Genomic DNA, 57671 nt, shown 5'->3' on the forward strand with positions numbered 1-57671 from the left:
AATAGGACACCCTTGGTCTTGGCTGTATCCTTCCCACTACTAGGGCGGATTAGGAACTTTCATCCATTAGCGACGTGCGCCGCAAGGCGCACACAGAAAAAAGTTACCGCAATCCTAAAGGATGTGGTAACTTTTTTGAAATTTTCTTCACTTACAAGTCGTTTCCGTACACTTCAATCTGTGTCAGCGCCGGAAATGGCGATGGATCGTCTGCTTTGATCAGATCGCACAGTTCTATCCAGCTCACTTTCCTTTTTTCAATCATAAATTCATGTGGAAGTATGCTCTTCTTCATCGAAATTTTCTCTGTGCTTCCATCCGAATAACGGATTGTAGCCTGCTCCCACCAACTATCATGCGGAAAATCTGCTCTCGTATAAAGAATGATCCGATCGATCTCCACTTCTCTTCCAAAGTCAATCTTGATCGCTGCATCCTCACGACGATTAATTCCCCACGATTGAAACGGCCACTTCCAATGTCCTTCATTTGCAGTCACTCCGTCAACTACATTGACTGCTGCAAAGATAGCTTCTCCTCTCGTTTCTACATTTGCAGATACATGTGGATAACAAGTTGTACTACATGACTGATCGTTGACATTCAGCGCCAGATTTCGGTAAGTTTTTCTCTCAAACTCTTTGGCACGTTTTAGCCAAATAAAATGTTCTGATCCGCAAAATGCCTTTGGTGATTTATTTAATCGCTTCTCACCAAATGGAATGATATATTCCATTGCATCTTTCAGATAAATCATTGAACGCCCAAGCACCTCATCTACTTGCAGCCAGAGAAAACAGTTTTTCTCACTGCTTTCCACTACAATACGATCTCCCTCTTCATAAGTTCGTTCACAGAGAAATGCAATTTCCTGCTCTCCCTCTTTACTTAATATTTCCTGTCCCTCGGCATTTTTTATTGTTACTTTTAACATCTTAATCTTCCTTCAAAATTTCTCTCACACATTCTGCCAGCGTTTCACATTTGCAATTCGCAAAGAAAAGTTCCTCAAATCTTTCCCCCTGCAATGCACCTCTCACAAGATCACGATCAAGTTCTTTTAAGATTGTAGGCAGATCTTTGTAAGTCACTTTTTTTACTTCATCCAAAATCCTCTTATTTCTCTGTTCCGGAACTGCACGCTCTCTTGGATATCCTTGTCCACTCTCTTCTGCGAATAGTTTTTCAAAGATATACTCCAGATTCAGTTCTCCACCCCATCCAAATCCTTTTGCAAATGGGATTGCAATTGCATTTCCGTCATTGATCTGTGCAAATGTATAAGCATCTAATGCATCTTCTACATGTCCACAAATCACACCTGGAAAAGAATTGCATGCAAGCATAGCTCCTTCACCAGTTCCGCATCCGGTGATCACATAGTCCGCCGCCCCTGCATTTAATAAAACTGCTGCAAGAATCCCAACCTGCACATACGTCAACTGACACTCGTCTTCTGCAGAATACATCCCGTAATTGTCTACCGAAAACCCTTTTTCGGATGCTACTTTTTCCAACGCATGCAGAATCATCTCATTCTTTGCTGCCTGGCTATTTTCATTAATTAATGCTATTTTCATATTCTTCCTCCTTATTGCCTTATGGCTGTTTTCCGATGTAGGCGAGAATTCCTCCGTCCACATACAAAATATGTCCATTTACAAAATCTGATGCTTCCGATGCCAGAAAGACTGCCGGACCTGCAAGATCTTCCGGATTGCCCCATCTGGCTGCCGGTGTTTTCGAAATGATAAACTGGTCAAACGGATGCCTTGTTCCATCTGGCTGCACTTCACGAAGCGGTGCCGTCTGTGGTGTCGCAATATATCCCGGCCCGATTCCATTACACTGGATATTGTACTCGCCGTATTCTGAAGCAATGTTCTTTGTGAGCATTTTCAATCCACCTTTGGCTGCCGCATACGCAGATACAGTCTCTCTTCCCAGTTCACTCATCATCGAACAGATATTGATGATCTTTCCATGTCCTTTCTTGATCATGGATGGAATCACTGCCTTAGACACAATAAACGGTGCATTCAAATCTACATCTACTACCTGCCGGAATTCCTCCGCAGACATCTCACACATGGGAATCCTCTTGATGATTCCCGCATTATTTACAAGGATATCAATGACTCCTATTTCCGCTTCAATCTTTGCGACCATATCTGCTACCTGTGCTTCATCTGTGACATCACAAAGGTATCCTTTTGCACAAATTCCTCTTGCCTGATATTCTTCTATCGCTTTCTCCAAATGTTCCTGCTGCAAACAGTTAAACACGATTTTTGCTCCTGCCTCAGCAAACGCAGCAGCGATTGCAAATCCGATTCCATAGGCGCCCCCTGTAATGAGTGCAACTTTTCCCTCAAGAGAAAACATGTTCTTTTCTTTCATTTTCTTCTCCCTTACCAATACATATTCCAGACATTTCTTAAACGCATTAATGCTTCCACATAAAAATAGTCTCCCCAGATACAACATTCATCGACTCCAACATGGAATGGAATTGCATATACTCCATGTTTGATAATCCCGTTTGAAAGATCTTTCTCCGTTGTATAATTTTCAAACAGTGACTTCACAATTTGAACTGCCGTTTCCTCATATTCTTTCTTTCTTGGATCTAAGACCGGAAGGTGCTTACTTAATTCCAAAAGTCCACATGCAAGAATTCCTGCTGAAGAGCTATCTCTGTATTCATCTCCCTCCTGAAAATATAAATCCCAATATGGGACAAAATCTTCCGGCAATCTTTCAAGATAATAATCTGCGATCCGAGAAGCGGTTTCCAAAAATGTCTTGTCCCCCGTATGTGCATAGCTGAGCGCAAATCCATAAACGCCCCATGCCTGTCCTCTCGCCCATGCTGAATTATCGGAATACCCTTGGGCTGTCACTCCTTTGATCGGTTCTCCTGTATCTACATTCATATAATATGTATGGTAAGTAGAATAATCTTCTCTAACTAAATACTTTTGAGCCTGTTTTGCATGATGTTCTGCTGCTTCTTTATATTTCTTTTCTCCGGTAATCTCACTGATATTGTATAATAATGATAAATTCATCAAACAATCAATGATCATTCTTCCTTTTTCTTTTGGATCTTCCAAATTTCCCCATGCCTGAATAATCTGAGCCTTTGCACTGTATCGTTCCATAAGACGATCTGCAGCGCGCACCGAGAGTTCCAGTGCCTTTTCATTTCCTGTAATTTTGTAACCCGCAAGTGTGGATAAAGAGTATAAGAATCCAATATCATGTGTATTTAAACCAATGTTCTGATCTAATCTTTCTTGAAATGTGCGGAGCAATGTCTCCAATGCAGAAAGATACTTTTCCTCGTTTGTGTCTTCATACAAAAGCCACAAAATCCCTGTCCAAAATCCTTCTGTCCAATCTTTATTTCCCATTTCTCCATAAATCAGGTTTTCGGAACTTGATGTCGGAAAAACTGTTGAATACTTTGGCAGATTCTCATTCACTTTGCTCTTTACATAGTGCATCGCTTCTGCAAGCCACTCCATATTCTCTTTTTTAATTTCCATAGTTCTTTTCCTCCCTTTGCTGTTTCATCTAACTGTATCGTATCACCTTTCTTTCACATTTTCTTGTGCTTTTTTATACAAAATATTGCATTTTTTGAACTATTTGAAAAAGGCATTGCCAAATGATCTTCTGATCATCGACAATGCCTCATTTCCAGTCTTTATAAACTTTTAACAGTTCTTACTGCTGTATCGTTTCTGCTTTTTACACTAGTTTGTGTAATTATCAAAGTATCCCTGCACTAACACAACCGGTGTTCCTTTGTCTCCAGAACCACTTGTAAGGTCACAGAGGGAACCAATCAAATCTGTAAGCTGTCTCGGTGTCGTTCCCTGAGAAGCCATATCTCCGACAAGATTGTCACTCTTTTCTTTGATTCTCTTGGAAATTGCTTCTTTTAAAGCTTCTCCGCTTAAATCTTTGAAATCGTTATCTGCAAGGTATTTTAATTTTACTTCGTTCGGAGTTCCGCGAAGTCCGTCTGTGAATGCCGGAGATACAACCGGATCAGCTAATTCCCAGATTTTTCCCTGAGGATCTTTAAATGCTCCATCTCCGTATACCATTACTTCCACATGTTTTCCTGTCTTGTCTAAGATCTGTTTTTGAATCTCATCTACAAGGTCACGGCACTCTCTTGGGAATAACTTGATCATGCCTTCTGTAGACTTGTTAGAGCCTAACAGACCATATCTCTCATTGCATCCGCTTCCATCTACCGGCGCTGTCAGGATGTCGTCCATTCCGCATACACGCTCTGCACCTGCTGCTTTGAGAATACGTTTTGTTCTTGCTCTTGTGTGGATATCACAAGTCATTACATTCTTTGTATAATCTAAGATTGTTCTCGGATTGTTTGCAAAGATAATCTCTACTTCTGCACCTGCTTCTCTGATCAGCTGTCCGTAATATTCTACATAATCTACACCTGTAAATTCATGCTTATTCTCTCCGAACAGTTCTCTGTATTTCTCCAAAGTAAGTACATCGCTGTATGGATTGATTCCTGCTTCATCCAGCTTGTCTAAAGATACAAGCTGATTTCCAACTTCATCACTCGGATAGCTCAGCATAAGAACTACTTTCTTTGCGCCCATCGCAATTCCTTTTAAGCAGATCGCAAAACGGTTTCTGGATAAGATCGGGAAAATAACACCGATTGTCTCGCCGCCTAATTTTTCTCTTACATCACTTGCGATTGCCTCAACAGAAGCGTAGTTTCCCTGTGCTCTTGCAACGATTGACTCTGTCAGGGAGATGACGTCTCTGTCTCTTAACTCAAAGCCTTCGCTTGTTGCTGCATCTAATACACTTTCTACTACAATATTTGCGAGGTTGTCGCCTTCTCTGATGATCGGGCAGCGGATTCCTCTTGATATAGTACCTACTTTACGTTCCATCTTTTGCACTCTCCAAATCTATTTCTTTAATTTACTTGCTTCCTGCACAGGATGTCAGAATCATAAATCCGGCATCTCTGCATATTGCAACAGTATTATAATATAAAACAAAGAGAATGTAAAAGATTTTCTTCTACATTCCTATGTTTTTTTATTTTTTCCTGCTTTTTCCCCTATAATTTCCTTCAAATCGCAAAAACAAAGGCTTTTTCCATGTCTAATAATCAGATTTTTTCCCGAAGCACTTTATAAATATAAGACACCGGAAGTCCGACCACATTATAGTAATCCCCGTCAATCTTTGCAATATGTGCTGCAAACCTTCCTTGTATTCCGTATGCGCCCGCTTTATCCATTGGTTCCCCAGTCGCAATATAGGACTGAATCTCCTCCTCTGTCATTACATCTACATATACTTTTGTCTGTACCGCATGGGAAATGACTTCTTCTTGCCCCTCCTTGTCATAGCAGATCACAGCTACTCCGGTATAGACATCATGGGCATCCCCCTGAAGCGCTTCCAGCATGCGCGCTGCATCTTCCTTATCTTTTGGCTTTCCTAAAATCTTCCCTTCATGCGCCACAACAGTATCTGCACCGATGATTATCCGACCACAATCTTCTTCTCTATCCGATGCAGTCTTCTCCGCCACGTCCTTCGCTTTTAAAAGCGCCAGTTCCTTTACGATTTCCTGCGGTTCCGTGCTTTGATATACCTCTTCTTTTTCGCTTGTCACAACCTCAAATGTATATCCGATCTGCGCAAGCAGCTCTCTGCGTCTCGGCGAACCGGAAGCTAAAATAATCTTCTTCATCTGATCAACTCCTTATAGCTGTAAATAAAGCTGTCTGCGTGCCTTTGGATTTCTTCCCATTCATCTTTTGAATGTGCATCGTACACACCTACCGTATAAAATCCTCCTGCATTCGCCCCTTGTACCGCTTTTAGAATATCTTCAAATACTGCACATTCTTCCGGCAAAAGTCCCATCTTTTCAGCCTGTCTCTCATAAATATCCGGAAACTCTTTTCCCCTCGGTACTTCTCGCACAGTTGTGTAGGACTCAAACAGATCCAAAATTCCATTTCGCTCCAATGCCGGCAAAAACATCTGCGGTTCACAGGATGTTGCAATTCCAATCTTGATCCCCCGTTTTTTCAGATAACGAAGATATTCCTCTGCTGACGGCTTTAGCTGTACTTGATTTGCATAAGCATCTGTCGCCATCTGATACCATTCTTCAATGATCTGCTCAGGTGTTTCTAAAAATCCAAACCGTTCAATGGTATAGACTGCCGCCCGTTCAAACCCAAGAGGCGCAATACTTCTCAAATAATCTTCCGGAACTTCCAGTCCTCTTTTTCCAAGAAAATTCTTATCAATTTCTTCCCAGATATGCATCGAATCCAAAATCGTTCCGTCTAAATCAAAAATAATCCCTTTTTTTTCCATTCTCTGTACCCTTTCTTTCGAGATATTTTCTTCCTCCTCTGTAAATGTCTTTCTCTCGTCTGGCTCTTTCCACAATCGTTGTAAATTATTGTGTATTATAATATATTTTTCTCATTCATACAACTTTTTTGTTCACTGATCGGAAGGCATGCTATAATAAGAAAAGATATTATTTTGGGAATGGAGAGATCTGAATTATGAATACGAAAACAAAGTCTACTTTAATGACTGAGGGGCCCATTTGGAAACGGATGATCCTATTTGCCATTCCGCTGTTCCTTGGGAACCTCTTCCAGCAGCTTTATAACACCGCCGACTCCCTGATCGTTGGAAACTTCCTTGGAAGTGATGCCCTTGCCGCTGTCAGTTCTTCCGGAAGTCTCATTTTTCTAATGGTCGGCTTTTTCAATGGTATCTCACTTGGTGCCGGCGTCGTCATTGCCAGATACTTTGGCGCACGCGAAAAGGAAAAAGTACAGGATGCCATTCACACAACCGTTGCTTTTGGAATTGTGGCAGGAATTCTTTTGACTGCCATCGGACTGATCATGACACCTACTTTTCTTAGGTGGATGGGGACTCCCGCAGATGTATTAAAAAATTCAGTGCTGTATTTCCGCATCTACTTCCTCGGATCCATTGCGTTTGTACTCTATAATATTTTTGTTGGAATCCTTCAGTCTGTCGGTGACAGCAGACATCCTTTGATCTACCTGATCATTTCCTCTGTGACAAATGTAGTTCTAGATTTGCTTTTTATCGGTGTGTTCAGATTTGGTGTGGGATCCGCAGCCGTCGCCACAATTCTTTCACAGTTTTTAAGTGCAATCCTCTGCCTGATCCATCTGATGCGCTGCAAAGAAGATTATCAAATCGACCTAAAGAAAATCCGCTTTGACTTTCCAATGCTAAAGCTGATTATTTCTAACGGACTTCCTTCTGGCTTCCAGAACTCGATCATTTCTTTCGCAAATGTCATCGTGCAGTCCAACATCAACTCCTTTGGAAAAATGGCAGTTGCCGGCTGCGGTGCTTACTCAAAGATCGAGGGATTTGGCTTCCTGCCGATCACATGCTTTGCACTGTCTCTGACTACCTTTATCAGCCAGAACCTCGGCGCCAGACAGTACGAGCGTGCAAAAAAAGGCGCAAAATTAGGTGTGCTCTGTTCCATTACTATGGCAGAGATTGTCGGAATCATTATCTTCTTTACCGCTCCATACCTTATTGCCGCATTTAACAATGATCCACAAGTGGTAGCTTTTGGAACCGCACAGGCACGTACCATTACTTTGTTCTACTTCCTCCTCGCATTTTCGCACTGTATTGCCGGAATCCTCCGCGGGGCTGGAAAATCTACGATACCGATGTTCGTTATGCTGATCTGCTGGTGCATAATCCGTGTATCTTACATTACCGTCGCTGTCCGGATCATCCCAGATATCAAAGTCATCTTCTGGGCATACCCGATCACCTGGACATTAAGTTCGATTTTATTTATCATCTACTATTTTAAAGCAGACTGGATCCATGGATTTGACAGGCGGAATTAATCTGCTAGTCAGACAGATACCTTTGCAAATTTGATACAGAAGACAGAAACTGAGCAAAGCAAGACTTTTCGTATTTGCTTTACAATGTTTCTGTCTTCTTTTGTTTTCAAAATAATACTTTTACGGCGCCCTGTATGCAAACTATATTACACAAAATGCAATATATACTTGACATACTTTTATATATTTCATATACTGAAGACAAGAAGACAGAAATCAAGTCAGCAGCATGCATTGCATCTACTGGCTGGAAGGGAGATTCTTAACCGTATATGAAAAATATGAAACTAAAGATTGCCCGCATGGAACAAGGGCTTTCGCAAGTCCAGCTTGCAGAGATGACCGATGTGACCAGACAGACGATCGGTATGATTGAGGCCGGAGATTTCAATCCTTCGCTGAAACTATGTATCCGAATCTGCAAGGCTTTGGGCAAAACATTAGACGATTTATTTTGGGAGGTTGAGTAGCTATGAAGAAAATTATTGACGAACGTCAGGAACTGGAAATGATGAAAGTAGAACGCACTGGATTCTGGATTATGTGGGGCGTACTCCTTCTGTCACTTCTGGTGCAATCACTTTTTCTCGGGGCAGGTCCAAAGCAGATTGCCGGAGAAAATATTTCATTTCTGGTCGGATGTCTGATCGTTGTGATCGGCTGTGTGAAGAAAGGGCTTTGGGGATATGACTCTACACCATGTATAAAGACTTATCTTAGTGCTAGCCTAATTGGAACACTGATTTTTACCTTTTTACTCGGCGCAGGTCTCGCATGCAACGGCTCTGAACATGTACTGTCCATTTGCGCCCTGTTTGCCATCAGTATTTTCTTTTTGATGTTTGTAGTTTTGTTTCTAATGGGAACTTTCACAAAGTATCGCCAGAAAAAGCTTGCCAAACAGTTCGATGATGACACAGATTTTCTTGACTGATTGAAATTGTACAACACCGTTGGCAAAGTCCAGCCTGATATGCTTACAACCGTAACACTACATCACACCGAAACTATGCTTCAGAAATAAGGAGAGGTCTCTATGGAATTTGAGCAAGATTATATTATGCGGATGATCAAAAGTATCGTCAGCTTCTTCATCAAACTAATTACTGGGAAGTCAGATACTGTCTATGAACTGCCCTCTGATGGGCTTTACACCCCATGCGATGATATTTTCGCACGGATCCTTTCCCTCGCAGACGGCGGAAAAATCAACGAAGCCGAGAACCTTCTATACGCAAATGTCGAACCTGACAGCAAAGACTATCTGCTGATGGGACTGACGTTCTATTCGCATATTAACGAATATACCGATAATTTCTTATCGGATCACAATTACAGCCGCCAGGAGATTCAAGATGGAATCATCGCTTTTGCAAAAGAATTTACAATCGACGAAATGAACTCCCTATCGCTTTATCAGACACTGGAAGAAATGTTATAAAACATACTTTTTTTAGTTCCGTAAGGCCACATGGATGTCTCTGCATCTCTGATTTACAGACAATTACAGCCAAATCTTTTTCAAAAGAAAAATACGAAAGTGATAACCAATTATATCAATTTAATTTTCATTGGATTATCACTTTCGCGTTTTTATATTCCTATATCATCTTATTTTCATAATCTTGTAACTCTTAAAAAACATTATTACTAACCACCAATACCCTTACACCCATAAAAAAGGCTTCAGTATCTTCTGACCATCCGGTAAAACATTCCTTTCCCTGCTGGTGTTGACATCTCAAATTCCGTTCCTTCTATACAAAATCCTACATTTTGATAACATTTAATGGCTCTTTGATTCCAACTTCTGACATACAGGCAAAGCCACCTACCCGGATACTGCTTTTCAACCTCTTCGCAAACCAACTTTAATATAGTTGTTCCATAATGCTTTCCGCAAAGCTCCGGGCGCACACCAAGTCCTATCGTAATCTTCTGAATCCCGGGACATACATGGACAAATCCGACCAATTCTCCATCTTCCCATGTCCCGCAATATTCCTCTTCCTTCTCGGGATTGAAAAATCCACACTGTTCTCTTCTCATTTGTTCATGATCAGAAAGATTATACATCGCATATTTTCCATCATATTTCCATCCACAGATCTCTTTCTTATCTTTTTCACTCAGATATCGTAATTCTATCTGCATCTTCACTCTCCCCAGACATCCTTTAGCTCTTTTTTCCCAAGTCGTACCTCTTCCATTTGACCGGAAATCTCTTCATCGAGATAATCAAACAGATAGTTTTTCCCCTTCTGCGGACGATTCAGATATTCTTCTCTTATCTGGCGCTGCACTTCTTCCACCTCTGTCCGAAGCTCCCGGGCAGATAACAGCTTTCCACCTTGTCCCAGTGTCACAACCTGCTCTACATTATCCGAAGTAGCAACCGTTACATGGTATTTTCTTCCAATCTCATGAACAACTTTTTCAATATACTGGTCTGCAGTCTCCGCTTCTTTCGTATACACGACATAGATGTTATGGTATTTCTGAACCCCTAATTCCTGCCCTTGCACCTTGTATGCATCAAACACAAGAATCAGATTACATTTCTTGAATCCCTGATAGTTGCACAACACATCCATCAGTTTATTTCTCGCCCCTTCGATATTGACTTTTGCAAGCTCTTTTAGATCTTCCCACGCAAAAATCACATTGTATCCATCTACAAGCAGATATTCTTCCATCTGATCCTTTCGAATCCGCTTTTGTCTTTCCTCCGGGCTCTCTACTCGCCGCTCAGCAATCGGACGTTTTCTCTCTATTTTTCCATAGGTACGAAGGAAAATTTCCTCTAGTTCTTTATCCTCTTCAACACTTCTTGAAAAACTACTCGAAACTCTTCCACTCTGTACGCTTCCCTGACCTTTCTTAGCCTCAATTGCCGATTTCTCTTTTTCTGCCTCAGGTGTCCACACATATTCCAAATGCATATGATCCGGCACTTGATCCCAGCTGACATGAAAACCTGCTCCATGCGCACAGAAAACGGATCCGGTCGGATTGTCCAGATCTCCCTCGGAATCATATCCGATCTGCTCTATCACTTCCTCTGCATTGTGGCAAGGTGCATATCCCTTTAAAGTACAGAACAGTCGTCCTCTTCCTTTCGTGTAACTTGTCACTTCCAGCTGATAATCCCTCATCTCAGATACCGGAGCGCTCCCGGTGATCACCGCAAAGTCTCCCTCTGTATCCGGTGTCTGAAATTCTCCTGCCATTCTCTGAATATCTGTCAGTGCTCTTCCGACAAATTCAGCCGGGATCTCCATCCGAAATTCATAGTACGGTTCCAAAAGCACACTTTCTGTCGATTTTAACCCTTGGCGAACCGCACGGTAAGTTGCCTGACGGAAATCTCCTCCTTCTGTATGCTTCAGATGTGCCCTGCCTGCAACAAGCGTAATCTTCATATCTGTGATCGCAGATCCAGTCAGCACACCCCTATGCTCTTTTTCGGCCAAATGTGTTAAGATCAGCCGCTGCCAGTTTCGGTCAAGGACATCCTCACTGCAGTCTGCCGCAAACACAAGTCCACTTCCCGATTCTCCTGGTTCTAGAAGCAGATGTACTTCCGCATAATGGCGCAGCGGCTCAAAATGCCCGACACCTTCCGCCGGACGTTTGATCGTCTCCTTATATACAATATTTCCCGGTCCAAACGTGACTTCTGTCTGAAATCGTTCCCGGATCATACTTTGTAAAATCTCTGTCTGTACTTCCCCCATCAGCTGCGCATGAATTTCCCCAAGTTCCTCATTCCACACGATATGAAGCTCCGGATCTTCTTCCTCCAGCTGGCGAAGCTTGAGCAGCATTCCGTGGGTATCGCATCCTTCCGGGAGTATCAGCTGATAATTTAAAACCGGAGTCAGCACCGGCCCTTCCGATGGCGGCTCTACCCCAAGTCCTTCTCCCGGATACGTTTTCGTAAGGCCGGTCACCGCACACACACGCCCTGCACGCACTTCCTGAACCGCATCATATTTCTCACCGGAATAAATCCGGATCTGGCTAACCTTCTCCTCCACATCCTGATATCGTATCAGATCCCGGACTTTTAATACACCCCCGGTCACTTTCAGATATGTCAGACGGTTCCCCTGCGGATCCCGCGCAATTTTATAGACTTTTGCGCCAAATACATCCGGATAAGTCTTTTCTTCGGTATATCGTTCCAGACCGCCAAGCAATTCCTCCACCCCGGCATTTTTTAACGCGGAGCCAAAATAGCACGGAAATAGTTTCCGCTCCCCGATCAGTCTGGAAATCTCTTCTCGGTCGATCGTGCCATGTTCCAGATAGCTTTCCAGCACCTGCTCCTCTGCCATCGCCACATTTTCCAGAAATTCCTCCGAATCTTCCGCTTCCCCAAATCGGATACAGCTTCCGGAGAGCTTCGCCCGAAGTTCCTTCAGCAGTTTTTTTGCATCTGTACCATTCTGGTCCATTTTATTGACGAACAAAAACACCGGGATCCGATACTGCTTTAAAAGCTTCCACAACGTCTCCGTATGTCCTTGCACACCGTCCGCCCCATTGATCACAAGGATTGCATAATCAAGCACCCGGAGTGTCCGCTCCATTTCCGCCGAAAAATCCACATGTCCCGGTGTATCCAAAAGCGTGATCTGAAGTTCTCCGGATACAAGCTCTGCCTGCTTTGAAAAAATCGTAATTCCCCGTTCCCGCTCCAGCTCATAAGTATCCAGGTAGGCATTCCCATGGTCCACTCTTCCCTGCTGCCGGATTCTTCCACTCAGATAGAGCATACTTTCCGACAATGTTGTCTTCCCTGCATCTACATGGGCCAGCAGCCCGATACATATATGATCTGACGGCTTTTTCGCCATATTTTTTCCTCTGTCCTCAGACATATTTTCCATGAAAATCCCCCTTTCTGTGATTGTTAATACAAGGATTATCATATCACAGAAAGAGGGATAAGTCGACCAGTCCTTCTTTTTATCTCGCAGGGAGTGCGGTCTGCAGATCCAAGATAAGTCTGCCGCACAGCTTTTGGGGCAAATAAAGTTCCATCCCGGGCGCTATATCATCACCGGAATATACAGAAACAGCACAAACCTCTCCTCTTCTTTTGTAATTTCCATGCTTCCCCCATATCTCTGTACGATCTCCTGAATGCTCTTCAACCCATATCCGTGCAGCTTCCGATCTTTCTTCGTCGTCTGCGGAAGGAGGCCCGGCGCAGCCTTTTCCGAAATTTTTCCTTCACTTTTTGCAGTGTTTTCTATCTTCATCACAAACAATCCTTTCTCATTCTTGGCCTGCAGAGAAATTTTTCTTTTTTGTCCGGGCAATTTTTCACACGCCTCGATCGCATTGTCAAGACTGTTTGCAAACAACACCGAGAGATCCACCGAATCCATGTCAATTTTGGACGGCACTTGCAGATCATACGCAAATGCAATCTGTTCCAGCTCCATTTTGCCGGTCTTTGTACTCAGCACGGCATTGATCACCGGATTTTCACAATACTGTACATTCCTTTTGATCCCCGGACGATCCAGAAGTTTGTCGAGATATGCCTTGTGTTCCTCCCCGGAAAGTCCTGCAAGTGTCTGAAGATGATTTGTCATATCGTGCCGCAGTTTTCTGACTTCCAGCTGCTGCCGCTCCAATGATTCATAATAGAGCTGATTCATTTCTAAAAGCCTGCTGCTCTGCTCCAGCTCATACTGATGGGATAACACGACGACTGCCCAGATCAGACCGACAAATGAAAGGATACAAAGACAGAGGATCGTCTTATTGAACGCCGCATTTGCTGTAAGAATTTCACCATTGTACTCCTGAAACAACACAACCGACAAAACGGTACAAAAAGGTGTCAACGTCAACAGTCCCAAAAGACTCCAGAGCCGATTGGACAACTCATAGGATTTCTTCGGGACAAATTTTTTCACACTGCAATAGATCATCAGGTAAAAAAGCAGTTTTACAGACAGATAGACGATTCTTTCCTGCTCCGTCGGTATTCCACTGTCAGCCGACAATAGATAATTATCTATCAGCACACTAAAAGAAGATGTCAGGCTGATGATCATAAAGGAAAGTGACAGCTTTTTTAACAGACTTCCTTCACATCCGAGCAGGATTCCCGCCACAAATATCAGCACCGTCGGAGGGAGGTTCACCAGATCCCCGATAAAAAACGGCATAGAGCTCAGGAGCCAACTGCAGCCAAAGAGCAGAAGCTTCCAGTACCACTGTCGGCGTACCACAAAAAATCGTTCGATCGTAAAGCTGACTGCCAAAGCAATAAAGATTGAGCAGATTATCTGAAACACCCTGAAATACTCCGCAATCGAAAGAATCACTTTTTCTATCATGAGAGATCACCACCGATCATGGCTTTCGCAAGCGCTGCAACCGCATCCTGCTTCAGCGCCCGGCTGATCGGCAGTTCCTCGCTTCCGATCCGCACCGAAGATGCGCCGATATAGGACACCGCATCTGCATTGACAAGGTAGCGCTGATGGATCCGCACGAAAGTTTTCCCGACCCGAGCTTCCACCTCATCCAGTTTGGCATAGAAGGACAGCTCCTTTTCCCTTGTCACCGCCACCACTTTTCTCTTCTCACTGTAAAAATACTGTATTTCATCCTGGTAAAGCCTGTATACGCCGTCCCCATTCTGAAAGACAAACTGCTTCTGCCGCACCTGCTCCAGCTGTCTGCGCACACGCGAAAGCACACTGGAAAGCCGGTCCGCATCCACAGGCTTTACAAGATAATCAACTGCCTGCACACGGTACCCCTCAAACACAAAATCCCGAAAACCAGTCACAAACACGATCTGGATTCTTGTGTCAAATTCCCGGATCTGCTCTGCTGTCCGGATTCCGTTAACCCCTTTCATCTCCACATCCAGAAACAGAAGATCAATCTCCCCCGGGTGCTTCTTCAGCCAGCTGACCGCCGTCTCTCCCCCGGAAAACTCATAGACAATCTCCTCGGTTTCTTCTAAGAGTTTCTCAAGTTCCAACCGAAGCGCATCTCTTGCATAGCATTCATCATCACAGATTCCAATTCTTAACATGATCTATACCTCCTCAATGTCCACAGAATTAAGAACTATCACACACCGAATACCTTGTCTCCATGCGACATTTACATATTTCCATTGTGCACCCCATCTCCTGGCACATCTATTTTCCTATGCATTATAACATAAATCTTTGTCTCTGCGCCTCCTGCTTTTCTCTCTCCGGATACAAAACTTTACATTCCGGCTGCTATTTTTTACATTTCTCCTCATCCCCCTCCAAACATTACATCAGAACTGCCATTCTTTCCATCCCAAATTTTACTTCTTCTTTTCCATGCTATACTTTTTTCAACAGCAACACAAAAGAACAATCCGGGATCATAAATTTCCATAAACTCCGGATTCTGTCCATACAGATTTCATTCAAACAATTCAGAAAGGTGGTATTTCTATGCTGTATGTAAAAAATCTTCATAAATCTTATCAGGTCGGAGCAACCAGCTATGAGGTGTTAAAAGGCGTCAGTCTCAGCGTTGCACAAGGCGAATTTGTCGCTGTCATGGGCCCGTCCGGCTCCGGGAAAAGCACCCTTTTAAACTGCATCTCCTGCTACATTCCATTTGAGGAGGGAAAGATTACACTCGGACAAAAAGAATTAAAAGGCTTGTCGGAAGATGCCCTTGCACATATCCGAAACGAAAAACTAGGATTTGTCTTTCAGGATTTTATGCTGCTTGATGGACTAACCGTACGGCAGAACATCCTCCTCCCTGCGATCATCCGAGGAAATGTGGGAAGAAAGGAAGAGACGATGGCAGACCGGCTCTGTAACTTATTTGGTATTGCGCAGATTGCCGGCAAATATCCGGCAGAAATTTCCGGTGGAGAACGGCAGCGGACCGCAGTTGCAAGAGCACTGATCAACTCCCCGCTTCTGATCCTCGCAGATGAACCGACCGGAAATCTTGACTCGAAATCCAGCCGCGCTGTCATTGATTCTTTCCTGGAGGCAAAAGCTTCTCTGAAAGCAACCATCTTCATGGTGACTCATGACAGCTTTTCCGCCTCCTTCTGCGACCGTGTCATCCTGCTCAAAGATGGAGTTGTCTATAAAAATATGGAACGAAACAGTTCCCAGCATGCTTTTCACGATGCACTTTTAGAGGAATTAAAACAGATGAATACGTTAGAAGAGGAGGAAGAGAACAATGAAAACCTTAACTGATACTTTTTCTGCCTTAAGAAAAAAGAACCGAAAAAATTACACACTGTACTTTATCTGTAACTTTACAGCGCTTTTACTGATCACAGCCTACTCCGCGATCCTGACTTCGCCGACTGTCCTTCTCGTTCTTCCAGAAGGCGGTGACAGCAGAAAACAGGCAATGATGATCTTCGCCCTCGCCTGCATCGGATGCGTAATTTTTACCATCTATGCCGGAAATATCTTCTTCCGCATGAAGTCAAGGGAACTCGGAATCTTCCTCGCACTCGGAACTTCTAAAAAAGTACTTCGAAATCATCTATACAAGGACACTGCTGTCACTTCCTTAAGCGCTTCCCTGCTCGGAACCTCACTTGGGATTCCATTTGCCTGGTCTATCTGGCAGCTGTTCCGTCTGCTTGTTGTAGATAGCACTGAGATGCGTTTGGTTCTGGACTTTCGCTGTCTCCTGATTCCGGCAGCCTTTATCCTGATCATTTTACTTTTTGCATTTCTCCTTGGAAGACGGACACTTTACCGCACGAACATTATGGATGTCGTGAATGAAGAACACAAAAACGAACCCGTGCGGGATGTAAAGCCATGGTATGCCTCCGTCGGTATTTTGCTGATGATCCTCGGAGGAACCGCCGGATATTTTGGACCAACGATTTATCAAGTAGTATTCCGGCGCTTTTCGTCCCCATTTTTACCCCTCCTTTACATACCGCTCTTCATCGGTCTGTATATGTTTCTTTTGCACATTGTGGTACGTGGGTTCGGAAACCATAAAAAGCATCCATACAAAGGGATTATCTCACGCAGTATGATGAAATTTCATGGAAAACAGACTGTAAATAATATGATGGTCATTGCACTGCTCGTGGCAGGCGGTGCCTTCGCATTGTTCTATATCCCAACGCTACAGACCAGTCAGGCGATGCAAGTAAAATCCACTCCATATGATTATTCTTTCCACTATCCCATCGGTCAGCCGGTTCCAGGAAAAGAAGAAATTGCAGATCTTGCCAAAGATTATGACCTCTCGATTAAAGATTACAAGGAAGAAGCAACCATCCTTCTCGGCATGTCAACCACGGTAGAGCGAACTACGGACGACGGAAAACTCTACACTGTCTATGAGGAATTTGCCAATGAGGGAACCTTCCTTACCGCTTCCGCTTTTGAATTTCTGACCGGACAGAAGACAGAAGTTGCACCCGGAACATACAAAGCAGTTTCCAATGAGGATGAGACCGACACCTACTGGCTCACCTCCGACGCAGATCAAATCATCAACATGACGACGATGAAAAAACTTCCAGTTACTTTTGACGGCTATCTGCACTACAGTCTGTTCTCCGGGCGCTCAAACTATTATGTTCTAAACGATGCAGACTATGAAAAGATGGAAGTCGGTCTAGGCGATGAATGGACGGAACATCAAGTCCTGTTTAACATTGACGGAGAAGACAACTACGAATTTGCCGACAAATTATTCCATGTTTTCATGGATGCACTCGGAGAAAAATACGCAATCTCATCCAACTATGACCGCGTTGTAAAATATGGTCGTTCCGTCAATGGGAAAAGTTACTTTCTCGATGAACCTGAGTATGCAGCCGATGCAAAAGTAGATTATGCAGACTGTGACGGCAGCACTTTCCGATTCGGATGGAAATACATGCCTTCCTTCAAAATGCTGGACTCCACTGATTTTGTTCGCACAACGGCAGTTTATCTGATGCTGTTCTTCTTTATCACCATTATCTGTGTCATGGCAGCGCTGATCATCTGCTATACAAGAAGTATCTCCATCGTCCTGAACAACCGCTACGTCTTTGAGGATTTGAAACGGCTCGGCGCCTCCCCTGCATTCCTCACAAAAGAAGTAAAAGCACAGACGAGAAAAATCTTCTTTACCCCTTCCATCATTGGAATGGTCGCTATGTACTTCTTCTTTTCCATGATCATGTACGCAAATGACGGCACCATTTCTTTCACGGAAATTGCCTCACTGCTTGTGTGCCTGGCACTCTTATTCGTACTTGTCCTAATCATCTGGATTGTATACAATGCAACCGTCCGCAAGATGAAACAGATGCTGGGAATACAACAGCCCAAGAATATGAATCGGGTAATGCAAGTGGAGTAATGTAAGTTACATAGCTACATAAAAATAACCGATAGAAATAAACAGGTTTGTAAAAATAATTGAACTATATGAAAAATGCCGTAAAGTGCTTCTTACGACCACTTTTACGGCATTCTTTGTATCACTCATTTATTTTTGTAAATATTTTTCTTTCAGTTCCTGCACTTTTGCATTATATGCTGCATTCTGCTTCTGCTGGATCAAGTTTCTCTTAATCGCCTCTTTTACCTCATCAAATGCTGCCACAGATGCCTCATTTTTCTTCTCAACTTTGATCAGATGATAACCAAACTGTGTCTTTACCGGTCCTACCACATGACCAATCTCAGCTGCAAATGCTGCTTCCTCAAATTCTTTGACCATCTGACCCTTTCCAAACTCTCCGAGGTCTCCTCCTCTTGCACCAGATGGGCAGGTAGACACTTCCTTTGCAGCATCCTCGAATGCTTTCTCTCCACTTGTAATAGACTCCAGAACAGAAGTACACTTTTCTTCTGAATCTACTAAAATATGTTTTGCACTAACTGTTTCTCCCTTTGTAAACTGCTGCTTATTTTCCTCATAGTAAGCTGCCACTTCCTCATCTGTCACAGTTACATCCTTTAATGTCTCTCTCATCGCGAGCTGCGCAAGAATATCTCTCTTCGCATTTTCTAAAATCTTCGCAAATTCCTCAGTCTCCTCAAGCTTTGCATCCTCCCCTGCCTGCGCAAATAAGTGCAGAGAAATCAGCTGCTCCAAATACTGCTGTCTAAACTGTGGATTTGTAACATATGCCTGCTGTTCTCTTGGAGCATTCTGTAAAAATGCATCCAATTCCGCATTTGTAATCTCCTTACCTGCAACGACTGCTAAAACTTCATTACTCATGATATTTCTCCTTTTGTTTCAAAAATGGTTATGAGTAATATGATACTATAGAGGGGGAGGATTTGCAATTTGTTTTATTGCTTACAATTTATATGAATAAATGTTTCGGAAATAAAAAGTATAAATTCCTTTTTCTATATGTAACAGATGATGAAATTTATTTTATTGATATTGTATTCTCTAAAATATTGCAAAAAATTTCATTTATTACTTCATGAAGGGAGTAACATCTTTTGCCTGTGTTCCGATTTCATGTTTTTGGATTTCAATCCATACTCCCACGAAGGGAGTGACTATTTTATCAGCCGCATTATTAGGAGAGGCGTTATTTCAATCCACACTCCCACGAAGGGAGTGACGGTAGAGTATGAGCCGGGCGATGGAACACGTCAATTTCAATCCACACTCCCACGAAGTGAGTGACTCAGGCGCAAAAAATGCAGGATGGACCATACAAATTTCAATCCACACTCCCACGAAGGGAGTGACATCGTCCCAGATCTGGGACACTTATTTATATGGGATTTCAATCCACACTCCCACGAAGGGAGTGACAATGGTAATCTTGATATAACGCAGGTCTCAATCTTCGATTTCAATCCACACTCCCACGAAGGGAGTGACTTGCATTCCATTTTACCGCACTCTTACCCGGTGATTTCAATCCACACTCCCACGAAGGGAGTGACTTCTAGGTAGATTGGTATAATGTCGCCTACGTTATTTCAATCCACACTCCCACGAAGGGAGTGACTCTTCCCATTTTCGTTAGTCTTTCATATTCTTGCATTTCAATCCACACTCCCACGAAGGGAGTGACTCTCCTTTCTTTTTAAAAAGGCATGTTTCACGTATTTCAATCCACACTCCCACAAAGGGAGTGACTGATTACAGGCATCTACCAATGCCGAGTATCTGCATTTCAATCCACACTCCCACAAAGGGAGTGACAGGAGATGCCCCGATTGTGCATCCAAAGCAAAAGCAATTTCAATCCACACTCCCACAAAGGGAGTGACTCCTTCAGCCCAGACAACTTCAAAGAGATATGTATTTCAATCCACACTCCCACAAAGGGAGTGACGCGTCTGACAGGTCTCCATAAGCCAGACCGACAGAATTTCAATCCACACTCCCACAAAGGGAGTGACAGGGTGGAAAATATAACAGTGGTCTGGGATCCATATTTCAATCCACACTCCCACAAAGGGAGTGACTATGTCATTATCTGTTGTAGCATGCGGAGGGGAATTTCAATCCACACTCCCACAAAGGGAGTGACTTTTTGTGGACTTATGGGGAGAAACAGAGGGAGATTTCAATCCACACTCCCACAAAGGGAGTGACAACTCCTATCTCGATAAAGATTGCGCTTGCTCCATTTCAATCCACACTCCCACAAAGGGAGTGACTGCGGTCCGAACACTCCACCGATTACTTTATTTTTATTTCAATCCACACTCCCACAAAGGGAGTGACGAGGGATCCCGTGGCAAAAAGATTAAGTCCAGAAATTTCAATCCACACTCCCACAAAGGGAGTGACAATACTGCCAGAGCAAGGAGTTCCTTGCCTTGTGATTTCAATCCACACTCCCACAAAGGGAGTGACGTATCCTGGCTGCTTATCATTCTTTGCAAAATCATTTCAATCCACACTCCCACAAAGGGAGTGACGCAGTTTTTTAAAAGATATGGCAAATAAATTATCGATTTCAATCCACACTCCCACAAAGGGAGTGACGAAAACAGAACGGTCTGCACAGTGGATAATTACACATTTCAATCCACACTCCCACAAAGGGAGTGACGCCTATGGTGACGTTCGTCCTTTCGTAAAAACCTAATTTCAATCCACACTCCCACAAAGGGAGTGACAATGTCTGCCGTGTTTTCAATCCACTTTCCATCTATTTCAATCCACACTCCCACAAAGGGAGTGACGGATCATTATTTTCTAGGACGTGTGAATATTAAATTTCAATCCACACTCCCACAAAGGGAGTGACATCCCGGTAGTAGTTATTCCGAATGCAGATTTGCCATTTCAATCCACACTCCCACAAAGGGAGTGACAATCATCAACAGCCTCAGCGTTAGTTTCATCATCCTATTTCAATCCACACTCCCACAAAGGGAGTGACATTATCCTTTGGACGATGATAAGGGACATAAATATTTCAATCCACACTCCCACAAAGGGAGTGACTACGTTAGTCCAGTTAGTTCCAAACCAACCGAGGAATTTCAATCCACACTCCCACAAAGGGAGTGACGACAATCAACGGACTAAATAAAAAAGAGTACGATGAATTTCAATCCACACTCCCACAAAGGGAGTGACTATTATGAGTTTACAAGCTCAAAACAACACAAACATTTCAATCCACACTCCCACAAAGGGAGTGACAATAAACGAACAAGATGAGTGGTTTAGCTATGATATTTCAATCCACACTCCCACAAAGGGAGTGACTTTATTTGGCAACACAAGCTTGATAAGTTTTTGGATTTCAATCCACACTCCCACAAAGGGAGTGACAACCTGCTACATGTGGGTAAGGACGGCATAGGAGATTTCAATCCACACTCCCACAAAGGGAGTGACAGGGAAAAAGTGAAGAGGGAGCAAAGAAACTCATTATTTCAATCCACACTCCCACAAAGGGAGTGACGTTACCTTTAGATAATTTTCTAATGGCTATATGCCGATTTCAATCCACACTCCCACAAAGGGAGTGACGGTTCTTCCGTCCGCACTCGCCCGCGTGCAGATATTTCAATCCACACTCCCACAAAGGGAGTGACAATTCCTTTAGTTTTCTCCGTTGCGCTGTTTCATTTCAATCCACACTCCCACAAAGGGAGTGACCACTTCCCAGTCTCCTTCATACCCACTGTTGGATATTTCAATCCACACTCCCACAAAGGGAGTGACTATCATGTAATATACTGATTTTTTCATCGAAATAATTTCAATCCACACTCCCACAAAGGGAGTGACAAACTGGGGATCATGCTGTCCATCTCCATCCACCTATTTCAATCCACACTCCCACAAAGGGAGTGACTTGCATACACCGGAAGCAAAATATAAGCATTCAATTTCAATCCACACTCCCACAAAGGGAGTGACGTCTTAAGATGTTCGTAGCCTTCGGCGGTCAGAGATTTCAATCCACACTCCCACAAAGGGAGTGACACTGGATTGCCTGTTATCCGTGCGTTCAGTACAATTTCAATCCACACTCCCACAAAGGGAGTGACGAGAATTTGACAAAGAGAAAATAGGAGACGAGAATTTCAATCCACACTCCCACAAAGGGAGTGACGAAATGTCCTTTGTCCCTTCCCGTCCGACAGACTATTTCAATCCACACTCCCACAAAGGGAGTGACCCATTTTCCATCACGCATGATCGTAACGTCATCCATTTCAATCCACACTCCCACAAAGGGAGTGACTGAGTAACGGTCGTGTGGCAGGTATCTTAGATATATTTCAATCCACACTCCCACAAAGGGAGTGACAATATCAATCCAGGAATTTGGCAAAACCTCCAGATTTCAATCCACACTCCCACAAAGGGAGTGACAGCAATTTTGTCCAATTTAGGACTTTTATTTTTTAATTTCTTTCATCAATTTCCCAATTAAATCTTAGAAAGTCTCTCTTTCTTTTTAACGAAAAGAAACATTTATTACTTTTTGTGCATTTTTTCTGGTGCGAATCTCTCTGGATTTTTATGTTCACTTACTACTCGCACATTCATTTATAGAATAAGTATTCCATCCGCTGCAATTCCTTTATCTACACCAATATGTTCTACTTTTGTTTTATATTGATTTCCCAAATAGTAAAATCTCAAACTATCTACTTCTTCATCAATAATATCTGTTAACCTTGCCTTAAGCATCACACACTGTGCATTATCCAGAATACATTCAAAAACCGAATTTTGCACTCGCCGACCATAATTTACACATTGTTTTGCCACTTGGCGTAACCTTTTCTTTCCAGCTGCTGTTTCTGTATTTACATCATATGTAATCAGCACTAACATACCTATTTTCGCCTCATTTCCAAAGAAATACCGGATAACTATCTAAGTCGCCTCTTAAATATCTCGCCAGTAACATTGCCTGCACATAAGGAACCATCCCCCACTCTATTTTTTCCTTGAGATATGGATGTGTTAATGTTTCTTTCTTTTTGTTTTGCCATTCTGCCAACAGCTTTTTTCTTAAATCATCAGTCATCAGTACGGCACCATTTTCTTTTGTCACAAAATTTTTGCCAGTAATTACTTTCTTATTGATCAATGATAAAACAAATCTGTCCGCCAGTACCGCTCTTAACTCTTCAATTAAATCTAATGACAATGAAGCTCTTCCCGGACGTTCTGTATGAAGATATCCTACATAGGGATCCAAGCCAACACTTTCCAATGCCGAAGTAATCTGGTTTGTCAGTAAGGTGTACACAAAAGACAATAATGCATTTACATTGTCCAGTGGTGGTCTTTTATTTCTCCCCTGAAATTTAAAGTCCTTTTTCTGCTGCAATATCAACTCGTCAAATACTCCAAAATAAATACTTGCTGCTTCTCCTTCATATCCTCTCAATTGTTCTTTTGACTGACTGTTCTGAATATAGTTTAAAGAATTTTTCAGATACCCCGATGCTTCCTTTACTCGTTCCACATTGATTTGCAAGCTATGATCTCGTGTTGCACGCTCCAGCACCCACCTAGCATTATGCACTTTCCCTAAAATACAATTTCTTGCAATCTCAAGGCTTTCTAATCCATTCTTCGAGCTGGCATACTGCTGTTCTCTTAATATTACATTTCCTTTTACCTTCCCCGTTACCCTTGCCAGAAATTTTCCTTGAGGAGTCATGTAGCACAGAGAGATATTTCTCTCTGCGCATGCTCCCATTAAAGCCGGACTTGTCCCCTTATACCCAAAGGAAACAATGCCTTCTAAATTGTGCAAAGGCAGGCGTCCCACCTCTGTCATTTCTTCCAAAACAACAATATTTTCCCCATCCAATGCCAGATAACTATTCTCAGAGGTTACATATAATGTATTCAATAACTTTTTCATTCCTCATCCTCCTTTAGCATCTGATGAATGTAATCCTTTACTGAACCTGACTTTCCGAGTTTCGGCAGGCAAATGTCCTTGAGTGAACATGCAGTACACGATTTACTATATTTTACTTTCGGAGTATATTTTCTTTCAAAATACTGATGCATTTCTCGAAACATATTCCTTACTTCCTGGCGTAAATCTTCCGTAATCTCCACAGCTTCACGCCGCCGCGTTTCCCCATAAAATAATGCTCCTTCAGGAATATCCGTAGAAAACATTTCTTCCAGGCACATCGCCTGAGCTGCCAGCTGCAGACAATCTTCCTCCGTAAGTTTAGGTTTCCCTTTTTTATATTCTACCGGATAAACTGAAAAATTTCCTCTATGCCCATGCAATTTTATTCCATCTTCACATCTGTGAAATTCAACAACATCACATTCTCCACTAATCCCCATTTTTCTTGAAGCAATCGGAAGGGAACGGGCTATAAGTAAGTCTTTCCTTTTTTCTACAAGATAAGGATCATGTGCTTTTTTATGCATCAGTTCTCCAATAACTGTATGTACATTCTCAGCCCACTGTTGTTCAATATGGATCAGTGCCCATTGTCTCCTGCAAAATTTGAAATGTTGAATACCTGACAGCATCAAATAATCATCTTCTGCATATTCCATCAAATCATCCTTTTCATTTCTACTGAATCTGGTATATTTTCCTCATGAACCTCAACAATATAATCTCTATAACTTCTAGGATATTCTACTTCCTCTTTTTTTCGTACCTCCACAGAATCAAATAATTTATAAGCTGGACAATCTCCTAATTCTTTGCTGTGTTTAAATACAATCAGTTCCCGAACTGCCATATTTCCTCTTGCGGCAGAATGATCATGTTCAAACATATTAATAATCGCTTCCCACAGCAATTCAAGATCTTCCTCTGAAAATCCTGTCACTTTCCGTGCCAGATTCGCAGATACATACCCTTCTACACGATACAGTCCATAAGGTACTACACTCTTTCTTCCCATTTCAGTACTCTTGTTCGCAGCATCTTTTTCCGTGGTGATCGCTACTCTCGTGATTGTAACTTCCTGAGAAACAATTGGATCAATGCTTCGTGCAAATCCAAGCTGCACCGGTCCTCTTACCTGTCCACAGTTTAAAGCAGCCTTTACAAAAGTTGTCATTACAGCACCAAATGTTCGGATATCAAAAAAGTTCTGACACATATAATCCCGGATTTTGATATCAACATTTTCATCATTTTTCTTTAATTTTTTTAAAGATTCTGTTACCTTTTTCTCCTCTGTTTCCTCCACTCCAACACTTGCGCATGCCTCACGGTCACTTCTGTTTAGAGGCACGTCGTCTTTTATATAAATCTTATAGCCTTCTGCATCTTCTTTAACCGTCTCAATATAATTCCGGATTTTTCTTTTCAAACAGACATCTGTGACTAACCCCAGACCGCTTTCCGGATCAATTCTCGGCATATTTCCCGCATCTGGATCCCCGTTGGGATTCCCATTTTCCACATCAAATAAAACTACAAATTCATACCTGTTTTTAATCACTTCACTCATTTATTTTTCCTCCCTTTTTTCATATTTTTTCTGTTTCTGATGATAGTAGCCGATTGCAAACATTCCCTGCTCTTCCAACGATAATCGTTTCGGAAAACCTTTCTGACAATCTATTTTCCACATAAGCTCAGCTAAAAGTTTTTCATAATATTTTTTTGCTCCGTCTTTTTCTCTTCCTATTTTCTTTAAATGACTATTTTTGAGCTTAATCAAAATAGGAAATACAGATGCAGGTGTTCCGCATGCTGAATTGTAATATCGGTCTCGGATTGTCGCCTGTATGTCCGGATTTGCTTCTATCTGTATCGCTTCCAAAACAAAAAACAACCTTCCAAGTACATACGCAATATCATTGCTTTCTTCATTCAATCCCATATAATCCTCTCCTTCCTCCCAATTACGATTTCTCATTAAATATGCCTTTATAATAGCAATCCTTCTCCAATTAAGTTTGCCTTCGTCCTGCTCTGCACGGATGCGGATCAAGGTATCTGAATACAAGCGTTCCGGATATCTACTACCGGATAAAATTGCTCGAAAAGTCATGGCAGCCATGTTTGATACTGGTTTTTTATCGGTTGATTTTTTATTAACTGTTTCAAACAGCATTTCCCTCACGCTCAGATATTCTTTCTGTTCCCATTTCGGTCTGATCAACTCCATCCTCTTATAATGGGCAGAAATATTTTTTAAAATATTTCCAAATGAATTTTCATAGAAAAATCGCACGGATAATCTTGCCGCATTCGGTGCTAATCCAAGAACATAAAATCTTTGTTCCGGATCCAGTTCATTCCCCTGATATATTATAGGCTGTCCTAACTGTATCCGTTTAAAAAGACTCTTTAATTCCTCCTGATTATCAGTAGGAGAATCCATACATCCCATAAATACAGCCTGGTAATCTGTTTCTGCACTTTCCGCCCAGAAAACGACCATCGTATCCCCAATCTGTAATGAATACGTTCTGTCAGACAGCAAATAATTCAATGCTGTTGTATAAGCAAACTCTCCATACATACCTACCGGGGCATTATAGCTTTGCTCCTTTCCATACGACTCAAATGCAGGTGCATTAAAGGAAACCAGTGCTGCACCACTTGACTGTGCGCCCGGGACTCCTTTAATCCCTCTGTGGATTCTTGCTATTTCTGCCCTTTCTCCCATCACAAGACAAATTCCCTGAACATCTTTACTCTCCCCGGAATTATGAATGTCCCAAGCCTTCTTGACGTCTGCATCATCCTGAGCATAATCCATTCCCATTCCAAAAATCAAATTGCTTCCATCTGTAATTTCTTCCCAGTTTTCTCTGATTTCCGGATGCTCCATTGCTTCCTCAGGATTCCATTTTTCAAAAAACAGACATACTGCCTTTGCCATCGTACTTTTTATCTGAGACAATATAGAAAGATGTCTCTCTCTGGCAGCATCAAAGCACTCTTTTGCTCTCTTTTTGCTTTTTTCATCTGCTTCCTGACTGATCCCAAGTAAGTATTTCGCATTGTCACACAAAAAATTAGCAGATACACCGGAGGATCTTGTAACCATCTCGGGTACTAATAGTACTTGAGGAACTTGAACTGTTTTCTTTCCCCGCTCTTCCTCTGTCTTCAAACTGATGATTCCCTTTACATCTCCCTCTTCAGACAGGTCAATCTGATAAGATACTTTTGCACTGCACCATCCCGGCTTAGGTACCTTTTCCTCTTCTGCCAGATTTTCATAATATTTCGCAAGCGCCTGCAAAATCATCGTATCACCTCGCAATTCTGCAAATCTATAACTCCACGCTTCATAACCGCCCGAAAAAACATTGGACTGATATTTTCTTTATCGCTATAATCCATATCAAACAACATCAATCCAAAATCTTTTTCAGGTACATCGTCAAAAGCAGTCTTAATTTCCTCTTCCTCACATAATGCAAAGTTTGCCGGAAACTCTCTACACCCAAAATAAGGCATATGATAACACTCCCCTTTCCGCAGACGTCTCATCATAATATCCTTAAATTTCCCCGGATTATCTGTTTCATTTGCCTTTTCTGTCATCTCAAAGTGTGCTTCGATTACATACTCGACATTCGTTAAAATCATAGACGCTCTCTGAACGATCTCTTCTTTACTGCTTATATAAAGAGGTTTCTTGCCCCCATTATATGCCGACAGTACATTACTGGCTAAAATCTTACTTTTCACTTCATTCCTTCGCACACTTGTAAACTGAATCGGATTTTTTACATATATCTTATCAATGATCCACCGCAGCCCCGGATGCCAGTAGATGGCTTCCAAAATTCCTCTCGCCGCTGAGGGAGTCATTACATCATAAGAATACCGTTCTACTTTTAACTCAGGACGTGAAAATAATGCATAATCTCCCCAGACTCTTACCTTTACTCCCATTCCCATATTCTCACCTCTTTTTTCAGTCTCATCATAAGATCACTCCTTCCTCATAGCACGCTGCAATATAGTCTCGCGGCTGATAATAAAAGTCTGTATTATAATCTGAAATATGCTCATCGATCCATGAATGATACACCTCCCAAATTCCCTTTATAATTTCCTCATCGCCATAGGAATCTTCGATTAAACGCTCATATACTTCTCCTATATTCCAGTAATCAGGAACTAAGTACTTACACGCCTCCTCATTGTCAAAATTTCCCGATGTTATCTGACTTTCCTCTATAAATTCATCCGCCACCTTCTCAATTGGCTCACAATGAAACACATCTGCATACTCATAAATTCTCTCAATCCGTTCCTCTCCAAGAAAATCTACTACCTGCTTTCGTGTTCTTTTCACTTTTCTTCCAATATATTCAATCAAACTACATGTAAAAAACAGGTGATTGTTATTTTTTCTTGCCATATTCCACCTCACATCCTATAAACCTTAGATAATTCTATTATCTTATTACTTCCATGATATAAAATCATTCACATACTTCTTCAATCCACTTAGCTTCATTATTCTGATTATTTCATCCATTCTATTGTCAATATATCACATTTTTTCTCACCAAGCAACCTTAAAATATATTTTGTTAAAATACTTTTAATGAAATATTTCATTAGAAGTATTTTAACACTTCCAAAAATGTACTCATTGAGTCTACAAATGCTATATGATATACTTATTCTGTCAGATTCATCTGTGGATTGAAATATTAATAGTAGCTTTAACTACTACAAAAGAAGCAGTATTTATGATAGAACTCCTCAAAGTTCTGCATATTCACTGCTTCTTCCATTTTTTCTTCTATTTCATAATTCTTTAAAGAAACAATGCCATACCATTATCAATTTCTAACTTCAAACCCATCTCTTCTGTATACCTACTCTCATCTGCCAATTCATAAAAATCTTCCATATTTTCCGCTACCGGTTTCAGCATGCCGGCACCGTGCATCTTGTCAAAGGTCTGATCATATACCGTAATACAATATTGACTCGCCTTTCGCATTCCCGATCTGGTAAATCCTTTTTCTTTTAATTCGCGAAGAATCTCATCTGCATCCTGCTCACAATTTATAAAAATTGTTTTTGTATTTTGTTCAATCAACCGAAAATCCTTCCCGACTTTTGCAAACCGATATTTTATTTTCTTATTCGTAAACTCATCCATGATTTTTTTCTTATCCAGACTTTCTCCCCTGATATGATACAACATTTCAAAATATCTTGTAATGGTCTCTCTGTCTGAGAGATCTCTTCCATCCGCTATCAGACTTTTTGCCACATCGATCTGCTGTCGTTGTCCTAAAACACTCTCTTTTTCTTCAAATCTAAAAATAAATACTTTACTTTCTTCCACCTTGCGATGCCCTTCTCTGTTGCATCGTCCTGCCGCCTGTATCATGGAATCCACTCCTGCCAATTCTCGATAAACTGACTGAAAATCAAGATCTACCCCTGCTTCTACGAGGCTGGTGGAAATGAGAATACACTTTTTATCTTCCCTAAGTCTTTCTCTTATTTTTTCCAAAACCTGCTTTCTATGTTTCGGATACATACTTGTAGATAAATGGTATACCCCCTCTTCTTTTAACTCTTGATAAATATTTTGCGCTCTCTTTTTCGTATTAACAATACAAAGCGCCTGATATTCCCCTCTTAACTTGTTTATCAAACAATCTTCCGTTACTGTTCCGATATTTTCAAACAATGTCCTCTTAAAAAATTGAAATTGTTCATCCATTCTAGGACACAACTCTGTTGCTGAAACATTTCCCTGAAAAAATGATTTTAAAGCCGGCTGAGTTGCTGTACATAAAACAACACTGGTTCTATAATTACTGAGAAGTTCTTCTATCATTGCGATACAAGGTTTTAGGTAATCATTCGGCAACATCTGCGCTTCATCAAAAATAATTACACTGTTTGCAATATTATGTAATTTTCTGCATTTGGAAGACTTATTTGCAAATAGTGATTCAAAAAACTGTACGTTTGTTGTGACAACAACCGGTTTGTCCCAGTTTTCAGCTGCAAGCTGCATTGGCTTAAGTTCTTCCGAACTTTCGTAATCAACATTACAATGATTTTCCAACACATTTTCATCTCCTAAAATTTCTCTGAACACTTTCGCATTCTGTTCAATAATACTTGTATATGGAATGACGTAAATCACCCGATCCATTTGATTTTCCACCGCATGACGTAACGCAAAGGCCAAGGAAGCTATTGTCTTTCCGCCGCCAGTCGGAACTGTCAAGCGAAACAGCCCTTTTTCAGATTTACCTTCTGCTAAACAATGCTTTAAAATTTCTGTTCTTCTTCCATTTACTGTATCCATCTCTTGATTTTTCAACCATTCCGAAACATGCTTTTCCAATTTCTCAAGAAGTGCTTCCATCGGCTCTCCAGAATTTCTTACTTTTTGCCCACGACTCATAAATGCTTCTGTATCTAAAAAATCAGCATCGACCAAACAAGAATAAAGCATTCTTATAAAAACACTCATAGAAAAATCTGGATTCACGGTCTTCTTGAAATCAAATGGATCCGTTACGATTTCTGGAATATCAATTTCTTTCTGATATGCCTGATAGTCACTGATCTTTTTCTTTCTTCTCCCCATTAAAGTAGGATCGCCTGCATTATCATAATTACTGCCATAATCCGGAAGTCCGGCATGATGCCCCGCAATGCAATATTCTAAAAAACTGTACTTTCCGCCTTTCTCCCTGCAAACTCTCGCTCCTGCTGTAGAGTGATCCACCCGCTGATTGCTTTCCCCTGTAATCCTTTTCAGAAAATCCACAGAATACTTTCCAATATCATGTAGTATCCCATTACAGTAGCCCCAGTCTTGTTTCCCAAATTTCCCCGCAAACTCTCCAGAAATCTTTGCCGTCCCTTCTAAATGTTCCTTGACTGACTGAATTCTATCCTGATCTATGTGTGCTATATATTGCATAATTTTTGAATTCCTTTCATCTTTTTGATTTTTTGTAAATTTATTATCACCTTTTACTTTTTACAAATATGAATTTTAATCTACACCCTATATCCTTCTAATATCGTCTCCAAATATTTTCTGTATGCCTCCCTCACTTCCATGGGCTCCACAATTTTCATATGAGCCCCTATTCCCGTAATCCATCCAAAAAACTGAGGGCTGACTACCACATTTACATGTACTATAAATTGATTTTCATCGACAGTTCTCATCCAGACATCCTTCCCGAATCTGTCCAATATCACTCCTGCCAAACTATTTTGACATAAGAGTTTTACTCCTATTTCCATTCCTCCATACATACCAAATGTTTTCTTTGTCAGTTCAGATGGATCAAATTTTTCAAATTGTTTTTGACCTTCCCGGTCTTCCTCACAAATATCCAAATGCTTCATCTTATCGACTCTGTAATGCTTTACTTTCCCCGCCACATCATCGAATGCAATTAAGTAATACTTTTCATCATCCCAAGTAAGTACCCAAGGACTAATTTTGTAAAACATCCCATTCTTTCTAAATCTCAATTCCTTTTTTGGCGTCCACTCTGCATACTGAAATTGAATCTTCTTGTTGTTATATATCGCGGAATGAATTTTATCTACACTGTAATAAATCTCTTCATTTTCAGTCTTCAATCGGTTTAAAATAGTTACTTGTTTTGCCAACTGTTCTGCCTGAAACGTACTGCAAAGTTTCTCCAACTTAAAAATAAGTTCTCTTGATTTTTTCTCTGTAATAAATTTAGAAGACTGAACAGAGTCTACAAGTAATTTCAGCTCTGGAAATTCAAAGCTTCTTTCCCCAATATAATATCCAGATGCTTTTCCTTTTTGCTGTATAATATCTACCCCAAACATTCTCAACGCTTCTATTTCTCCGTAAATCGTTCTCCGATCGGCGTGAATTTGATACTGCTGCTCCAAAAGCTTACAAATATCTGTAGCATTCAAAATATGATCTTGATCTGTATTTTCTGCTAAAATCCGCATTACATATAGCGTTCTAAGCTTCGTCTCATACACTCCCATAACACATTTCCTCCCAAACAAGTCTCAAAACTCATTGGTATTATTATAACATAATTTTCTTGCCCTAAAGTCCGATCTGTTTATCTTTTTCCTTATGCTCCCTGCTCAATCATTGTAAATAATTCCTCCAAGCGCCTTTGAGATCTTCTGTTACTCCTTGCCCTCGCGCTGGCAAAATATCGCTTCTCCTTTTTTGTTCTATTAGGAAGCAATCTATAATCTATCATCTCTATTTTCCGGGCTGCATCATGTTTGCTTATATAAAAAAGATATTTTTCTATACTTTTTGAAAAAGGAACATCTCTTTGCCTATGATAAGCTCCTTCTTCAACCTCATCAAGCGAGAGCACTCCCTGCATATAATTTTTATGATAAAGTAAAAACCTCTGTTCGCTCATACTATAAATCATTTTCCAACATCCAACATCTGTTCGTACATACAGAACATGATTCAACAAATCTACCTCCATATGATTCTTTCTTGCATATTTTAAAATCTGTTCCTTCTTCATGCGAAACAATGCATCCATTCCATCACAGTACGGACAAATATGATACCCCGCTTTTTCCGCCGCCTCACTGCTTAACTGCATTCTATTTTTAGGAAGAATCTTTTTTGCATATCTACATTCCTCGCGGTGATAGACTTTTGCTTTACTTTGCATACTCACAACTCTCATTATCTTTTATTCCTTTCCCTGCCATATGATATAATTTTCTGACATTTTCTTATGTTTGTATTATAAAAAAGTAGATGTACAAAAATCTGTACACCTATTGTTATTTTCTATTTATTAACCTCTTAAAACCATACTATTTTCAAATTTCCCTTTCCCCTCTCCCGTATCAGCAAATATATTTTTCCACTTTTTCTACTTTTTTCAAAAAATCTCTTGCAATTTCTCTCAGCTTGTCCTATAATACAGAAAAATATTTCAAATTCATTTGATAGGAACAAGTAGTCTTCAGCGGATTTTCCAGAGAGGTAACGGGTGGTGCGAGTTGCCAATGAACCTGACAGATGAAATCATCCTTGAGAAGCAAACTGAAACAAAGTAGGAGCGCCGGAGTAAAGCCACGTTACAGGTGAGACGCATTAGATGATGCGGATATGAGCTGAGATTTTCTCAGGAATTAAGGTGGTACCACGGTCTTCAATCGTCCTTTCTAGGGCGATTTTTTTTATTTTAAGGAGGTTATCTATGAAACTACAAAAGAAACAAATTTTACTCGTCAGCTTTATGTTGTTTTCCCTTTTCTTTGGTGCAGGGAACCTGATTTTCCCTCCATTTTTGGGACAAAACGCAGGAGACAAAACTCCATTTGCAATTGCGACCTTCCTGATCACAGCAGTGGCATTGCCTGTCCTGGGTGTTGTTGTTGTTGCAAAATTTGATGGACTAGAGCAGCTCGCAAAAAAGGTTAATCCTAAATTTGCCATTTTCTTTACTATTTTGATTTACCTGTCTATCGGACCTGGCCTTGGAATTCCTCGTGCGGCTTCTCTCCCGTTTGAGATGGCAGTTGCACCATACCTTCCGGAAAATGCGAATTTGACTGTATTTATGTTTCTCTTTTCCTTAGTCTTTTTCCTGACTGCCAGCTGGCTTGCGTTAGCTCCAAATAAACTGGTAGAACGAATCGGAAAATTTTTGACACCATCACTGTTACTTTTACTGTTTTTTGTATTTGTTAATTTCCTATTCCGAGGCACCGTGAAAGTCAATCCTGCTCAAGTAAGTTATAGCAGTAATCCACTTGTGAAAGGATTTTTAGAAGGATATCTTACAATGGATACCATTGCAGCCTTAAATTTTGGACTTGTAATTGCAACTACAATCAGAAGTTTAGGGGTGAAAGAGAAAAAAGGTGTGATGAAATACACTGTCATGACCGGAATCTTTGCCGGAACAATTCTTGCATGTGTGTACTTATCTCTGGCATATATGGGAATGAGTTCCTCAGGTGTCTTCCCAATCCAGGAAAATGGTGCATGGACACTCCGCTGCATTGTTCACCAACTGTTTGGTGATACCGGCGCAGTTTTACTGGCAGCAATCTTCACATTAGCATGCTTGACAACCTGTGTTGGACTGATCACTTCCATCTCACAATATTTTTCGACATTGACTACAAAATTATCTTATCGTCAATGGGTATTACTGATTGCGGGATTTTCTTTTATCATCTGTAATCAGGGATTAAATATGATTTTAAGCATTTCCGTTCCGGTGTTGGATGCTATTTATCCAGTCTCCATCACTCTGATTTTACTTGGATTATGTCATCGCTGGATAAAAAATATCACTTATATCTATCCATGCACCATCGGTGCAGTAAGTATTCTCAGCGTTGCATATGCACTTGAAAATCTTGGAGTTTCCTTTGGATTTGCCGGCAAATTGCTCCATGCACTTCCACTGTACTCTCTGGGTCTTGGATGGGTTCTTGTAGCACTTGTAGTCACAGGTCTTTGCGCACTGTTCTATCAACTCAAGACAGTCAGACTTTCTCGTTGCAATATGGAAACATCTGCGGAACCTTTCAACTACACAGAATAGTCAAAAGAGGAGCGCTTTGACTTGCGCTCCTCTTTCATTTCTTCATAAACATCAATTTAAAAATAAAACAGTTCTTCAAACTTTTTTTCTAAAGCAATACACAGAAGTAATGCTAGTTTCGCAGTAGGATTAAACTGACCTGTCTCAATAGAACTAATCGTATTTCGTGACACTCCAACTAACTCTGCAAGCTCCATCTGAGATAGTTTTCTCTCAGCTCTAGCATTCTTTAAGTTGTTTTTCAATATCAATTCGCCATCCATATTAATGCCTCCAAATAGCCAGATACAAATTGATAATCGTTGTCATTCCCCAACATATAGCCAAAAACAAATCCTTTTTTTTCTTCTCCATTTTATATTTGTATATATAAAATCCAGCCAGTGTTGTCTCATACATTGCAAGAATATCATACATCGGCTCTCCTCTAAAAGCTTTCATTATCACGAGAAAAGCAAATACAATCGCTGAGGCAACCATCCCATAATTGTACCCTTTCATTTGTATAAATACTTCCCTCTCATCATAATGTTCACTTTCTTTCTGTGCCATTTTCAAAATCTCATCTCGTTCCATATCAGCACCTCCATATTAAATTGACAAGTTTTGTTGTCACAATTATATCTCCGCCAAGTTTTCTTGTCAATCCTATTTTCCAAGTTTTCTGTGCATAAAAAACTATTTTCTATTTTGAAGCGGGTACAACTCATTTTATTAGCTTAATCGCCTCTTCCAGCAGTTCATCCTTTCCGGCTTTGATCCCCTCTACTGTCTGCCAGCACTCAATATCTGGTTTTAACCCACAGCGCTGTGTCTGCTCACCTTCCGGTGTATATACTCCTAGACCTGTCATAGAGAAAATCACTTCTCCCGGCAGGGACACCTTGACCACATTTCCATCCGCTCCAACGGAGGGACTTCCTACAACAATAGCATTCGGAGCCTGACGCAATGCCATGATAGCAAATTCACTTTGACTCTGACTTTCTTCATCCATCAAAATAATAACTTTCCCCTCATACGAATCAAATGTCCTGCTATCATTTTGAATCTCTTTTAAAACTCCTTTTCCAACCACCATCTCCTGCTCATAAAATGCTCCCGGCATTGCCTTGTTCGGCATTCCTATACAGGCAAACACCTCTTGTTTTGGAATGATATATTCACCCAAAAGATATGTGATTACCGTAGAGGGATAATGCCTTAAATCGATAATGATCCCTTCTGTATCACAAAAATCTTTCATTAACTTCTCAATATTCCCTTTTTCTAATGCAGACGGATCAATATAGCCTATGTTTTCTGATTGCAGGATTCCATTCTCGATTGGATTTTTATAAGAATACTGATTTTTCAGTGTTTTCACCTGCACTGTTTTTATCTCTTCTCCCCGTAATATTCGCACTTTTGCTTTTCGCTTCTCTGTTTCAAGCAGTAAATGTTTCATTTGATTCAACATTTTATCCGCCTCAGAAAGTGCATGGTAGTTCCGCTGCTCTTCTATTCTTTCTTCCAATGTCATTCCGTCAATCTCCAGCAAAATATCCCCTGGCATTAATTCCTTCTCATTTTTCTTAACTTGTGTAACCACTGCCTCCCCGCCAATGATTTTTATATCACATGGCAAAAAGCGTTGCCCATAATAATAGTATAATAACCGCTTCCGATCCACGAGCATACTGTGCGCATCTCCGGTTTTAGAAACGACCTGCGCGATTGCAGTCACGTAACTACGGTAATCACCCGAATCTGCAACTTTCGGAAGCGCATCCAAAAGAACACTGTCCCACTCTTCCGTTGTAATCTCTATATTAGGAGAATAATACTCATACATATTCCAAAATCGAAACAGCCCCAACAGATACATTCCCATATCTCCATCCGAAGCATCATACATCTTTTCATTTTCAAAGGAAACCGTCCCTATTTCCTCAAAAGAAGCATACGCATTTTCTCTGTCAGAAATGTGCAGGTCTGCCATACTGCAAAGATACTCACTTAATTCTTCCCCCAAAAATGCTGAATCACTAATCCACGTTGTATCCAACAGTTGTTTTCCGCTTTCTTCTTGAATTTTCTCCCAATCTATATCCTCTTCTTTCCCCTCGTCCTGCTCTCCCTCAACAGGAAATGTTTCCAACCAATCCATCAAAACACAATCTGCCCCATCTTGATTCGCTGCTCTCAATATATCTGGCATCACTCGAAAAAGCTCCGCATCCCAGTTAAGCTTTCCTGAAATCACATCCGGATGATGATATTTTGTATATCCCCAGACTTTACATAGTTTGTATAAAGATTGTATCTGCACATCCGAAAGTTTCTTCGTCCGGATACCCGAACCCTTCTCAAATTCCGTATCCTTGTCCCGTTCTAACAGTTTTCCATTTAGAGAATGAAAGTCTCTTGCAAACATAAAATATGTAATTACAACAAGTAGCAAAATAGTCCATACGATATAACTCTTTGTATACTTTTTCACACTTAACACCTCCTGCAACTTTTCTTTAACATTGTATTTTCTATCAATTATAAATTTATAATAACATAATTTCCAAAACAAACACATAGTCAATGACAACCTAGACTCTTTCCCAATGAAATATAACTTACCATTTTATTTAAACGCATTATTTGTGCAATTTTCATTAATATTCCTTCTAATTTGATTGACTTTTGTTCAAAATACTTGCAATTATTCTGTTAAAGAGTTATCATATGTCTTAAGAAAGTATTCATATAATATATCAAAAAAGGAGTGAATTACATGAAAACCTTAATCAGTGCGGAAAATACTTGGGGGCTATTCGCGATTTTGGTAGCGGTTGCTGCATTAGCAATCTATTTGGAGCAAAAATACCAATGGGCTTCAAAAATCACAGGATGCGTGCTGGCACTTATTGGATGTCTTATTTTATCAAACTTAAGAATTATTCCAACAGAAGCAGCAGCATATGACTTCGTTTGGGACTACGTTGTTCCACTTGCAATTCCAATGCTACTTTTGCAAGCTAACGTTAAGAAAATTTCAAAGGACTCCGGGCGTCTGATCATTATATATCTGATCAGCGGAATCGGAACAGTAGCCGGAGGATTTCTTGCATTCTTTGCGTTAAAGAACTTTATTCCTGAACTCAACAAGGCAACTGCCATGATGGTCGGAACATATACTGGCGGAAGCGTAAACCTTGTTGCTATGGCAGATGCATTTGATGCAGGTGGCGAATTAGTATCTACATCCGTTGTGGCTGACAACTTGCTAATGGCACTTTACTTTTTCGCCTTAATCGCAATCCCAACAGTAAGCTTCTTTAAAAAGCATTTTAAGCATCCGCTTCAGGATGAAATCGACAAACGTACTGCTAATGGCGAAAGTCAGAATCACGCACAAAACTATTGGACAGCAAAACCAGTCGCTCTCAAAGATATTGCTTTTACCTTTGCACTTTCTTTTGTGATTGTTGCTGTTTCTACTGAGATTGCTGCGTTCTTTGGACGAATCATCCCAACATCTAATTTTGTATTAGCTCTGTTAAATGGATTGATCGGTAACAAATATCTTATCATGACAACGCTTACAATGATTTTAGCTACTGCATTCCCAACACAGGTTGGTGGAATCGCAGGTGCTCAAGAAATCGGTACATTTATGATCCACATTTTCTTTGGTGTCATCGGTGCTCCAGCTTCCATCTACCTGATTCTTACAAAGGCACCATTGCTTCTTGTATTCTGTGCGATCATCGTTGCAACAAACATGTTGATTTCTTTCCTCTTTGGAAAACTTTTCAAGTTCAATCTGGAAGAAATCTGTATTGCATCCAATGCAAATATTGGAGGACCAACAACTGCTGCTGCTCTTGCGATTGCAAAGGGATGGAACGCCTTAATCGTCCCAGCACTCCTTGTTGGTACATTAGGATATGTAATTGGTAACTACTACGGAATCTTTGTAGGAACGTTACTTCGATAATCTACACTAAGGTAGCACATAAATTCCCACGCTGAATTGCCGGTGTGGGAATTTTTTAAAAAACATCATAAATGACAGGAGGATTTTTTGAATATGTCAGTTTTAAAAGGATTTGAACCAGCAAACGTATTAAGCTATTTTGAGGAGCTCTGCAAAATTCCTCATGGATCAGGAAATACAAAAGCAATTAGTGATTATTGTGTACAATTTGCCAAAGATCACAATCTTCGCTATGTACAAGATGAATATAATGATGTCATCATCTACAAAGATGGTACAGAAGGATTTGAAAACTCATCGCCAGTAATCATACAAGGACATTTAGATATGGTCTGTGAAAAAACTTTAGATTCCACTCATGATTTTATGAAAGATCCTTTAGACTTGAAAGTAGAAAATGGTTACTTATATGCACAGGATACAAGTCTTGGCGGTGATGATGGAATTGCAATTGCTTACGCACTTTCAGTTCTTGCCAGTGACACTATTGCTCACCCACCAATCGAAGCCGTCTTTACTGTAGATGAAGAAACTTCTATGTTAGGCGCCGAAAAATTAGACATGTCTCTCTTGAAAGGACGTCGTCTTCTTAATATCGACTCCGAAGAAGAAGGTGTTTTGACATGTGGATGTGCAGGCGGTCTCCGTCAACACGTTACATTTGATTTCCAGAAAGTAGAAAAAGAAGGAACCGAAATCGAGCTTTGGATCAAAGGATTGTTGGGCGGCCACTCTGGTTCTGATATCCACAAACAAAGAGGAAATGCAGTAAAACTTTCTTCCCGTATGTATATCCATTTATCAAAAACATTTGCTATGGATTTGATTTCTATTGATGGTGGTGAAAAAGATAATGTCATCACCTATAGTGCTAAAATGAGAGTATTGGTAGACAGCGCTCAAGCGGAAGACTTTATCACAGCTGTCAGAGAAGAAGAAGCCATTTGGAAAAAAGAATTCAGCAATGACGAAACCGGCCTGAACATCGAGATTACAAATGCAGGTCAAAAGAATATCACGGTGATTGCTCCAGCAGATTCTTCCAGAATTATGAAATTTATCTATGCAGTACCTCAAGGGCTAATCTGCTCCGATCGCAACCTTCTGGGACAATCTGAAACATCCTTGAATCTTGGTGTTACAGTTACCAGAGAAGATTCTGTATTCATGCAATTTCTTCTTAGAAGTTCTATCGAAACAAAGAAACAAGCACTTTGCGAAAGAGTTGGTGCATTGGTAGAACTTGCTGGCGGTCGCTACATCATTGACAGCGAATATCCGGCATGGGGATACGATCCAAACTCTAAACTACGCCCTCTTATGCGTGATGTTTATGTAAAAATGTTTAAAGAAGAACCTAGAGTGGAAGCCGTTCATACCGGTTTGGAATGTGGCATCTTCGGCGGTCACTGTGAAGGTCTTGACTCTGTCTCCTTTGGTCCAAACATCCTGGATATTCATTCCATCAATGAAAAATTAGACCTTGCCTCTGTAGAACGCATGTGGAAATTTTTGCTGGAAGTTTTAAAAGCTTGTAAATAAGATTCTTTTCTAAGATTTGAAAGTATTGTCATTTGATTGTCAACGGACATAGAAAGAGCCAAGAAAACCCGTAAAATAGGCATTTCTTGGCTCATATATTCAAACTTGTAAACTTCTCTTTGCTTGGTAGTGCTTATCCTTTGTTTTTGCCTTAAATCAATTCATTTTTGAACTATTTTATATATATTTGCTATGCCTTCGTCAAATTGTATTGTTAACAACATACACCGTATATCTCAAAATTCATGTGATGATTTTATATTACAATGTTTAAATACTTTTAGACGGCACTCCAACTCTTCTACAACCTAAACTTCACTTACGAATGACTTTCCTCATACCCGATCCACAAAATTCATGAGGAATTATTTTAAATCCTCTTGATTCATAGAATGTTTCTTTTCCTTTTTCTGCAATCAATTGAATACTGCTCCTGCCTCCGTCTGGTGTTGCACTATCGACATATTCAATTATCATATTAAGTATTTTACTGCCAATGCCCATTTGTTGATAAGCCGGCTGTACTACAATGTCTACTATCATATAATACATTCCATCACCAATCAATCTTCCCATACCGACTACTTGGTTGTCTTCTTCTGCTGCCACTGTATATAAACTATTTTGGAGTGACTTTTCAGTTTGTGTTCCTGAAAAATTTATCCACCCAACGCTTTCACGAAGTTTACAATATTCCTCATAACATAAAGTGTTTTCTTTATAGTTCACGTAAAATATATCCTCCTAATCTAGGTTTATCAAATATGAAGTAGTTACTCATCTCTATTTGAATGATATCTTTTAAATTCACAATACCCTCCAGCCCCCTCTCAAACCGCACAAAGCATATTCCTCACAAACAGAATTGTTATATGTTTTATATGCCACTTCAAATCTTCACTTACTCAAATTTGGGATTGAATGGTATCATCCAACAAATTCCCGTATTCTTATCTTCAAAACAATAATAATGTGGTCTATTACCTGCCTTATTTTCCTGAGGTACGGATTCGATATCTCCTCAAAAAGTCTGTCTTTTATAATATAAATTCCTGTTTCCTTCCCTCCTCGGAAATATGGAAAAAGTCCCTCACCTTTCGGCGAAGGACTAAACTTTCAACCCGACCATTTATATACCACATATCGGTCAGTGGTAAACTTTCTTTGTACTAATATACTAACAAGTACAAAGCGGAAAGTCAATAGAACTATCCATTAAAATTATATGCTGTTTACACAAAATTATTCAAACTCGCAAAGTTCTATCTGCTTTGTAGTGTTTCTCTGGTATTTCAGTTTTTATTCATAAAGCACTTCCATTCCCCTACAAGCTGGGATTTAATGTTTTCTTTTAAAAAAAGCTATTACTGCTACTCCTAACAATACAATTCCTATCATAATTAGTTTGAAAGCTAAATTACCATTCAGCTTTCCTGCGACAAAAACAGATGTAGGACCATCAGCACCTCCAACAATTGAAACAGCAGCGTTCTCTTTCACCTTCATTATTCCCCCAAAACTAACAAATAGTATTCCAACAATACAAGGGACAATCCAAAATACTTTTTTCATTATATATTCCCTCCATAAATTCTAATTTGTTGCTTACATTATACTTCATCAACAAAAAAATGGAAGATTTTATACCCCAGAGCTTCTACTTAAACCTGTTAAAAGAATTTCTCTCTTTACCTATATAAACCCTCTGATTTACAATTCCAAAAAGCAATGTCTAGACCTTACTTTTTTAGCATAGATTTAATTTCTTCGACTCCCTTTATATCTCATCCCTATCTATACGTCTCTTCTTGATTTTTTGCTTTGCATTTGCCTGTTCCAAATGTTTTGCCACTTCTATTGCTTCCTTTACCTTATCTTCTCCCAAAACAGCTACAACTCGATCTATATCATATACTACATTTAACAAAGGTACATTCTCTTTCTCTATAACAGATACTTCCTCTCGCAACCGTTCTACACGATTTTCAAGATCCATGTTTCGATCTGATAGCTTTTGATTTTTGTTTTTCAAATCCAAATACTTGCTATATAATGCCTGTATCATATTCGCAACTTTTTTCACCAAGGAAAATATTCTCTTCCGATAAGATTTTGCTGACTCTAAAGTTCCGGCTTCTGATAGCCAATTTTCCAGATAATATCCATACTCACGTGCATGTGAGTCAACAAGTCCAGCTTTTGAATTTAGTGCAGAAAATCATTTCTCTAACACTTCTGTCTTTTTAATTACCGCCTCTCTCTCTTTTTCTACCTGTTCTTTTTCCTTTTGGATCTCATCCACACATTCACTGATATCATGCAAATCATGTTCCAATAAATTCTTATGTTCCGTTAATTCTTCTGCTTCCTGTTCTCGAACCTTTTTCTTGTAATCCAATACAGAAAGATGTGGTTCATGAGTTCCCTTCTGATCCCATTCTATCTCATTTTCTCTCATGACCATGACTAATTTTTGCTTTTCCGATTGTACCCATTGATTTAGCTCCGTCTCACTTCTGGAACCTCCTTTAAATCCTAATGACGATAAGGCTTGTTTTAAAGATACTCTTGTATCAAGTCCTCGCTTACTTCCTGTAACATAGGGAATAAAATCAATATGTGGATGTGGCGTTGCTTCGTCTAAATGCAGATGAGCAGCAAATACTCGCAACGTAGGATTCCGTTCCTGAAATCCTTTCATGTATTAATCTAATATCTTTGCAGCAAATTGTCCTTGCATCATTAGAACAATTCCTCTGATAACACCCTTCAGCCGTCGTCTAAAATAACGCCAATTGATAAGAATTCGCTTTGGAAAAACAACTTAAAAATCTCTGTTTTGCACAAAAACTATTGTGCATGCTTCTGATGAATCTCTTTGATTTTAGGGTCCAGAGGATTTAGTCCAAGCATCAGATAGTTGAATTGTTCTTCGGTTAATTCAGCAGCTTCCTGTGTGGTGCGTGGCCAGGACAATGAACCGGCTTCAAACCTTTTATACAGAAGTAAGAATCCATCTCCCATCCAGAGCAATCTTTTTATACGATCGGAACGTTTCCCACAAAAGAGAAATAACGTTCCTTTTTCAAAAGGGTTTTGATGATATCGATCCCCAATGATTGTAGCTAAACCATCAATTCCTTTTCGGAGATCGACCATACCACAAGCGAGAACAACACGCCGAATCTTAGCAATATCTTCCAGCATGTGATGTCTCCTTAAGAAGTAGGTGCAGAAGCTCTTCTGAAATATCATTGGATAATCCAATGGATAAGTTTCCACATTTGATGACAACAACTGGTTTGGAAACGGCTTCATTCCAATCTGAAGAATGATTTTCGTTGGTTGGAAGTGGAATTTCAGCAAAAGAAACTTCTGTTGATTGCGTAACCTCTGGAACATTCAATTGTTCATATGCTTCTAAACGAATTTTGCGAAGCCAGTAATAATAAGATTTATCGCTGATTCCGTTATCTGCAAGCCATTGTTTGGCAGTCATGTTTGCTGGACGATTTTGGCATTGATTAATAATATTCATCCAATTGTTGCGTCTGATTTCATGAGTTGATTGATCCATAATAATAATTTGACCTCCTCTAAAAAACTACTAGTTTTTTCGTGTTTTTTAGAGTGTCTCATAAAAAAACTAATTCGCCAAGGCGAGTGGTTTGACGTTTACATTCCTGGGCATCACATTTGCGTTTAAATCCCCTTTTCGTCTTCTGCTTTCTTACGCCGGTCCAGTCCTTGTAATAAGAAAATTCCGGATCGATCAAGGATATACACAAAAAGAATTGGCAATCATGTCCAGATTGAGCGAATCGGCAATTAGAAATTATGAACTTGGGAATCGTTTCCCATCATCAGAACAATTAGAAAAAATAGCAAACTCATTAAAGATCAGTCCATACGCCATGTCTGATCCAAACTTTGATACTTATGTTAGTGTCATGCACGCATTATTTGCTTTAGAGGATCAATATGGGCTACACGCCTACCGAGATGAATCTCCGGTGTACCGCAGCTCATGTTTAAGGACAAAGGTCACGATTCTTTAAATATGCTGGATCATATCGGAACATGGGCTGATATGTACCAGAAATTCAGAAATGAAGAGATTACAGAAAAAGAATATTTAGACTGGAAGAGTCAATTCCCAGCTAAATAAGAAGAAATTATCTACAATAATATTAAAAAAGTATTGTCATTTGATTGTCAACGGACATAGAAAGAGCCAAGAAAGCCCGTAAAATAGGCATTTCTTGGCTCTAATATATTATTCAAACTCCACTTTTATATTTGTACAGTTATAAATAAGATGTATTGTTAATTCGCTTTTTGTCCGTTTTGTATTATTTTATATGCATGATTTGTTTCGTTCATAATATTTTTGTAGCCAAAATGTAACCACTCTGTTTATTCACCTCAAAATTTGCTTCTTTCATATGATTATTATGGTGTGGCAGATCCACCTGTCCGGTGAAGGCAGAGCCATAGTTCCAGTGACACAGAGCCACTTTGATTTTGCTTGATTGACCAAGACTTACTGGAGCAATACTTGTCAATGCCAGAGTCGCTATAGCGGGGCGTTAGCCGCCTTTACAAGTAGTGTTCCTGTAAGTAATCTACTGAAAACAAAATCATGGATTTTAGTTGGCTCTCCCTTTCCGGAATGGTGGCTCTCAAAATCCGGTTCAGTAGCTCAAAATCATCCGGTATAATCATGCATATATATCAAATTTATTTGAACTAGGCCACGTCATATTGAAACATAATAATGCATTTATCACTTATCTAATAGTTCTACAGTCCATTAATCAGATAAGTTTAACTACCTAATAATTCCCTCCACTCGTTTAAGTCCCAGTTCTTCTCTATTTCTTCATTCTCTATCCGTTTCTGTATAATTTCATATCCTTCTAAAAATACCAAAGCAAGTCTCCAGATTACTTTTCCTTCTACTCCTCCTATTGGTGCTGGAGAATAAATAAGCTTTACTTTAGCATCAATCACAGAACCTTTGCCAACTTCATTTTCCATAAGCCAATCTGCACCTTTTCCTGATGCAAACAAATCCGTATCTCCCGAATCAGCAATTAATCCCGGACCACATAATATACTCACTTCTGTATTAATAGTATCGCCTACTTCTAGTCCTACTGATTCAACAACCTCATCTTTTAACTTCCACCCACCCCACTTTTTGTTTATTTTCATCCGTAAAGTGACTTCAATATTACTATTTTCTATTTTTTTAGGTCGCAACCAAACCGTTTCAAATACTTTGGCCCCTTCTTTTAATTCATTTTCTGCTACAACATTTTCTTTGATCTCTGAACTCATATATTTTCCTCCATTCTTTATATATCATTATTATGTACCATTATGATCATATTAGCGCGCTCCAATTTCTGCTTTTCTGTTGTTTCACTTGAAGTTAAAATTTTCAAAGATTCATGTTTCTTCTTCACATCTACATCAATTTCTTCTAAAGAAATCGATACTGAATTCAATTGTTCTTTAAGCCGCTGTAACTCTTGATGCAATTTCTTTCTTTTTAAATGAAGCGCCTCCTGCTGACTAAGAACAATCTCAAGTGCTTCCTGTATTAGATCATTTGGAGGCGGTTCCTTATTTTTTGCCTCATTACTCTTGGGCAAATTCATAGTTAGTTTTCGCTGATATAGATTTTTCTCACTCTTGAAAATATTTTCATTAATTGCTACTGTCTCTTTTTCATACCCCATCAAAAAGCACCCTTTCCTAATTATGATGCGAATCCCATATGAGAAATTATCTTTAATCTGATATACTTAAAAAAGTCAATGTTTCTCCTTGGTTCTTCGAAACCAATAATTTTATATCAAAATCCTGATTTTCATCATATGTAAATCTTAAAATCATCCAACTAATATCTATGATCCTTGGAATATCTTCAATAATGAAACAACGCTTTAATTTCCCACCAGGATTTATTTGTGTGTTTTTATTCGCTGGATCCCACTGCTCACCTAGGTTAGTATAAATATAAGAGTAGCTATTATTAATTCCTTTTATTTCTATACTTAAAAATGAGAAATTATTAATAGTTAACTTGCTATTATTCATAATTTCAACAAATAATAAAAGATTAAATTTTTCGTATTCTGTTTCCAAAACTTTACAATGTTTTAAATGATACGTGTAATAATAAGTATTTAGATCATCGGGTAGATATTGAATAAGATTGTCTATTTCAAATTCATTGACATAATCCGTACTCTTTACACAGATACATTTCATTATACTTATAGAAGGCTTGTACTCTAAAATTGTAAGTTCATCAATAACCTTACTCTGGCGATATACAAGATAAGCCATTATCAAAGACCCCGAAAAACCTAGATAACTACCTAAAAATCCTAACCAATCAGAAGCATTTAAATTCAAATCAGTCCTATCATTTTGGGTCACCGAGGCCGGAAATCCTATTTGATAGCAAAAAAGAAAATGTATTCCAATAAATATTTCCATCAATATACACAAAGTCAGAGCAATAGCAAAGCAATTATTATCTTTTTTTCTAGTTCGCAACTCAAAAAAAAGAATACATATAAAAAAGGCTACTATTACCAGCAAAAGTATCTCAATTTTTTTCAAATCCATCAAATACACCTTTCTAAAAATAAATCTTATTAATTTCATTATAACTATTAAAAAACAACATTTTCAACAGTTATTTTCAATTTAAGCATATTTTAAAAAAAGAAAAGCATTCGACATCATAATGTTGAAATTTATTTAAAATTATAAGTTTAAAATCTTACTTTTTATTTCAGTTTATTGCCTCAACTCAAGCAAAAAGGTTTTTATAGTTTGACTACTACCATCATAGATATGAATTATCTCCTTGGGACTTTATGCGCTCAAAACATTTTTAACTATAATAAATACAACCACTCCATCCTAAATTTTATTGTCAATCTTTGGTCCTATGTCAAGATTTAGTACAAGTTAAAATGAGGTTTTCCTCATCTTAACCTGCCAGCTGCAATTCGTCTTGCTGAAGCCTACGATACAGCTCTTCATAATCGTTTGGTGACATATAATCACAGTGACTATGAATTCGTTTCGTATTGTAGAATGCTTCCAAATATTCAAAAATCAAACGATATGCATGGTCATAATCTCGAATCTTAAACCGATTCAGCCATTCTCTCTTAATCAGGGAATGGAACGACTCGATACATGCGTTATCCCATGGATATGCCTTTTTAGAATAACTACACTGCATGGTTGCGGTTACACGTTTGTATTCTTTTGATACATACTGGCTTCCCCGGTCTGAATGCAGAATTAAAGGCTTATCGATATTGCGTTTTGCTTTGGCTTTCTTTATTGTTTCAATCACGCAGGATACCTCCAATGTTTTGGAAAGTGTCCAGGCAATGATTTTTCTGGAATATAAGTCCATGATACTGGTCAGATAAACAAATCCGTCTATCGTCCAGATATAAGTGATATCAGAACACCAAACAGCATTTGGACGTTCTGGATTAAACTGTTCATCAAGGATATTTTTTAATTCGCTGCTGAAGTCAGAATCTTTGGTTGTGATAGTCCATGGCTTGACCCACTGGGCTTTGATGCCCATTTGCTTCATATACTTACCAACAGTACGTTCGGAGATGATTTCTCCTGATTTACGCAATTCCTTGGTGATTTTAGGGGCACCATAATTCTGTTTGGATTCATCGTAAATATCCTGAATTCTAGCTTTTACGGCTTCACGTCTTTTTTCCGTATTAGAAGGAACACGTTTTAGCCACGCATGATAACCAGAACGAGAAACGCCAAGATGTTTCAACATTCCGGAGACAGAAACTCGGCGCTTCGCCTTATGGGCAGTTTCTGCCATCTCCGTAACTTCGAGATAAATGGCTTCTGTCATTTTCCTAGAATGTTGATTGCTTTTTTTAATACTTCAAGGACATCCTGTGCATCTCGTAATTCTCGTTTTAATCGTGCGATTTCTTTTGCTTCATCAGAAGCATAGTTACCGGAACCACGACTTTCAATATCACCTGTTTCGCGCAGTTTTTTCTGCCAACGTGATAATGTCTGCTGACTGATTCCTAAATTTGTAGCACAGCCCTGCAGTCCTAAGTTCTTGTGATCATGATAATACTGGACTGCATCCAGCTTAAATTGTTTGTCATAGTGCTTTGCCATAATGAGATCCTCCTTCAGTGCGGTACCTACATTGTACCATGATTTTTCTTATAAGGAATTCTCATTTTGACTTGTACTATTTATATTCTAACACCAAAGAATTCTATGAAATACCATATTCAAGGCGCGACGAAAGATTAGAAACATGGCTTGAAAAAATAGAAAATTTTAACATACCTGAGCTACAGACCTATGTTAACGGCATAAGAATTGATATTAATGCGGTAAAAAACGGGATAAAATTAAAGTATAATAATGGACTTGCCGAAGGAAGTGTCAACAAAATTAAAGTAATTAAGAGAATTATGTATGGACGAAATAGTTTTGATTTATTAAAAGCAAAAGTGCTTTTACACGAGCAATTTCGCTGTGAATTCAACTAACAATGGAAAGAACCTATTGAGCGTTTACGATGATACGGTCAGAAAATTCGTTAAAAAAAGACCTTAAAGAATTTCTCCTTCAAGGTCTTTTCACACTCATTTTCTTTGTATTATTTTTTATACCTGCCATTCTCCCCACGCTAACGACTTTTGTTAAAAAGAGGATAACGAAGGTTGTTAAGTGACAAATATATTATTCAAACTCGCAAAGTTCTATTTGCTTTGTAGTTCTTCCCCGTTATTTCAGCTTTAGAACAGTTCGTTTTTGAACTGTTTTGCATATATTCTCTACCTTTTCATTTAATTCTATTGTCATTTTATTGTCAGCAATATGCTATATATCAAAATCAACTAATAGTCTTAAATGCTATAATACTTATACAACATTTCAATTCCCCTACAGTCAGGAAGTTGTAGAGAACAATATCTTATTACCCTACCTTGGCTTGCCTATAAAATAGGCCACCTTTGATAAGTAATAAAAGGAACATTACTGTTGTCGCATATGGTTCTTTCGCCATAGCCAAAAACAAAACAGCAATTATACTGATTCCTACAGATAAGTCAGTAATCATCTTTTTTCCCTTTTCGAGTTTGAAATAGACCATCAGCATTTTCACGATTCCTATTGTCGCTAAACTGATATACAATGCCCAATATATTTTGATAATGAGAGTATTGTTATTTACATACCCAAGGAGATTTACCGAGTAAATATAACTATTAATTGGCTTGGGATATAGCGGCAGAAATATCAACATCAGAGAAAGCAAGTCAACAATCCCCAATAATAAGTCGCATAAACTATTGAGATTTGATTTGTTTTCTTTTTCTGCTATGAAAATCAATTGATCTCCAGATAACAAATCATCAATGGATACAGAAAAATATCTAGATATTTCTTTTAACGAATCTATACTTGGGTACCCTCTTCCAGATTCCCATTTTGAAATAGCAGTTCTAGAAACAAATAATGCCTCGGCTAATTCTTCTTGTGTCAAACCTCGGATTTTTCTTAATTCCTGAAGTTTTTCATGAAATTCCAAAATCTGCACCTCCCATTCCAATTCTATTTTTCCTTTATTACCAACATAACTGTCGCTTTATAAATCAAAACCAATCCGGTACTTAGTAGTACACCGCCTACGATATCCGTGAACCAATGCACTCCGGCAATCAATCTCCCAATCACCATGAATCCCGAAAAAGCTAGTGATACAATTGTTATGATTCTTTTCGCCACATCACCAGACAACCTGCGCTGGATTTGTTCAATAAAAACTGGCATCACACTCAATACCAATAATGTAGTTGAAGATGGATAAGATGCCTCCATTCTTCCTTCTATTAAAATTGGTCTGTAATTGATTGGTATAATTTCGAAAATCACATATGCCAAGATCACAACAGCAAAATATACCCCTAAGATCATAATATCTGCATCAACCTTGAAAATACTTCTTCTTTTAATCAACTGAATCAACCCAACACCCGCGAAAACCAAACATACAACGATAGGTACCAGGCCCATCCAATCAGTAATTGTATAAATCACCTTATTCACCCCTATCAAATGGTGAAACCAGCAATTGAATGTTGCAAATCCAATACTGGTTTCATTTTGACCAACAGATTGCACATCCACCATCTGAATCAGCGCTGTCCATAACACAAACATTGCAAGGAATACACTTCCAAGTAATAAACATCTTTTTTCGTTCTTTTTCATCATTTTACATCCTTTCTGATTTGGTTTGTCTTTCTAACACCTTCACCTTATCCAAAAGCATAAAACAATGGAAGAAACGTTCTTTCACATATGTGACACGATTCGTGTCACTCCCTCAAATGCTTATTTTTCAATATATTCTTCTGATTTTCTATCGCTGCAAATTCAAATATGTTGCTTACATTATACTTCATCAAAAAAAGAAATGGAAGTTTTTTGTGCTAGAGTTTCTGCTTACATCTTGTAACGCACATTTCCACAAATTCTATTTTACCTTTCCTTGTATCACATTACTTATAGAGCATTCACCTAATTCTCAAAGGCCTGCCAAAGCTATTTTCTCTCTTCGCCTATATAAATCTATTCTCTCTGATTTACAATTCCAAAAAACAATGTCTAGACTTTGCTTTTTTAGCATAAATTTTATTTCTTCATCCCTTTATCTCCCCTCTCTATCTATACGTCTCTTCTTGATTTTTTGCTTTGCATTTGCCTGTTCCAAATGCTTTGCCACTTCTATCGCTTCCTTGACCTTATTTTCTCCCAAAACAGTTACAACCCGATCCATATCATATGCCACATTCAACAAAGCTACATTCTCTTTCTTTATAACAGATACTTCCTCTCGCAACCGTTCTACACGATTTTCAAGATCCATATTTCGATCGGATAGCTTTCGATTTCTGTCTTTTAACTCCAAATACTTGCTATATAATGACTGTATCATGTTTGCAACTTTTTTCAATAGAGGGAATATCCTCTTTCGATAAGATTTTGCTGACTCTAAAGTTCCAGCTTCTGGCAACCATTCTTCCGGGTAATATCCATACTCACGTGCATGCAAGTCAACAAGTCCAGCTTTTGAATTTAGTGCAGAAAATCGTTTCTCTAAAACTTCTGTCTTTTTAATTACTGCCTCTCTCTCTTTTTCTACCTGTTCTTTTTCCTTTTGGATTTCATCCACACATTCACTGATATCATGTAAATCATGCTCCAATAAATTCTTATGTTCCGTTAATTCTTCTACTTCCTGTTCTCGAACCTTTTTCTTGTAATCCAATACAGAAAGATGTGGTTCATGAGTTCCTTTCTGATCCCATTCTATCTCATTTTCTCTCATGACCATGGCTAGTTTTTCCTTTTCCGATTGCACCCATTGATTTAACTCTGTCTCACTTCTCGATCCACCTTTAAATCCTAATGACGATAAGGCTTGTTTTAAAGATACTCTTGTATCAAGTCCTCGCTTACTTCCTGCAACATAGGGAATAAAATCAATATGTAGATGTGGCGTTGCTTCGTCTAAATGCAGATGAGCAGCAAATACTCTCAACGTAGGATTTCGTTCCTGAAATCCTTTCATGTATTCATCTAATATCTTTGCAGCAAGTTGTCCCTCCATCGTTTCTGATCCCATATTGTCTTTATCACCGATCTGAAGGATAACCTCATGAAATAATTTTTCTTGTTTCCCGGAACGTATCTTTTCATAGTAATCATCTATCTTACGATCTTTTCGAGTCTGTTTATCGTTGTAACGTTTCAAGGCTTCGTCAAATAATTCATGATATACGTCTTTGATATCTTCATTACAATATTCAACATTCCAATGGGTTCTGTTCGGATCCGTATTCTTTGCATGAAATTTTCTACTGTTATGGTTCAGGGAGCCTTTCCCTGTCATAAAACTAATCGTCCTCTTCAATAAATCTCCTTTCCTTCATTTTAAAACGCCAGATATGGCGATCATGTTTTGTTACTTTTGTCAAAAGTAACGCAAAAGCACTTTCGACAGCCTAACGTCCATCAAAAGTACCCTTGCGCCCTGCCGGGAGCTTTCAAATCAGCCAGCACTGTATCGGCTACACCCTACAGCAATTCTCCTTGTTTGGTATCATACAGGTGCGTGCCACGCTCCTGTTCTATATTCCCCAAACAAACATCACCACCGATAACTGGCTGACACTCCACGCTTATCTAAATATTCCTGTCGTGCTTTCTCCTGCTCTTCCTCAGAAGGAGCCGTCTTATACTTCGTATAGAGTTCATGTCTGACTAATGCATCCAATTTTTCTTCCAAGCCATTTCGAATATCTTCTTCATACTGATCATCTGAACCCAGATGATAAAAGATCAATTTTCGAAACAGTTCATAATCAATCTGTACTTTTTTCATCACTTCACTCCTTTTTAATCAAGGTGGCAAGATTCCCTATTCTTTAAGATATGGTAATCTTGCCATCTTCCTTTACTCTTCTTGTAACATCCAGAACCATTTATTCCCTATCTTCACAGAATCAATCTGTAATTCCTTCTTCGCATTCCAAAGTGTTTTCTTTTTAATTCCTCGTTCTTCTGCTTCTTCCGCTATTTTTGCCTGTTCCATTGATCCATTTGCTAAGATCTCTTTTAAAAATTCTTTCGCACTTCGGATCTTTTGCCCTCGCCCATCACCAGACAATAAGTCCTCTGCACTGATGTCATATTTTCCAATCCAATGAAATCCTTTTTCTTTGTCTAATCGAAAGGCGATAGCATCTCCTTCCGGAGCAAGAGAACTCTTTACATGACAGATCACTCGGATTTCCGGTTCATCTTTCACTCTTCCAACAATCAACACGCTTCTTGCTGCCGCTTGAAAGTCAATAGAACCCAATCCACGATAGGATGATTTTCCATTACTATTTTTATTCATATGACCGATCAGAATAATGGCACATTGATATTTTTCTGCTAATACAGAGATTCTTTTCATCAATGGGCGAATCTCATTTGCCCTATGCATATCAACACCAGCCCCTAGAAAGCCTTGAATTGGATCTAATACTACAAGTCTTGCTTTCGTCTGTATGATCGCTTCTTCCAGCCTTGCATCTACCATTGTTAATGGCTGATCCTGATCATCAATTACCAAGACTCTGGAACAATCTGCCCCTGCCGCTAACAATCTTGGTTTGATCGTATCGCCCAGTCCATCTTCAGCTGTTTGATAAATCACATTGATTGGCTCTACACCTGTCTCTTCAGATTTTCCTTCGCTTGTCTCACTTAATATTGCTTCTCCTTTTGTTAATTTTGCTATGATCTGCAACACCACAGTAGTCTTCCCCTCTCCAGGATCTCCCTGAATAATGGTGACCTTCCCATATGGTATGAAGGGATAAAAGAGCCATTCGATTTCTTCCACTTCAACCTGATCCATGTGGATCAATTTCAGGCATGGTTCTGCCTTTTTTACTTCTCTATAATTATCTTCCATTTCCACCTCCTGCCCAACCGGGCAAGTCCCTGGCAAACAGAATTTAACAATTGTTGCAACAACAATTTTGTGATATACTCAAGTTGTTAAGGTGATATATCAGTTATTCTGATGATCAGGGAACTTGCTCAGATTATTTCTGGGCTTTTTCTTTTTTCCTTTTTTCATAGTTTCTTTCTTCTGCAAATGCATTTAATATCTCCAACATTGTTCGAATAGGTGTAAATAACTCTTCATCGGCATCCTCTAATGTAGTTAACCTTTTTAGTTCCTCTTCAATCCCTCGAAGCTGTTTTCTAAACTGTACTAACATCAACGGATTTCCTACTGCTGTGACTTTTTGATGTAAAACACTTTCAATGATATATTCTTGTCTCGTCTGGTATCCACAAAGCTTTACTCTTAAATTCAGCTCTTCATTTTCTTCCGGAGACATTCGAAACGCTATGGTTACATTACGCCACCGATTCTTGTTATCCCTATTTTTTTCACTCATCCAGATATTCCTCTCTTTCCTGATTTAGATTTTCCGCCATTTCTGTTTGGATTGTCGGGAATAAATGCGCATATCGATATGTGATTTCCACACTTTCATGCCCTACCCTTTCTCCAATTGCCACCGCAGAATATCCCATATTAATCAACAATGACACGTGAGAATGTCGTAAATCATGGATTCGTATTCTCTTCACTCCTGACAACTTCACACCACGATCCATTTCATGATGAAGATAGCTTTTTGAAATTTGGAATATCCTGTCATTTTCATTTAAACCATACAGCATTCCTATATACGCTTCTAATTCTTCGCTTAAAAATTCCGGCATGGTGATTATGCGATTACTCTTCACAGTCTTAGGATCCGTAATAATATCCTTCCCCTCTAATCTTTGATAAGACTTATTGATCCGGATAGTACAAGCCTGAAAATCGAAATCTGCCGGTGTCAGTGCTAACAACTCTCCCATACGCACTCCACACCAATATAAGATTTCAAATGCATAAAAGGAGATTGGCTTATCCGCCACCGCTTCAATGAACTTCATATACTCTTCTTTTGTCCAGAAAAGCATCTCTTTTGTTCTTTCTTTTCCCATAGATCCTGCCTTGCGTGCAGCATTGCTTTTCAAATCATAGAAATTAACTGCATGATTCAAAATTGCACTCAGCTGATTATGGATGGTCTTTAGATAGACCTGTGAATAGCCTTCTCCTTGTTTATTCCGATAGTTCATCATGGTGTTCTGCCATTGCCGAATATCGGAAGGTTTTATTTCCTGCAACTTCTTTTTCGAAAAATATGGGAGAATCTTTTTTTCTACAATATGCTTTTTCGTCAGCCAGGTATTATATTTGATTCTGGATTTGATATCATTCAGATAAAGATCTACAAAATCTTCAAAATACATATCCAGACTCAAATTCTCCTTTAATTTAAACGCTCTTTCCCATTCCTGGGCATCACATTTACGTTTAAATCCCCTTTTCGTCTTCTGCTTTCTTACGCCGGTCCAGTCCTTATAATAGGTTCTTACCTCGTAAGTATTTGACTTTTGGTTTTTGATTACTGTCAAAACATCACCTCCTGCTATTTCATTTCGTTCATACCGTAAACTCGTTCTTCAAAATATTTACGGCTGATTTTTCCTTTGACAACAACGAAACCTTTTTGTTCCAATTCCGCATTTAACTGACGGATCAAACGATACGCATAGGAATCAGATACTTCTAATTCTTTCGCTACTTCTTTTGCTGATATAAATAATTTACTAGCCATCTATATCCCTCCTTTCTTTTTCAGTTCATTATCGAACGGTGTATATGCATCATAACATTTCATTCCCGTACTGTCAATAGAATAATTTCAAAAATGAACGGTTTATTTTTATATTTCATTTTTGAACTGTTTATGCTATACTTTTAAGTAACAATCAGCAAAGGAGTGTTTTCCTATGACAGTAGGTGAGAAAATAAGAAAATTCCGGATCAATCAAGGATATACACAGAAAGAATTGGCAATCATGTCCGGATTGAGCGAATCGGCAATTAGAAATTATGAACTTGGGAATCGTTTTCCATCATCAGAACAATTGGAAAAAATAGCAAACTCATTAAAGATCAGTCCATACGCCATGTCTGATCCAAACTTTGATACTTATGTTAGTGTCATGCACGCATTATTTGCTTTAGAGGATCAATATGGTCTGCACGCCTACCGGGATGAATCCGGCGTACCACAACTCATGTTTAAAGACAAAGGACACGATTCTTTAAATATGCTGGATCATATTGGGGCATGGGCTGATATGTACCAGAAATTCAGAAATGAAGAGATTACAGAAAAAGAATATTTAGACTGGAAGAGCCAATTCCCAACTAAATAAGAAGAAATTATTTACAATAATATTAAAAAAGTATTGTCATTTGATTGTCAACGGACATAGAAAGAGCCAAGAAAGCCCGTAAAATAGGCATTTCTTGGCTCTAATATATTATTCAAATTCAATCGTTCCCGGTGGCTTACTTGTCAGATCGTACATGACTCTGTTAACGCCCCTGACTTCATTGATAATTCTGTTCATTACCTTATTCAGTACTTCGTAAGGAATCTCTGCTGCTTCTGCAGTCATGAAATCAACTGTATTTACAGCTCTGAGCGCTACTGCATAGTCATAAGTTCTCTCATCTCCCATAACCCCAACGCTTCGCATGTTTGTGAGACCTGCAAAATACTGTCCGATGCTGCGGTCAAGTCCGGCATTGGCAATCTCTTCACGGTAGATTGCGTCTGCATCCTGAACGATTTTTACTTTCTCAGCATTTACTTCTCCGATGATACGGATTCCAAGTCCCGGCCCCGGGAATGGCTGTCTGTATACGAGATATTCTGGAATTCCTAATTCCAGTCCTGCTTTACGTACTTCATCTTTGAATAAATCGCGAAGTGGCTCGATAATCTCTTTGAAATCTACGTACTCAGGAAGTCCTCCTACATTGTGGTGAGATTTGATCACAGCAGATTCTCCGCCAAGTCCGCTCTCTACTACGTCTGGATAAATAGTTCCCTGTACTAAGAAATCAACCGCTCCGATTTTCTTTGCTTCTTCTTCAAATACACGGATAAATTCTTCTCCGATGATCTTACGCTTGCTTTCCGGCTCTTCTACACCTTTTAGTTTCTCATAAAAACGTTCTTGTGCGTTGACACGGATAAAGTTCAGGTCGTAGTTTCCTTCTGGTCCGAAAACTGCTTCTACTTCATCACCTTCATTTTTACGAAGAAGACCGTGATCTACAAATACGCATGTCAGCTGTTCTCCGACTGCTTTGGAAAGCATTACTGCTGCTACAGAAGAGTCCACTCCACCGGAAAGTGCGCAGAGAACTTTTCCATTTCCAACTCTTTCGCGGATTGCCTGAATAGATGATTCTACGAAAGAATCCATCTTCCAGTCTCCGGAGCATCCACATACATTGTATACGAAGTTGGACAGCATTTTTGTTCCTTCCTGTGTATGAAGTACTTCCGGATGGAACTGCACTGCGTAGAGTCCTTTCTCTTCATTTTCAACTGCCGCTACCGGACAGTCTGCTGTATAGGCTGAGATTTTGAAATCTGGTGCTG

At 39.5% G+C, this 57671-nt stretch carries 58 protein-coding genes, 1 CRISPR repeat array and 1 other annotated feature (1 of these 60 running past the window's edge); of the genes, 12 read left to right on the forward strand and 46 right to left on the reverse strand.

What is annotated here, in order from left to right; all coding sequences use genetic code 11:
- Positions 1-151 precede the first annotated feature (151 nt).
- The 7 genes from EDD74_RS08720 to EDD74_RS08750 form a co-directional block, all read right to left on the reverse strand.
- Complete coding sequence (locus EDD74_RS08720; protein ID WP_016441052.1) at positions 152-934, reverse strand: hypothetical protein; 783 nt, start codon at positions 932-934, stop codon at positions 152-154.
- Between the two features lies 1 nt (position 935).
- Positions 936-1580, reverse strand: coding sequence for an RpiB/LacA/LacB family sugar-phosphate isomerase (locus EDD74_RS08725; protein WP_008976763.1), 645 nt, complete (start codon positions 1578-1580; stop codon positions 936-938).
- A 19-nt stretch (positions 1581-1599) separates the two neighbouring features.
- Entirely contained in the window at positions 1600-2400 is an 801-nt protein-coding gene (locus EDD74_RS08730) for a gluconate 5-dehydrogenase (RefSeq protein ID WP_008976764.1), read from the reverse strand.
- 11 nt (positions 2401-2411) lie between these two features.
- A complete protein-coding gene (locus EDD74_RS08735) occupies positions 2412-3551 on the reverse strand; it encodes a glycoside hydrolase family 88 protein (RefSeq protein ID WP_016441053.1) in 1140 nt (379 codons plus the stop codon).
- 210 nt (positions 3552-3761) lie between these two features.
- Positions 3762-4952 carry a coenzyme F420-0:L-glutamate ligase gene (locus tag EDD74_RS08740; protein WP_008976766.1) on the reverse strand — a complete coding sequence of 397 codons (1191 nt, stop codon included), beginning with the start codon at positions 4950-4952 and terminating at the stop codon, positions 3762-3764.
- A 224-nt stretch (positions 4953-5176) separates the two neighbouring features.
- Positions 5177-5767 carry a Maf family protein gene (locus EDD74_RS08745; protein ID WP_008976767.1) on the reverse strand — a complete coding sequence of 197 codons (591 nt, stop codon included), beginning with the start codon at positions 5765-5767 and terminating at the stop codon, positions 5177-5179.
- On the reverse strand, positions 5764-6405 hold the full coding sequence (locus tag EDD74_RS08750; RefSeq protein WP_116441600.1) for an HAD family hydrolase: 642 nt from the start codon (positions 6403-6405) through the stop codon (positions 5764-5766). Before EDD74_RS08750 ends, EDD74_RS08745 begins: the two co-directional genes overlap by 4 nt.
- Positions 6406-6602: 197 nt before the next feature.
- On the opposite strand from EDD74_RS08750, the gene EDD74_RS08755 reads away from it, so the two are divergent.
- From EDD74_RS08755 to EDD74_RS08770, 4 genes are all read left to right on the forward strand, one after another.
- Positions 6603-7958: an MATE family efflux transporter gene (locus tag EDD74_RS08755; protein WP_116441463.1), complete on the forward strand. Its 1356-nt coding sequence runs from the start codon at positions 6603-6605 to the stop codon at positions 7956-7958.
- A 272-nt stretch (positions 7959-8230) separates the two neighbouring features.
- A complete protein-coding gene (locus EDD74_RS08760; RefSeq protein ID WP_008976772.1) occupies positions 8231-8428 on the forward strand; it encodes a helix-turn-helix transcriptional regulator in 198 nt (65 codons plus the stop codon).
- A gap of 2 nt (positions 8429-8430) precedes the next feature.
- Entirely contained in the window at positions 8431-8892 is a 462-nt protein-coding gene (locus EDD74_RS08765) for a DUF6773 family protein (protein ID WP_116441464.1), read from the forward strand.
- Between the two features lie 102 nt (positions 8893-8994).
- On the forward strand, positions 8995-9399 hold the full coding sequence (locus EDD74_RS08770) for a DUF6483 family protein (RefSeq protein ID WP_116441465.1): 405 nt from the start codon (positions 8995-8997) through the stop codon (positions 9397-9399).
- Between the two features lie 245 nt (positions 9400-9644).
- Here EDD74_RS08770 and EDD74_RS08775 read toward each other — a convergent pair whose 3' ends face one another.
- From EDD74_RS08775 to EDD74_RS08790, 4 genes are all read right to left on the reverse strand, one after another.
- Complete coding sequence (locus tag EDD74_RS08775) at positions 9645-10112, reverse strand: GNAT family N-acetyltransferase (RefSeq protein ID WP_116441466.1); 468 nt, start codon at positions 10110-10112, stop codon at positions 9645-9647.
- Positions 10113-10114: 2 nt separating this feature from the next.
- Complete coding sequence (locus EDD74_RS08780) at positions 10115-12853, reverse strand: translation factor GTPase family protein (protein ID WP_116441467.1); 2739 nt, start codon at positions 12851-12853, stop codon at positions 10115-10117.
- Between the two features lie 162 nt (positions 12854-13015).
- Positions 13016-14320: a sensor histidine kinase gene (locus EDD74_RS08785; RefSeq protein WP_009263155.1), complete on the reverse strand. Its 1305-nt coding sequence runs from the start codon at positions 14318-14320 to the stop codon at positions 13016-13018.
- Entirely contained in the window at positions 14317-15030 is a 714-nt protein-coding gene (locus EDD74_RS08790; protein ID WP_116441468.1) for a LytR/AlgR family response regulator transcription factor, read from the reverse strand. The genes EDD74_RS08785 and EDD74_RS08790 overlap by 4 nt, the downstream gene beginning before the upstream one ends.
- A gap of 400 nt (positions 15031-15430) precedes the next feature.
- Between EDD74_RS08790 and EDD74_RS08795 the strand changes: the two genes are divergently transcribed.
- Together EDD74_RS08795 and EDD74_RS08800 are read left to right on the forward strand one after the other, a co-directional pair.
- Positions 15431-16204 carry an ABC transporter ATP-binding protein gene (locus EDD74_RS08795; protein ID WP_008976779.1) on the forward strand — a complete coding sequence of 258 codons (774 nt, stop codon included), beginning with the start codon at positions 15431-15433 and terminating at the stop codon, positions 16202-16204.
- A complete protein-coding gene (locus EDD74_RS08800; protein WP_116441469.1) occupies positions 16188-18338 on the forward strand; it encodes an FtsX-like permease family protein in 2151 nt (716 codons plus the stop codon). The genes EDD74_RS08795 and EDD74_RS08800 overlap by 17 nt, the downstream gene beginning before the upstream one ends.
- A gap of 129 nt (positions 18339-18467) precedes the next feature.
- Here EDD74_RS08800 and EDD74_RS08805 read toward each other — a convergent pair whose 3' ends face one another.
- The 11 genes from EDD74_RS08805 to EDD74_RS08855 all read right to left on the reverse strand — a co-directional run bounded on the left by EDD74_RS08805 (position 18468) and on the right by EDD74_RS08855 (position 33068).
- The gene (locus EDD74_RS08805; RefSeq protein ID WP_116441470.1) at positions 18468-19208 is read right to left on the reverse strand and encodes a peptidylprolyl isomerase; all 741 of its coding nucleotides are present in this window, start codon (positions 19206-19208) and stop codon (positions 18468-18470) included.
- 262 nt (positions 19209-19470) lie between these two features.
- Positions 19471-22802: a CRISPR direct-repeat array (repeat unit 32 nt; unit sequence ATTTCAATCCACACTCCCACAAAGGGAGTGAC).
- Between the two features lie 177 nt (positions 22803-22979).
- Positions 22980-23270 carry a CRISPR-associated endonuclease Cas2 gene (cas2, locus tag EDD74_RS08810; protein WP_116441471.1) on the reverse strand — a complete coding sequence of 97 codons (291 nt, stop codon included), beginning with the start codon at positions 23268-23270 and terminating at the stop codon, positions 22980-22982.
- Between the two features lie 13 nt (positions 23271-23283).
- The gene (gene cas1c, locus EDD74_RS08815) at positions 23284-24315 is read right to left on the reverse strand and encodes a type I-C CRISPR-associated endonuclease Cas1c (protein WP_116441472.1); all 1032 of its coding nucleotides are present in this window, start codon (positions 24313-24315) and stop codon (positions 23284-23286) included.
- A complete protein-coding gene (gene cas4 / locus EDD74_RS08820; protein WP_116441473.1) occupies positions 24312-24977 on the reverse strand; it encodes a CRISPR-associated protein Cas4 in 666 nt (221 codons plus the stop codon). Before cas4 ends, cas1c begins: the two co-directional genes overlap by 4 nt.
- Complete coding sequence (cas7c, locus tag EDD74_RS08825; protein ID WP_116441474.1) at positions 24977-25888, reverse strand: type I-C CRISPR-associated protein Cas7/Csd2; 912 nt, start codon at positions 25886-25888, stop codon at positions 24977-24979. The genes cas4 and cas7c overlap by 1 nt, the downstream gene beginning before the upstream one ends.
- Positions 25889-27643 (reverse strand): type I-C CRISPR-associated protein Cas8c/Csd1, encoded by a 1755-nt coding sequence (cas8c, locus tag EDD74_RS08830; RefSeq protein WP_116441475.1) that lies wholly within the window; start codon positions 27641-27643, stop codon positions 25889-25891.
- Complete coding sequence (gene cas5c / locus EDD74_RS08835) at positions 27640-28302, reverse strand: type I-C CRISPR-associated protein Cas5c (protein ID WP_116441476.1); 663 nt, start codon at positions 28300-28302, stop codon at positions 27640-27642. The genes cas8c and cas5c overlap by 4 nt, the downstream gene beginning before the upstream one ends.
- A 25-nt stretch (positions 28303-28327) precedes the next feature.
- The gene (locus EDD74_RS08840) at positions 28328-28768 is read right to left on the reverse strand and encodes a hypothetical protein (protein ID WP_016439662.1); all 441 of its coding nucleotides are present in this window, start codon (positions 28766-28768) and stop codon (positions 28328-28330) included.
- Between the two features lie 405 nt (positions 28769-29173).
- Positions 29174-31318, reverse strand: a complete 2145-nt coding sequence (cas3, locus tag EDD74_RS08845; protein ID WP_116441477.1) for a CRISPR-associated helicase Cas3' — start codon at positions 31316-31318, stop codon at positions 29174-29176.
- Positions 31319-31398: 80 nt separating this feature from the next.
- Positions 31399-32388 (reverse strand): helix-turn-helix transcriptional regulator, encoded by a 990-nt coding sequence (locus EDD74_RS08850; RefSeq protein ID WP_016441073.1) that lies wholly within the window; start codon positions 32386-32388, stop codon positions 31399-31401.
- Between the two features lie 92 nt (positions 32389-32480).
- The gene (locus tag EDD74_RS08855) at positions 32481-33068 is read right to left on the reverse strand and encodes a hypothetical protein (RefSeq protein ID WP_016439659.1); all 588 of its coding nucleotides are present in this window, start codon (positions 33066-33068) and stop codon (positions 32481-32483) included.
- Between the two features lie 255 nt (positions 33069-33323).
- Positions 33324-33557, forward strand: a binding site (T-box leader).
- A 33-nt stretch (positions 33558-33590) separates the two neighbouring features.
- Between EDD74_RS08855 and brnQ the strand changes: the two genes are divergently transcribed.
- The gene (brnQ, locus tag EDD74_RS08860) at positions 33591-34949 is read left to right on the forward strand and encodes a branched-chain amino acid transport system II carrier protein (protein WP_008976793.1); all 1359 of its coding nucleotides are present in this window, start codon (positions 33591-33593) and stop codon (positions 34947-34949) included.
- Between the two features lie 56 nt (positions 34950-35005).
- Here the strand turns inward: brnQ and EDD74_RS08865 are convergent, their stop codons facing one another.
- From EDD74_RS08865 to EDD74_RS08875, 3 genes are all read right to left on the reverse strand, one after another.
- Entirely contained in the window at positions 35006-35212 is a 207-nt protein-coding gene (locus EDD74_RS08865) for a helix-turn-helix transcriptional regulator (protein WP_008976794.1), read from the reverse strand.
- Position 35213: 1 nt separating this feature from the next.
- Positions 35214-35525 carry a DUF6442 family protein gene (locus EDD74_RS08870; RefSeq protein WP_016439657.1) on the reverse strand — a complete coding sequence of 104 codons (312 nt, stop codon included), beginning with the start codon at positions 35523-35525 and terminating at the stop codon, positions 35214-35216.
- 130 nt (positions 35526-35655) lie between these two features.
- Positions 35656-37431: a S41 family peptidase gene (locus tag EDD74_RS08875; protein ID WP_165851574.1), complete on the reverse strand. Its 1776-nt coding sequence runs from the start codon at positions 37429-37431 to the stop codon at positions 35656-35658.
- Between the two features lie 285 nt (positions 37432-37716).
- Between EDD74_RS08875 and EDD74_RS08880 the strand changes: the two genes are divergently transcribed.
- Entirely contained in the window at positions 37717-38922 is a 1206-nt protein-coding gene (locus EDD74_RS08880; RefSeq protein ID WP_116441479.1) for a DUF819 family protein, read from the forward strand.
- A gap of 93 nt (positions 38923-39015) precedes the next feature.
- Complete coding sequence (locus EDD74_RS08885; RefSeq protein WP_116441480.1) at positions 39016-40464, forward strand: aminoacyl-histidine dipeptidase; 1449 nt, start codon at positions 39016-39018, stop codon at positions 40462-40464.
- A 315-nt stretch (positions 40465-40779) separates the two neighbouring features.
- Here the strand turns inward: EDD74_RS08885 and EDD74_RS08890 are convergent, their stop codons facing one another.
- The 7 genes from EDD74_RS08890 to EDD74_RS15695 form a co-directional block, all read right to left on the reverse strand.
- The gene (locus EDD74_RS08890; RefSeq protein ID WP_008976799.1) at positions 40780-41193 is read right to left on the reverse strand and encodes a GNAT family N-acetyltransferase; all 414 of its coding nucleotides are present in this window, start codon (positions 41191-41193) and stop codon (positions 40780-40782) included.
- Between the two features lie 609 nt (positions 41194-41802).
- Positions 41803-42036: a sodium ion-translocating decarboxylase subunit beta gene (locus EDD74_RS08895; protein ID WP_116441481.1), complete on the reverse strand. Its 234-nt coding sequence runs from the start codon at positions 42034-42036 to the stop codon at positions 41803-41805.
- Between the two features lie 205 nt (positions 42037-42241).
- Positions 42242-42550, reverse strand: coding sequence for a hypothetical protein (locus tag EDD74_RS15380; protein WP_242990101.1), 309 nt, complete (start codon positions 42548-42550; stop codon positions 42242-42244).
- A 132-nt stretch (positions 42551-42682) separates the two neighbouring features.
- The gene (locus EDD74_RS15385; protein WP_242990102.1) at positions 42683-43165 is read right to left on the reverse strand and encodes a plasmid recombination protein; all 483 of its coding nucleotides are present in this window, start codon (positions 43163-43165) and stop codon (positions 42683-42685) included.
- 149 nt (positions 43166-43314) lie between these two features.
- Entirely contained in the window at positions 43315-43671 is a 357-nt protein-coding gene (gene tnpB / locus EDD74_RS08905; RefSeq protein WP_116441482.1) for an IS66 family insertion sequence element accessory protein TnpB, read from the reverse strand.
- Positions 43652-44041 carry a restriction endonuclease subunit S domain-containing protein gene (locus tag EDD74_RS08910; protein WP_116441483.1) on the reverse strand — a complete coding sequence of 130 codons (390 nt, stop codon included), beginning with the start codon at positions 44039-44041 and terminating at the stop codon, positions 43652-43654. The genes tnpB and EDD74_RS08910 overlap by 20 nt, the downstream gene beginning before the upstream one ends.
- Before the next feature lie 58 nt (positions 44042-44099).
- On the reverse strand, positions 44100-44252 hold the full coding sequence (locus EDD74_RS15695) for an Arm DNA-binding domain-containing protein (protein ID WP_416388195.1): 153 nt from the start codon (positions 44250-44252) through the stop codon (positions 44100-44102).
- 15 nt (positions 44253-44267) lie between these two features.
- Here EDD74_RS15695 and EDD74_RS15735 point away from each other — a divergent pair, with 15 nt between their 5' ends.
- Positions 44268-44522, forward strand: a complete 255-nt coding sequence (locus EDD74_RS15735; protein WP_242990118.1) for a helix-turn-helix domain-containing protein — start codon at positions 44268-44270, stop codon at positions 44520-44522.
- A 769-nt stretch (positions 44523-45291) separates the two neighbouring features.
- On the opposite strand, the gene EDD74_RS08925 is transcribed toward EDD74_RS15735, so the two are convergent.
- The 5 genes from EDD74_RS08925 to EDD74_RS08945 form a co-directional block, all read right to left on the reverse strand.
- Entirely contained in the window at positions 45292-45807 is a 516-nt protein-coding gene (locus EDD74_RS08925; RefSeq protein WP_116441484.1) for a hypothetical protein, read from the reverse strand.
- Between the two features lie 17 nt (positions 45808-45824).
- Positions 45825-46211: a hypothetical protein gene (locus EDD74_RS08930; protein WP_116441485.1), complete on the reverse strand. Its 387-nt coding sequence runs from the start codon at positions 46209-46211 to the stop codon at positions 45825-45827.
- Positions 46212-46263: 52 nt separating this feature from the next.
- Positions 46264-47109 carry a hypothetical protein gene (locus tag EDD74_RS08935; RefSeq protein ID WP_116441486.1) on the reverse strand — a complete coding sequence of 282 codons (846 nt, stop codon included), beginning with the start codon at positions 47107-47109 and terminating at the stop codon, positions 46264-46266.
- A gap of 370 nt (positions 47110-47479) precedes the next feature.
- Positions 47480-48394, reverse strand: coding sequence for an IS3 family transposase (locus EDD74_RS08940; protein WP_116441487.1), 915 nt, complete (start codon positions 48392-48394; stop codon positions 47480-47482).
- Positions 48391-48675, reverse strand: a complete 285-nt coding sequence (locus tag EDD74_RS08945) for a transposase (protein WP_174704845.1) — start codon at positions 48673-48675, stop codon at positions 48391-48393. Before EDD74_RS08945 ends, EDD74_RS08940 begins: the two co-directional genes overlap by 4 nt.
- Positions 48676-48713: 38 nt before the next feature.
- Between EDD74_RS08945 and EDD74_RS15650 the strand changes: the two genes are divergently transcribed.
- Positions 48714-49058 carry a transposase gene (locus tag EDD74_RS15650; RefSeq protein ID WP_116441489.1) on the forward strand — a complete coding sequence of 115 codons (345 nt, stop codon included), beginning with the start codon at positions 48714-48716 and terminating at the stop codon, positions 49056-49058.
- A 431-nt stretch (positions 49059-49489) separates the two neighbouring features.
- Here EDD74_RS15650 and EDD74_RS08955 read toward each other — a convergent pair whose 3' ends face one another.
- The 8 genes from EDD74_RS08955 to EDD74_RS08990 all read right to left on the reverse strand — a co-directional run bounded on the left by EDD74_RS08955 (position 49490) and on the right by EDD74_RS08990 (position 55823).
- Positions 49490-50104: a helix-turn-helix domain-containing protein gene (locus EDD74_RS08955; RefSeq protein ID WP_116441602.1), complete on the reverse strand. Its 615-nt coding sequence runs from the start codon at positions 50102-50104 to the stop codon at positions 49490-49492.
- Between the two features lie 23 nt (positions 50105-50127).
- Positions 50128-50787, reverse strand: coding sequence for a phosphatase PAP2 family protein (locus tag EDD74_RS08960; protein ID WP_217256719.1), 660 nt, complete (start codon positions 50785-50787; stop codon positions 50128-50130).
- 439 nt (positions 50788-51226) lie between these two features.
- Positions 51227-52471 (reverse strand): plasmid recombination protein, encoded by a 1245-nt coding sequence (locus EDD74_RS08965; RefSeq protein ID WP_116441491.1) that lies wholly within the window; start codon positions 52469-52471, stop codon positions 51227-51229.
- A 258-nt stretch (positions 52472-52729) separates the two neighbouring features.
- Positions 52730-52963, reverse strand: coding sequence for a hypothetical protein (locus EDD74_RS08970; protein WP_003019356.1), 234 nt, complete (start codon positions 52961-52963; stop codon positions 52730-52732).
- Between the two features lie 72 nt (positions 52964-53035).
- Positions 53036-54046 carry an AAA family ATPase gene (locus EDD74_RS08975; RefSeq protein WP_016439644.1) on the reverse strand — a complete coding sequence of 337 codons (1011 nt, stop codon included), beginning with the start codon at positions 54044-54046 and terminating at the stop codon, positions 53036-53038.
- A gap of 133 nt (positions 54047-54179) precedes the next feature.
- Entirely contained in the window at positions 54180-54542 is a 363-nt protein-coding gene (locus EDD74_RS08980; RefSeq protein ID WP_116441492.1) for a plasmid mobilization protein, read from the reverse strand.
- Positions 54535-55620, reverse strand: a complete 1086-nt coding sequence (locus EDD74_RS08985; protein WP_116441493.1) for a site-specific integrase — start codon at positions 55618-55620, stop codon at positions 54535-54537. The genes EDD74_RS08980 and EDD74_RS08985 overlap by 8 nt, the downstream gene beginning before the upstream one ends.
- 14 nt (positions 55621-55634) lie before the next feature.
- Positions 55635-55823 (reverse strand): hypothetical protein, encoded by a 189-nt coding sequence (locus EDD74_RS08990; protein WP_003019365.1) that lies wholly within the window; start codon positions 55821-55823, stop codon positions 55635-55637.
- Positions 55824-55998: 175 nt separating this feature from the next.
- Here EDD74_RS08990 and EDD74_RS08995 point away from each other — a divergent pair, with 175 nt between their 5' ends.
- Positions 55999-56430 carry a helix-turn-helix domain-containing protein gene (locus tag EDD74_RS08995; protein WP_116441494.1) on the forward strand — a complete coding sequence of 144 codons (432 nt, stop codon included), beginning with the start codon at positions 55999-56001 and terminating at the stop codon, positions 56428-56430.
- Between the two features lie 108 nt (positions 56431-56538).
- Here EDD74_RS08995 and guaA read toward each other — a convergent pair whose 3' ends face one another.
- On the reverse strand, positions 56539-57671 hold the 3' portion of the coding sequence (gene guaA, locus EDD74_RS09000; RefSeq protein WP_008976837.1) for a glutamine-hydrolyzing GMP synthase. Its footprint extends 412 nt past the window's final position; only the last 1133 of its 1545 coding nucleotides appear in the window; its start codon lies off the right edge, out of view; it ends in the stop codon at positions 56539-56541.

The sequence above is a fragment of the Faecalimonas umbilicata genome (assembly GCF_004346095.1).
In the GTDB taxonomy this organism is placed as follows: domain Bacteria; phylum Bacillota; class Clostridia; order Lachnospirales; family Lachnospiraceae; genus Faecalimonas; species Faecalimonas umbilicata.

Coding starts and splice junctions, on each gene's coding strand:
- EDD74_RS08800 (WP_116441469.1), top strand. CDS start 16,188: ATGAAAACCTTAACTGATACTTTTTCTGCCTTAAGAAAAAAGAACCGA.
- EDD74_RS08765 (WP_116441464.1), top strand. CDS start 8,431: ATGAAGAAAATTATTGACGAACGTCAGGAACTGGAAATGATGAAAGTA.
- EDD74_RS08720 (WP_016441052.1), bottom strand. CDS start 934: ATGTTAAAAGTAACAATAAAAAATGCCGAGGGACAGGAAATATTAAGT.
- EDD74_RS08795 (WP_008976779.1), top strand. CDS start 15,431: ATGCTGTATGTAAAAAATCTTCATAAATCTTATCAGGTCGGAGCAACC.
- EDD74_RS08750 (WP_116441600.1), bottom strand. CDS start 6,405: ATGGAAAAAAAAGGGATTATTTTTGATTTAGACGGAACGATTTTGGAT.
- EDD74_RS08735 (WP_016441053.1), bottom strand. CDS start 3,551: ATGGAAATTAAAAAAGAGAATATGGAGTGGCTTGCAGAAGCGATGCAC.
- EDD74_RS08995 (WP_116441494.1), top strand. CDS start 55,999: ATGACAGTAGGTGAGAAAATAAGAAAATTCCGGATCAATCAAGGATAT.
- EDD74_RS08760 (WP_008976772.1), top strand. CDS start 8,231: ATGAAAAATATGAAACTAAAGATTGCCCGCATGGAACAAGGGCTTTCG.
- EDD74_RS15385 (WP_242990102.1), bottom strand. CDS start 43,165: ATGAAAGGATTTCAGGAACGGAATCCTACGTTGCGAGTATTTGCTGCT.
- EDD74_RS08740 (WP_008976766.1), bottom strand. CDS start 4,952: ATGGAACGTAAAGTAGGTACTATATCAAGAGGAATCCGCTGCCCGATC.
- cas4 (WP_116441473.1), bottom strand. CDS start 24,977: ATGGAATATGCAGAAGATGATTATTTGATGCTGTCAGGTATTCAACAT.
- cas2 (WP_116441471.1), bottom strand. CDS start 23,270: ATGTTAGTGCTGATTACATATGATGTAAATACAGAAACAGCAGCTGGA.
- EDD74_RS08725 (WP_008976763.1), bottom strand. CDS start 1,580: ATGAAAATAGCATTAATTAATGAAAATAGCCAGGCAGCAAAGAATGAG.
- tnpB (WP_116441482.1), bottom strand. CDS start 43,671: ATGCTGGAAGATATTGCTAAGATTCGGCGTGTTGTTCTCGCTTGTGGT.
- EDD74_RS08870 (WP_016439657.1), bottom strand. CDS start 35,525: ATGGAACGAGATGAGATTTTGAAAATGGCACAGAAAGAAAGTGAACAT.
- EDD74_RS08775 (WP_116441466.1), bottom strand. CDS start 10,112: ATGCAGATAGAATTACGATATCTGAGTGAAAAAGATAAGAAAGAGATC.
- EDD74_RS08885 (WP_116441480.1), top strand. CDS start 39,016: ATGTCAGTTTTAAAAGGATTTGAACCAGCAAACGTATTAAGCTATTTT.
- cas7c (WP_116441474.1), bottom strand. CDS start 25,888: ATGAGTGAAGTGATTAAAAACAGGTATGAATTTGTAGTTTTATTTGAT.
- EDD74_RS08980 (WP_116441492.1), bottom strand. CDS start 54,542: ATGAGTGAAAAAAATAGGGATAACAAGAATCGGTGGCGTAATGTAACC.
- EDD74_RS08880 (WP_116441479.1), top strand. CDS start 37,717: ATGAAAACCTTAATCAGTGCGGAAAATACTTGGGGGCTATTCGCGATT.
- EDD74_RS08940 (WP_116441487.1), bottom strand. CDS start 48,394: ATGACAGAAGCCATTTATCTCGAAGTTACGGAGATGGCAGAAACTGCC.
- EDD74_RS08930 (WP_116441485.1), bottom strand. CDS start 46,211: ATGGGGTATGAAAAAGAGACAGTAGCAATTAATGAAAATATTTTCAAG.
- EDD74_RS08850 (WP_016441073.1), bottom strand. CDS start 32,388: ATGGGAGTGTATGAGACGAAGCTTAGAACGCTATATGTAATGCGGATT.
- EDD74_RS08975 (WP_016439644.1), bottom strand. CDS start 54,046: ATGGAAGATAATTATAGAGAAGTAAAAAAGGCAGAACCATGCCTGAAA.
- EDD74_RS15650 (WP_116441489.1), top strand. CDS start 48,714: ATGATTTTTCTTATAAGGAATTCTCATTTTGACTTGTACTATTTATAT.
- EDD74_RS08960 (WP_217256719.1), bottom strand. CDS start 50,787: ATGAAAAAGAACGAAAAAAGATGTTTATTACTTGGAAGTGTATTCCTT.
- EDD74_RS08770 (WP_116441465.1), top strand. CDS start 8,995: ATGGAATTTGAGCAAGATTATATTATGCGGATGATCAAAAGTATCGTC.
- cas8c (WP_116441475.1), bottom strand. CDS start 27,643: ATGATTTTGCAGGCGCTTGCGAAATATTATGAAAATCTGGCAGAAGAG.
- EDD74_RS08990 (WP_003019365.1), bottom strand. CDS start 55,823: ATGGCTAGTAAATTATTTATATCAGCAAAAGAAGTAGCGAAAGAATTA.
- EDD74_RS08790 (WP_116441468.1), bottom strand. CDS start 15,030: ATGTTAAGAATTGGAATCTGTGATGATGAATGCTATGCAAGAGATGCG.
- EDD74_RS15735 (WP_242990118.1), top strand. CDS start 44,268: ATGTCCAGATTGAGCGAATCGGCAATTAGAAATTATGAACTTGGGAAT.
- EDD74_RS08855 (WP_016439659.1), bottom strand. CDS start 33,068: ATGAGAGTTGTGAGTATGCAAAGTAAAGCAAAAGTCTATCACCGCGAG.
- EDD74_RS08925 (WP_116441484.1), bottom strand. CDS start 45,807: ATGAGTTCAGAGATCAAAGAAAATGTTGTAGCAGAAAATGAATTAAAA.
- EDD74_RS08755 (WP_116441463.1), top strand. CDS start 6,603: ATGAATACGAAAACAAAGTCTACTTTAATGACTGAGGGGCCCATTTGG.
- EDD74_RS08865 (WP_008976794.1), bottom strand. CDS start 35,212: ATGGATGGCGAATTGATATTGAAAAACAACTTAAAGAATGCTAGAGCT.
- EDD74_RS08805 (WP_116441470.1), bottom strand. CDS start 19,208: ATGAGTAATGAAGTTTTAGCAGTCGTTGCAGGTAAGGAGATTACAAAT.
- EDD74_RS08780 (WP_116441467.1), bottom strand. CDS start 12,853: ATGGAAAATATGTCTGAGGACAGAGGAAAAAATATGGCGAAAAAGCCG.
- EDD74_RS08965 (WP_116441491.1), bottom strand. CDS start 52,471: ATGACAGGGAAAGGCTCCCTGAACCATAACAGTAGAAAATTTCATGCA.
- cas3 (WP_116441477.1), bottom strand. CDS start 31,318: ATGCAATATATAGCACACATAGATCAGGATAGAATTCAGTCAGTCAAG.
- EDD74_RS08970 (WP_003019356.1), bottom strand. CDS start 52,963: ATGAAAAAAGTACAGATTGATTATGAACTGTTTCGAAAATTGATCTTT.
- cas5c (WP_116441476.1), bottom strand. CDS start 28,302: ATGGGAATGGGAGTAAAGGTAAGAGTCTGGGGAGATTATGCATTATTT.
- EDD74_RS08895 (WP_116441481.1), bottom strand. CDS start 42,036: ATGAAAAAAGTATTTTGGATTGTCCCTTGTATTGTTGGAATACTATTT.
- cas1c (WP_116441472.1), bottom strand. CDS start 24,315: ATGAAAAAGTTATTGAATACATTATATGTAACCTCTGAGAATAGTTAT.
- EDD74_RS08935 (WP_116441486.1), bottom strand. CDS start 47,109: ATGGATTTGAAAAAAATTGAGATACTTTTGCTGGTAATAGTAGCCTTT.
- EDD74_RS08910 (WP_116441483.1), bottom strand. CDS start 44,041: ATGGATCAATCAACTCATGAAATCAGACGCAACAATTGGATGAATATT.
- EDD74_RS08945 (WP_174704845.1), bottom strand. CDS start 48,675: ATGGCAAAGCACTATGACAAACAATTTAAGCTGGATGCAGTCCAGTAT.
- EDD74_RS08730 (WP_008976764.1), bottom strand. CDS start 2,400: ATGAAAGAAAAGAACATGTTTTCTCTTGAGGGAAAAGTTGCACTCATT.
- brnQ (WP_008976793.1), top strand. CDS start 33,591: ATGAAACTACAAAAGAAACAAATTTTACTCGTCAGCTTTATGTTGTTT.
- EDD74_RS08785 (WP_009263155.1), bottom strand. CDS start 14,320: ATGATAGAAAAAGTGATTCTTTCGATTGCGGAGTATTTCAGGGTGTTT.
- EDD74_RS08840 (WP_016439662.1), bottom strand. CDS start 28,768: ATGGCAAGAAAAAATAACAATCACCTGTTTTTTACATGTAGTTTGATT.
- EDD74_RS08745 (WP_008976767.1), bottom strand. CDS start 5,767: ATGAAGAAGATTATTTTAGCTTCCGGTTCGCCGAGACGCAGAGAGCTG.